We start from the raw sequence: 43,370 nt of genomic DNA, 5'->3' as shown, positions 1-43,370 counted from the left end.
ATTACCAGAAACATTACCAGAAACATTACCAGAAACATTACCAGAAACATTACCAGAAACATTACCAGAAACATTACTTGTGACACAAAGAACTGATGCCACTTGTCCGTAGCTTGCGGGCGGGTAGCGCATCGCTACTTCCTCAAGTTGAGTTTTCATATTATTCAAGGGTGCTGTTTGGAGTAGCTGGAAAGCAGCCAGCATTTAACTACTTTCCCAATTGCAAAAAATTACACCGTTCCTAATTCAATGCGTTCCAAATAGTCCGATAAGTTATCAAACGGCTGAAGGTCGGCAACGGAAATTTCTACAGTATCGCCGTGGAGGTCGGCAGCCGGGAGAAAGCCCAAAAGTTTAACTCTATCCAATGGGTCAGGTAATTGGACAAAGATATAGGCAATGCGTAGCTCGCGGGCGCATAGCGCATCATCTTGAGCAGGAACACAAATATCTGTTTCTCCTTCACAAATTCGACAACATTGAATCTTTCCGATTCCGGGCAACTCTAAATCAGCAAGTTCTAAAGCTGATTCAATTGCTACAGTCCAGTTACAATCTTGATCGAGAATGGTTTCAAAGTCCATCCAACCCATAAAATGATTGACTGCCCACACTGTTATTGTATTGTAGAAATGTTTTAGACCAACTTCTAGATTAGCTTGTTCGGAAGCATAACCTAAAGCTAAATTGTACACTTTCTGTTCGATCGGAAACTCCAACAAGTTATCTTTCATTTTCTGTGATTGAGAAATGACAAATCACAGTCTCAAAGCGAAGCATTAACCTGACGCAATTAATTTTTCTAATTCTTCTTCAAACCAAGGAAGTAAACTATGATAAATGCTTTGACTCGCCAATCTGGATTTAATGTTTTTGACAAATTTGGCTCCAGATATTTCCTTTTGATGAGCCAAAGAAACATCATAATAAGTTTGAGCGTAAGCAAATTGTAAGATTCGGACTCTTCTTAGTTTCTCGGCTGTGAGTATCTGAACGAGATAGTCGATCGAATCATTTAACGTTTTCCTGTTACCTTTAGCCCAATTGCGATCGTGAATTTGAGAAAAGAAAACATAGACGTAGCCTCCAGCTAGATACCATTTTGTGTTTGGGTAGACACTATGTATGTAATCAAGAAGTTTCTCACAAGCTAATTCCAAAGTATCTATTTTATTCTCAATGCGAACATGATGATGTGAAATAAGATACCAGCCTAAATTATCAGTAATTAGAGTGTTATTCAAAATTTCAGCAACTGCATCTTTTGCAGCGACCTTTACTGTTGGGTCGATCGAACTCCACTTCTCTCTCAAAAACTGAACTATCAAATCAAAACCAGGCTCACCATATTTGCAAGCTTCAGACATGGCACCAATTTGGGATAATCGGTGACTTGATGCTAAACGGCTCCTGACACCGAATAAACCTCCGAGCACCGTAGCGCCTTCGGGAACTAAGACTTGACTGCCGAGTACCGCGTCATATTCTGTGGGGTATGTGGCATCTACCATTGCTATTACCTGATTAAATGTGATGTGGGGCGCAACTCCCATGTAAATGCGCTGAAATTGATGCTAATTACTGACTCTCGATACTAAGCGTCATAGTTTGTAAGAAGTTGAGGAATTATGGATTTAACTTGGGTTGCACTTATCAAGAAAAACCTTTCATTCGCGTCAATCCCTAGAATCACAAGTAAACCTCGCAATTCTTGTCCGTTTTTAGTGACAAAGTTTACTTCACCCTCCGCGCCAGCATTACTTAAAATCACCAAACTCTTGTCAATAAACTGATGTTCTGTGATTTCTAAGAAGGCTTTGTCTTGGACTTCTATGTTCAAATCCAAAAGCTCTCGAATATTAGGTAAAAGTTGATTTTTGGAGAATCGAATGTCTAAACCTTGTTCTGAAACTAAAATGTAATAGAGCATAGGTGTGTCGATCGTATATTTTACTCTGGGTCTACCGTTGATGGTTTCCGTCGGGACTGACTTAATTTCAATTCCACCATTCTGCAAAGCCAAAATGATTTGATTAACGTATTCTCCTGACAAATCTCCCAATTGAGCACCTATGTCTTCTGGGTAAAGAGGCTCTGAGTTTTTAAGCAGGTTGTAGACACTTCTCGCAGTGTACAGCCCTGACCACGGTAATTCATCCCCCCCAGCAATTACCCTGGCATACTGAATTATTCTTCGGTACAGATTGTTATCCATTTTCTTGGTTGTTGTTTATTTGATAGGTGCTCTGATAAGTTGCAATCACGCCCCAGGATGTGGGGGCATGATTTTGCTATAGTTAACGTGAATTTGCTTGATAAAGTTTGGTTTCTCGTTTCACCAACTCTACCTGCTGCTGAGTCAACAGACAGAAATCTTCTTGCTGAGGATCGATCGCCACAACGAGAACTTGTCCCTGAAGAATTACGCGCTTTGGAGTAAGCATAGTTGGCTGATGAGCCTTCCGCAAGAAGTCATCGTCAACCAAGACAGCAAGTGACGGGTCAGAATAACAGTGGTAGACCGCCTCAAAGAACGCTTCTTGCCCTGGAATTCCTACAAGCTTTTGAATTTCTGGGATTTGTGGTAGCTCGGTTGCTGCTACCTCTTCAATTCCTGTTGAGTTAATTAAAACGTAAAATGGCATCTGGACGGCTCCTGTCGTAAAACGGTGTTGAATTACAGAAAATCTCAATCCCGCAGCGAAGCACTAAAATCCTTTTCTGGCTTGGGTAGTTTTTGGTGTAGTTTGAGTTCTTCTTTCACCATTTTTACTTGCTCAAGATTTAGCAAACACAAATCTAAGAGTGAGTTGTTAGTTCCGAGAATAACTACCTGACCGAAAATCACGTCTCCCTTTTTAGTTACACAAGTCGGTTTTAGCCCTTTCGGTTCTAGGTCATCATCACAAATTATGACAATCTTGGGGTCAGAGAAGTTAGAAGAATCTAGCACTTCAAAAGTGGCTGGCTCTCCTTCAATGCCAACCAAATCTTGAATTTCTTCAGTTGTCAACATTTCGCGAGTGGTGTAGACATCTATTTCTTGTTCGTTCGTAACCACAATGTAGTAAGGCATGAGAGGGAACTGGGAGCGACCCAGTTATTCGCTATTTATTGATTTGTCGCCATCTTAGGGATGGGTTCACACAAAGCTTTAGCTGCCTCAAGGTGCTCAGGGGGAACATAGAGGCTAAACTTGTCTTGATACACGTAAAACTCTAGTTGATGAGGGATTTCGTTGATGGCAGTAACAACCGTGTGATGCTGATTTGATGGAAAATCTCCTACTTTGTGAAATCCTGAAATATTGATGTCAGATGATGAAGACATTTGTTAGAACTGGGAACGACCCAATTATTACGCTAATAAGGTTTTGTGCTACCAAATAAATTACCAGATTGTTGGCAAATTCGATCGAATCTTGAATCAATTCAGCTTTTTGTCTAGCAAATTTTGTATGGGATAACTTTGCTAAACGATAAACTTGCTCTTTTGACCATCGGCTTTCTGCGTCATAGCCTGGATCTCCACTAACCACCGAGATTTCAATTGTGGTATTTTTGGACCATTTCGTGATTTGAAGGTAGTAATCATTCCAGCCGTCATCAATGAGAAGTTGACAACGCTCTCTTAGATATGGGATTGATTTACCTTCTTTGGTTTTCCAAGAACCCTGTTCTGAGGATATATTTAGTTCTAATTCGCTCATTTTTTATGCTAAAAACTCACAAATTCAGAGCGAAGCATTCTGGATTTGAACTGGGAGCGACCCAGTTATTTCGCTATTATTTGTTGGATTTGTTGGCAAATTCGTAGCTTGCGGGCGCGTAGCGCATCGACATACAGAAAGTTCTAGCTGCTTCAAGATGTTCTGGAGCAACATAAACTCTAAAAGCACCTAGTCTCCAGAGCTGCTTTGAATCAGGATGAAACGCTATCAGGTATTGAAACTCACTATTTTTCAGTGCAGTTTCGATTAATTCATGCTGATGTGCAAAAAAGTCACTCACAATAATAAACCCGTTTTCAGCAATCTCGGGCAATTCGTTGGACTCTGATTCTATCGTTGTGCAGTCGTTATCAATGCTAGCCATAATGGTAAAGATGAAAAGATCAACATCTCAAAGCGAAGCACTAACCGAAAAACTTAGAACTGGGAGCGACCCAGCAATTACGCTATTATTTGTTATCAAATTCGTAGCTTGCGGGCGCGTAGCGCATCGACAGACATAACTCTGTGGCTATTTTGACATAGACTGGAGCAACATAAACTCTGAATGCACCTTCTTTCCAGAGATTATCAGGATTGAAAGAATGAAACTTTATTTCATACGGAATGTCAGCTTGTTTGAATCCAGATCCGATCGATTCATGCTGATGTCCCATAAAATCGAAAACTGCTAGTAATCCATTTTCAGTGTCTTGTAGTTGATTAGAATTCATCGTTGGTACTTTCCTGTAAAGCATTGACAGAAAGACTTGACCCTAATAATTCCGATGAATTACTAGGGAAATGTCATCAAACTACAGCATTAGGTAAGTCAGCTTCAGCACCCCAGGCATCCCAATTAGGGCGTTGTTCCCGAGCAAATAGCTCAATCCTCGACGGGTGCGATAACTTACCCAACTTCTCGCAATTCTCAAGTTTTTCAGCGAGTTGATCGGCGATTCCCCAAAACTGTTTCGGCTTCTGTGAATGCTCTCTACGGGGAGCTTTGATGAGGTTGTTGATGGTAGTCAAACCATGAGTGGTAAAACTCCCCGGTGCACCTTTAGTGGCTACCAGAAAATGCTCGGTGCAATTCCTACCGTAGTGACCTAACCCCGCATGAGGGTTGCCATCCTTGGTGACTTTCTCCCAGGTGAAAGTCGATCGATGAGTAAATCCCCAGCGATCGAGACACCGGAACCCCAGCGCTTGATGGTTGTTTGTTACCCACAGCAGCAGATAAGAGTCATCGCTTGCGATCGCACTGATTGGCATATTGAGGATTTCCTCATCGGTCATGGATGGGTAACTGCAACGGCCCCGGTGAGTCTTATCTGTTTCTCGTAAATGAAAATTCCACGGAGGATCAGCCACAATGAGCCTGTACTCTTTATGCGGGATAGGTGGCAGATTTGGTATCAGGTGCAGTGCGATCGATAGTTTCAGTTGTCCTACGCAGTCATCGGCTTTGTAAGTAGTTTTCATCCTAATTTTTCCTTTTTTTTGAGGTTTGTTTGGACGATTCCTGTTGCTCTTTCTGTCTGGCTAATTCAGCTTGTTCTTTGTTAATAACTAATCCCTGAAAAACATCTCCTGTGCTTGCTTAATCTTCAAAGTGTCCTGTTGCTGAACCTTGAAAATCAAAAACTTGAGGATTTCGATCGAACTTAGTCCATCTAATTTTGTGACTTTTTGAACAAGTTGAGCAGCGATGGCAAAATATCCAAGGTCATAATCTGTAGCTCCGGCTAAAACTTTAATCGCAAATTGTTCCAAACTCCAGTTATTCAATCGAGCCATCTCAAAGATTTTATCAACCTCTATTTGAATGTCTTCAGCTTGTTTTTCTACTTGTTGTTTGTGATTGTCGCTATCCATGATTTACCCTGAGTTTTCTACGCTTATTGAGAGGAAAGCAGCCAATAAACTGCCTTCCTCAAGTCTTTATGGCGAAGCCCTACTTAACTGTGGCTTTAACGACTAACACCATTTACCAGCAACTATGACAACTTCACCATTTTCTTCAGTTTGAGACTCAATATTGAAGCCTTGACTTTTCAATACTGCTAGAGTATTTTCCCGTGCGTACCAGGGTAAAAGTTGTTCCATAAATTTCTTGGCAGCATGGATAGAACCATCACGAGTTAAGAACTCAAATTCGTCTGTTCCTTCTATCAATTTAAAGCCAAAATCGTAACCACCCTGATAGCTTTGTTTGCGCCGAATAACAAAATCTGCTAGCTTACTGTTGCCGAAAGGGTCATGAATACGGGTGTTGGTTTCTAAATAAGCCCCGGTCAGAATTCCATCAAGTCCTGATTGAATCATCTTCTGAAGAATGTCTTGTAGGACGAGCGGGTTCTTGATTTGGGTGCGGATTACACTGAGATGTGACATTTTCTAAGTCTCCTAAAAGTTTTGAAAGTGGACGAGAGAAATACCGGGCAGCAGCAAGAATTTCTGAAGTACATTTACCGCATTCGTAAGTTCTGCCGTTTACTAAGGGATTGACACAACCAGGGATTTTGCAGTTCATCAGCTATTTGTCCACAAAGTTGATTCCTCGGTTAATGTTTCAGCTAATGTGTCGTTCAGTGCTTCTGGAAGAAGTTCTTGCGATTGAACCTCCCCCATTGCCTTTTCCAGTCCCTGAGTAACAGCGGTGCAATTAGCCCCGGAAGCGATGACTTTTTCGGTAACAGTGCCATCTTTGCTGATGGTGAATTCGACTTTGTAATATTGCATGGCTAAATAAGTTGAGGGTAAGTTGAGGGTAAGTTGAGGGTAAGTTGGGGTTAATCTTTCAAAGTTTCAGCAAAAGTTGCGCGCTGTTCGCCATCAACCTCAAGGTCTTTTATCTGACCTGAGCGCATCAATACCAGTCGCAGAAGTAGATTATTATTCCGAATTTGATGATAAATCCAGCCAACACATTCAAGGATTTTTTCATCAGTGGAATAGTGACAACCCATTGCGACATTAGAATCTGCCAATTGCTCTAACAAATCTAAACTTGGATCAGCGATCGTCCTTTGCAAAGCTTCATGATTTTCGCGGTTGTAGTCAGGAATTTGTTTCAAATCTCGGTCTACTTTCCAGGGACAGTTAGCGCATTGTTTGGTTTGTGTGATTTGCATGGTTAGTATTTGACTGAAATTACTCGATCGAATTTGTCTCGAATAATTTTGGGAGTTTTGTTGAAATTCATCCCACAATCTCGGCAAATATAATGTCTCAAGTAGCCTAACTGACCAAGAAACATTAGCTGACCGCTACAGACTTTGCACATCAAATTTGCCATTTTGGTTTTCCTCTTTCAGGGTGTTATTGATAATTAAACCTTGATTGATTAAATCGACTGCCCATTGTACGATCGAAGAATCTTGTTCCAGAGTCCCCTTAGCTAGATATCGCAGAAATTGCAGCAATTCATCTCCCAGAAAAGTTGTGCTGTGGTGAATCATGCGACAAGCAATTGCCACATAAGGTCTTTTCTCTAACATTGCCTGAACCCAAATTTCAGTTGCAAAGTCGGCAGCTTTGACCTCATTAGTAATTGCTTCAGCAAAAATTTTGTTGACCTCTGCCTGCAATTCTGCCAGTTCTTTATGCTTTTCTTGGAGTGTACGATCGGAACTTTGTTCGCTAGCGGTCATTTGATTTGCTCCTGATATTAGTTGAGTGATGTAGTGCAAAATTGTGTCCAGCCTCCAGAGTAGGAGGACTGGACAGCATTTCAAGGCTTAATTTTCGCTTGGCAAGTAAAGAACTCTATCTCGTAAGAAAAGCTTGATTTCCGGCAGGGAAAAATCGGTATAAGGTATCTGCTGAATAACGGCAGGTGTAACTCCGAGTTTGGGCGTATCTTCCCAACAAGTCAGAACAGCATCATTAGGCGATTTAGGCTTGATAAATTCATGTGTATCGCCAACATGAAGGAACCAAAGTTGAAACTCACTTAAACTACGAACTTTCCTCAGTCTGTGTTGATAGGAGACGATCGCATCAATCAACCAGTAAGCTTCAGCATTTTCAGCCAAGTATTTGACTCCATCGGTGTACAGAAGTCCAAGGAAATGCTTGTAATATTGCTCACTTCCATTAAAGTGTTCTAAATTCTTGGACAGTGTTTCAGCATCCATCTTTACTTTTGACATGATCTGACTCACAAACTCAAAACATCACTTCCTTACAGCGAAGCATTACACGACTATTTCAATTTTCTGAACCTTTATTTTCAAATGCTTCGGCTAATTTGTCATCAATGGCAAAAGCAATAATTCCGATCGCACCTGCTATAGCTGCTTCGTTTCCTGCTTTAGAAGCTTCGAGAAAAGTTTGAATCTCATCTTTGTTGGTAAATAGTTCATTGACTATTGCTAAAGCATTTGTGTTGTCAGCGACGGCGCTTGTCCAAATCATTGAGGCAAATGCCCAACTATTCATTACTTCTTTTTTGCCTTCATCAGTGTCGATTGTTTCCAAGCTAGATAAAGGATGAACAAAATGTGGTTCCATATTTTTTCTCGCTTTTTAGAGTAATGTGCAATTGAAAAGCGAAGCACAAATACTTCGCTTTTTGATAATGATTAATTTTCGTCAACCTCAAGAGGAGAAAGATGAGAATAGGAAGTGGAATGTGTTTCAGTGCGATCGGCAATGCTAGCAGATTTAGCGCCCGATCGAATTGCCCAAGTTTTCAGCGCTTCAATCTGTGGCTGAGCAATTTGAGCGAGCGGTACGCAATCGTGAATCGCAGCAAAAATATCATCATCCATGAATTCTAGATCGCGACTAAATCCAATTTGCATTGCTTCATAAATCACTTGTTCGATTTCCGCACCAGAAAAATTTTTAGTGTCGATCGCAAACTGTTGTGTATCAAATTTTTGAGATTCGACAACACCACGCAATCTTTTCAAATGCACTTGGAAAATTTGCTCGCGCTCTGACTGATTGGGCAAATGAAGAAAAAACAGTTCATCCAAACGACCTTTGCGGATTAATTCAGCGGGAAGTAATTCGACCTGATTCGCAGTTGCCACAACAAACACCGGCGCGGTTTTCTCACTCATCCAGGTAAGCAAAGTTGCGAACACTCTCTTACTTGTTCCTGAATCTCCATCTGACTGATTATTGCTAAAACTCTTCTCAATTTCATCAATCCAAAGGACGCATGGTGAGATCGCCTCTGCTAACTTAATCACCTGCCTGACCCGACTTTCGCTTTCCCCGACAATGCCACCAAATAACCGCCCCACATCCAATCTCAGTAATGGCAATTTCCACTCAGCAGCTATGGTTTTAGCCGATAAACTTTTGCCAGTACCCTGAATGCCGGCCAGCAGTACCCCCTTGGGATTGGGCAAACCATACTCACGGGCTTCATCGCTGAAAGAGCGCGATCGAACTGTTACCCATTGCTTGAGATTTTCAAGTCCGCCGATCGACTCCAGACCTGATTGAACCGGGATAAATTCGAGGATGCCTGTCTCTCGGATGGTTTGGCGCTTCTCCTCGATGACCGCAGCGAGGGCTCGAATATCAACTTTTCCAAGAACTAAGCACTTGGCAAGGACGCGGGCAATTCGGCACCGAGTCAGCCCCTGGCAAGCCTTTATGAGCTGTTGCCGTTGTTCCGCGTTGAGTTTGAAATCGGGGGCAGGCACTAATCGAGTGAGCAACTTCGATATCTCCTCGATGCCTGGTAAAGAGATGTCCACCACAGTAATTTCTTCGCGCAGTTCTTGAGGAATTCGCAGTTGGTCGGAGAGGATGACGAGGCAGCGACGGTCACGGGCGATCGCCACTGCCAAATTTTTCAGTTCCCGGACGATCGCTAATTGGTTACTTGCAATCTGTCCATTGGCACTCGGTGCAATCAGAGTCGCGATGTCCTTCATCACAAAAACCGTGGCTTGTTCCATTGCCGGGGCTTTGCTGATCCGCTCCAAGGCTTGCATCGGATTTCCTTTGGATGTTCCATTATCTGTCCAGCCACGGGCAAAATCCCAGAAATAGATTTGCCCTTCCTTAGCTTTGACCACATCACACAAAATTTCTTCGGCTGTTTCCTCTTCCGGGCTCACTACCCACAGCAAAGGAAATCGCGCCATCAACATTAGCTGAATTTCTTTCTTTTGATCTATCATGTTTTAATCCAATCGAGCTTTTGAGTCACCAATTTTGCTACAAGTCTTGAGCTACCCACCCAAGACTTATTAGCTCCCTATCCATACCCGTTCTTTCTTCTGGCTCAGAAACAGAAACAGCAACTGCTACTGAGCTTTTGTTTCTGGTTGTTTCTGTTTCTGTTTCTGTTTCTGTTTCTGTTTCTGTAAGTCATTTAGGCGGTTGGTCATTTAGCCAGAGCAACTTTTTGCCTTTTGTGTCGGGAAACAGGTTCAAAGGGCTTACCTGGAGATTCAACAGATTCAGAGTTAACAGAGCCAGAGCCAGAGCCAGAGCCAGAAACCGTTTCTGGGAGTAATTCTGGGAGTAATTCAGCTTGAGATTCAGAGTAAGATTCAGATTGAGCGACTTGAGTTGTAGCTTTAGCCAGTGCAGCTTTCAAATCTTCAATTTGTTTAAGGGCTTCAGACAAATCAGCATGGAGTGTTTCATTTTCCACCATAAGCTGAGCATCGAGCTGAGCATCAGTAACTGGGTCATCAGAATCATCTATGCGATCGACTTGTAAAGCGCCACTAACTTTTTGTTGACTTTGCAGGTTAGTGATTGTTGTTGAAGCTTCTCTTAGCTGAGTTCTCACTTGTTCTAGTTGAGATTCCAGGACTTGTTTCTCACCCATTTGTGCTTGGAGAGTTTGGATTTGAGCATGAAGGCTAGAAACTTCACGTTCCCGTGCTTCGATTTGACCGTTGAGTTTAGAGATTTCAGAGATTCGATCGCGGGCTGCTGTTTCAAATTCGGCGACTTCCAGTAAACGTTGTTCGGAAACTGTAAGTTTTGCTTGTAATTCGCTGCGATCGGCTTGTAGGGAATCCAAGCGATGACGAAATTCTTCAGAATCTGCCAATTGTTGCTTGTTCAGATTCATGTACGCTTCCCTCAGTTCATCGCGTTGGCGTTCGTACTCCCCTTTGTAAAAATTCAACTCGTACTGATTTTGAGGATAATCCTTGAGTTGTTGCCGAAGAATTTCGTTCTCCTGAGCCAGAGATTTCATGCGATCGCCACTGACCGAAGTATCAGCTTTTTGAAAGGCGAGGCGGTAGGTTGCGATCGCCATTTGCTTAGAAACTGCTAGAAATTCTTCAGGAACTTCTGATTCATCAAGCAATCCGTCGTCTGCTGCCTCTAGCAATGCACTTGCTAAATCTTTTTCAGATTTTCCTTGCTTGAGGAGTGCCAGATTATCTGATCGCCATTCCTTGACCAGTTTGCATACTGCGTCCGTACTGCCTCCGTAACCGTAGATTTCTTTGAGGGCTGCATTTACAGATCGCACTGCCACCCCTACCCGATTTTTTTGAAGGGCAGCACAGGCAAAATCCACCATTCCCCGGCTAATCCCTGTGTACTGAGTCGCGCGATCAAACTCAAATCCAGTTAAATCAAGGCTTGTAAACGTTGTCGGTAATTTTGCCATTACTAATCATTGGTAAATAGTGCTAGTAAGCTACTTACCAGTATACGCCATTTACCAATAGTGGTAAATACATTTATTAAAAAGTCATAACATAAATAGAAGGATTCAGGAGGCAATCCGCTCGGCAATAACCTGGAGGACAACAGCAAGCTCCTCCTTTGAGATAGTACGAACTTGCTGTACCAGTTGTTCCAATTGGCTGGGTTTCTGCTTCCCAGCAAGGACTAGCTTGAATTGTTCAAGAGTTTCCCCTCTGAACTTGGCGACACGTTTAAGATTTTCTAGATCGGGAACTCCTTCAAGATTTTCCCAAGCTTTGATGGTGGGATGAGTCACGCCAAGTAAGCGGCCAAATGCTCGATATGGTCGATTTGCCCGCATTTCATAGATCAGCTCAGCAAATTTTTTCTTGGTCTGATCATCCATCACATATCGCTGAGGTTGCCTCTGTCTGCGGTTTCCAGAGTTTTTAGAATCATTTTGGCTAGGATTATTCTCATGGCTCTGAGAATTGGTCTGGCTGCCAGGGGGAAGAGATGGCACCTGGAGGGAAGATTCAGTTTCCACATCTGGATAGTCGTCGAACAAAAAACGAAAATTGATATGGGAAGGGGTATCCATTTGGTTAATAAGGTAGTATTGTGGTAAAAACGCCTGGTAATATTGTCACCAGCATCCTTCGCAGGTAAAAGGCACAGATACAAGGCACAGAGCACAGGGAAAGGTAAACAAACTCAAGCTAGTAATAGCTTAAGCCATAGCAGACATTGAGTTAATCACATTCTGAGTGGTTCGGAACTACCTTAGTTTGCTTTGAACTGTTCTGGATTCTCAATCACCATACCCTTAAATGCTTTGCGGTCTTAGCCTGTCCTGACATTGAAACAGGTACTAAGGCCACCTTACTTTAGCGTAACAACTTCACCATACATTAGCAAAGCTCCATGATTTTTCTTTGAGCTTGCCAGATTTTGCTTGCAATGCACGGGCCACCATAACACGCAGTCAGGAATTTTTCAGCGTGGACGGCTAAATCTTTTACTCACTATTTCTTTTATATGATGACAGAATCACTAAGCTCAACAGTGCTAACTGTGTTAGCAGATACTAACAATTTGCCAGAGAAACCAGGGAAAACCAAGCGTACCTTATCTCTTTCAAAAGAACTAGACCACAAAGTTCGTGTTTTCGCAGCGCACAAAAGAATTAGTGTGGGCTCTTTAGTGGAAGCAGCTTTAATTCTTTATTTTTCTCAGAATCTCTCTCAACAAAATACTGAAATGTAATAGCTCAGAGGTTCTGATGACCATAAACGGATGGTGCCGTACCAACTATCACAAAGATGGTAAACGTCGTTTTGCGAAGTTAACGGACGGCTTATGCTGTGAATGTCTAGCCGATGGCGCGTTCGCGCCCCGCAAGCTACGACTTGATAAAGCAATTACTGAACCAGTCGCTGAACCAGCCCCTGAACCAGTCGCTGAACCTAAACAATCACAGCAACGAAAGAAGGAAACCGCCGATCGCAGAAAAGTTACTTGTCTCGAACAGAAAATTACTGATTTGGAGGTAGAACGCGACACTCTAAATTCAGAAATTGACCGTCTGCGATTGAAATTGCAGACATTTATCAACTCCTTAAACCAATCAGAAGTTGAACAATCAGGAATTAAATCAGGAGTAGCAAAAACGTGAGTAATAAAATTGTCATCGATCGTGAATTAGCCGAAAAACATCTCAATTACCTGGGATATGCACCGGGTGAAGCCTACTTGAGATTTTTCTTTTATTCCACAGACGATCGTAAGAAAAAAGATAAAGGGCGCAAACAAAATGGTCTGGACTGGCAACAAATTGAACAATATCAAGCAGATAATCGCGGTGTCTACGTCGTGGTCAATGGCGCTGGCGGTACTGGTCACACCGATGCTGACATCCACCAATGCTGCGCTATTTTCTGTGAATGGGATGATATTCCTCTGGGTGAACAATTTGAAAAATGGAGCGCTGTAGGTTTTGTAGAGCCGACATTCACCATATTTAGCGGTGACAAATCCATGCAACCGTATTGGTTGTTCGAGGAGCCTGTTACACCGGAACAGTGGCGAGAACTGCAAGTGATTCTCATCGAGATAATGGAAGCTGATGACAGTAATAAAAATCCCAGTAGGGTGTTTCGCCTAGCAGGGGGTTGGCACATGAAACCCGGTCGTGAACCAATCAAATCAGAAATTGTCAGTGAATCAGGTATTCGATATAATTACAATGATTTGCGGGAACATCTTAGGAGATTACTCAGGGAACTTGAGCAAAGAAGAAAGGAGGAAAAGGAGCGGAATCAGCAAGATTTACTCGACTTATTAGTCAATTCTACTAGACCGATAAGTATTGAAAATACCGCTAACGGTACAGGAAGTGGCGGTACATCAACAGCAACACTTATAAAGCCGACAGAAACTCTACCCGCGCCAGGAACCACCAAGATAAAATTCAAAGATATTAAGGTTCCGGTGCCGATCGCCATACCCTTGGATTCCGCCTTGGGGAAGGCTAAGGTTTATTTGAATGGAGTCGAAACTCAAAGAAATACATCAATGGCAATGCTCGCCAGAGATTTACTTGGAGTTCAGGCTGAATTTAACCGCCTCGGACAACTTACAGATGATGATGCTTATACATTGTTTCTGGATGCTTGTCGCCGTTGTTCACCCGGTGGCGGATGGGATGAGGATGAGTGGCAACAGGTCTGGGATTCGGCTGTCAAATCCAACCCTATATCCTCCATCAAACACTATATTCCTGATGGAGTCGAAAGCTGCATCAAAGGTGCATACTGGCGCTTTCTCAAAGCTCAACGACCCTTTGATTTAGATTGCTCACCTGATTCTAATTCTGTTCCTGATTCTGTTCCTGATTCTGTTCCTGATTCTGTTCCTGATTCTGTTCCTGATTCTGATTCTGTTCCTGAGTTAGAAAATCAAAAGTCATCGGGTTTCAATATTTTCAATTCTGATGACAAGATGATTCAAGATTACCAAAAGTTGAACAGACATTTTGGGAAGCGGATTAGGCTAAACACACTTAGCAAGAGAATCGAAATAGATGGGAAACCTGTATCTCTCGATCGAGTCCGTCTTCAACTCGCAATCAGACACGGAGTATTAGTCAGATCGAGTAGAGAAGATGTCCAAGATATACTCACAGAAATAGCCGTGGATAATCAATATTCACCCATTCAAGAGTATCTGAGTTCTCTACCCGTGGCTTCAGATACTTCAATTTTAGATACTTTGGTTCAGAAATATTTTGGTGTTGAAGGTGAACTTTATGCAAAATTCATCAGAAAGACTTTAATCGGTGCGGTAAAGCGTGCCTTTGAACCAGGGTGCAAAATGGACACAGTTTTGATTTTACAAGGCCCTCAAGGTTTCCGAAAATCCACATTTTTCAAAATCTTGGCAGGCAAGCAATACTTCGACGATTCACTCGGTGCCGTTTCAGATAAAGATGAACGGCTCAAATTACACCGTTCCTGGATTGTTGAATGGGCGGAATTAGAGTCAATTTTCAGACGGCGGGATGTCAGCGCGACAAAAGCTTTCCTGTCTACTGAGACGGACGCAATTCGACCGCCGTATTGTCGAGATACCGAAGATTTCAATCGACCCAGCATCATCGTGGCAACCACAAACAAACAAGAATTCTTGGCAGATGAAACAGGCAACCGCCGATTTTGGGTAATTCCGGTCAAGCATCGGATCGACACCAAATTGCTTAAAAAGGAGCGAGATACGATTTGGGCTGCTGTGATGCTGGCCTATCGCTCTGGTGAAGAACCCTATCTGGATTTTGGAAATGATGAAGAAAAAGCCGAACTCTTAACTGAGGATTTCCAAACGTCTGACCCCTGGGAAGATTTCATCCTCAATTACATCGAACACCGGGACTATGTTCGAGTGAGTGATCTCCTCAATCATCTCCAAATTGATTTAAGTCGGCAAGAGCGATCGCACCAGATGCGCTGTTCGGGGATTCTCAAGAAAATGGGGTGGGAACGAGAATTCCGAATCATCAGCTCTAAACGGGTTCGAGTCTGGGCAAAAATCGAACAGCCTGAACTCGCTGATCAACCTCAAATTTTGAAAACTGCCTCAGAAACTGAGGTCGATCGCGAGGTTGATCTCCTTACTGGCTCTGGCTTTGATCAACCTGATCAACCTGATCATCCTATTTCTCAAACTTTACTAATTCCAGAACAGAGTCCTGATTCCTGCCCTGACCAAACCTCCGATTCACCCCCTGATTCACCTCCCGACCCAACCTCCGACCCAACCTCCGACTTAACTCCTGATTCAGTCGGTGATTCAGCGGGTGATTATGGAGAGAATGTGATGGCCCAATCATGTGAACCGATGGCAAATTTGGCAAGCAAGGACGCGACGGCAGCACCAGATTTAGGAAGTTTGGGTGAAAAGGTTGATCAGGTTGATCGGGTCGATCGAAACTTTACAGAGCAAGGCTTTGATGCTGATCGACCTATCCAAAATGAGGTTGATCTTCCAAAAAATGAGGTTGATCAGCAAACTCAGCAACAAGTAGATGAGGCAGAACTACTCGAATATATTCGGACGGTACTCGAAGCCGGCGACCCGACATTAGCCAGAAATATCCAGGGAATTCTGAAGGAAGTCTGCGGAACTGGTGCAGCCGATCGCCAAAAGGTCTGGAACGCGCTGAACGAAGCCGAAAAAGCCACCTTTACTGCCTTACTCAAACTTCCTGATTCTGATTCTGACTCTGATTCTGACTTTGACTCTGGCTCTGAAACTGCTGAAAACCTACCTGAACCTACATCTGAAGCTACATCTGAACTTGTAGAAGAATCCATATCGGCCACGCCAGGGGAAACTATAAGTGAAGCGATACCAGCATCAAATTCTGGAATTTCTGCGCCCACACCAACCACACATGAACCCGTAAGTGAAGGAGTAACAGAGCAATTAATTAGTGAAGAAGATGCCGAAAAACTGCGAGATATAGCATTGATTTGGTGGAATGAATACCATCCCGAACGGATGCAGGCTCTGCTAACACAAATGTACGGTTGGCAGACACCAGGGACTAAGTATGACGTGGCTGTGATAATTCAGTGGCTGGAGGGGGAAAGTGCGGAGACTCGCGATCGAATCAATCAATTGATAACTCTCAAAAATAACAATTCCTCAACCGATTCTCTATCAACGGATTCTCTAACAGACAAGGAAAAAGACCAGGAAACAGACGATTAAAACAGTAGAGATTATGACCAATGAAAGAACAGGGGAAGATGAAAATCAATCGAATAAGCTTTCAACTGAACTTACGGTTGAACAGCAATTTAAACTCAAAGTTTATTCGGATGAGACTCAATCACTTTCTGCTGAAGAAGCGCAGATATTGCTCATAGAAATGGTTCGGAGAAACATGATTAAAGACAATGTTATTAAACATTTAATCAATCATCATGACGGCGAACTTCACCATTTTTAAGTTGGTGGTTAAGAGTTTCAAGAGAGATTCTGACACGACTATAGCGACAAAATTTTGTCCTAGCAATACTGCGGGTCAATGTTTAGATGAGTAAAAGTGGAATAGGAATTTCAGAAATTTTTGCAGTCGATCGTACCTCCTCCAGCGCTCGTAAAAATTGGCTCATCTTTATGCTCAGCTTGCCACTTTTCATGTCGTCGATCAAACAGTAATTTTTGTTCCGCCCGACAGATTGGAACCCCCAGTTTTTTTCAAACCCACTTAAACGTTCGCCCAGCCAAATGCGCCATTTCAGGGCCGCCATTTCAGGGCCGCCATTTCAGGGCTGCTGCTTCCCTCGCCACCAGTCCCCTAAACTTCTCTGCAACTTTCTCAGAAACAGAGAAACACGCTTTGTTTCCGAAAAACAGAGAAACGTGTTTCTGTAACTCACGATAAATAGACTAGAAGGCTCGACAAATGGGTGAAAGAGGTCAGAAACAGAAAAGGATTCTTGTTTCTGGGGCTTGTACTACGACCCCAAAGTAGTTTTGATTTAGTTGTAATCCAGACGGGATATAGACTTTTAGCATTTTCAATAGCTGAATATATCAATTTAATCAGTTTTGTGAGAATTCTCAGAATTTTGAGATTCTTCAGATTGGGCAGCTTCCTGCTGATCAAGCCATTCGATCAGAGCCATGCGGACGATCGATGCCAGTGACTGATTCGGTTCGATCGCCTGAGCTTTTAAGCGCTCCCGCAATCCGCCCACATCAAATGTCACTGATATGCGATCGCGACTATCCCTACTTTTTGCCATGAAATTCCATAAAATCCCATAAAATCCTTTGACTACTCCAATCAGGATAATGGAAAACCTAGAAAGTTTCTAAGTTTTTCTTGACGTAACACTAATTTAGTGTTACAGTGCAAAAACGCCTGGTAAACGTGCGTCAACACGTTCACCAGACTTTCCACCAATGCCACGAGACGGCACTAGGAGACAGCATTATGTTACAGCAACAGCATCTAGTTGTGGTTGAACGTTCGTTCAACCCCAACTGCATTGTCAGAGGTTTCGGCAAGACACCTCAAGAAGCAGCTCGTAAAGTGTTTGACCGAGCACGGGAATATGGCTACTGGGACGCAACGAAAACTTACCCCAAAGCTAAAAACCCGCTCGCCAGCAGTCCCAAAAAGAAGCGGACGGGACGATAGATAGTTTTTTTTCTCTGACTGCGAGCTACTTGAAAGACAGCGGCAGCTATCCCTAAAGTAGCTCATACAAAGACATGAAACGCCGAAAGACAATAACAGCGCAAGTTACGGAAGAATCGGGTAGGCGCAATTTCTGGACGCGATCGGAGTTAAGGGCAGAACTGGGCAAGATTTCCCACAAAACGAATAAGCCAATGGCAGAAGCAACTTTTAAACGAAGATTGGCACTGCTTGAGGAAGAATGCCCAGAAATTGATCGATCGCTATATAGTCGCAAATTCTCGGATTTCTCAAAATGGTGTCTGGTTCAGCTAGAAGAAATCTTCTTGAGCTGCGATCGAGATATCGACAAAACCCGTAATTACTTACAAAACATAGGAATCAACACAGATGAGTATTTCAAGAATCGAACTTAAGGCTGAACTCGGTCTGGGCAAAGTTAGCGACATCACCAATGTCCGTAAAGCGCTGGGTCAGAGAGATTGGCAGAACTCTCAGGTTGTAGACGCTGATGCTCTCGAAGTGACTGAATATTACCGACTTGTTCGCGAACAAATGATTATCCCGTCGGAAGCATTGCTACAAATTGCCAGCAACCGAACTGGCAGCAGTGAATATCAGAATGATCAAATTGATGAAAGTGTGATCGATCATAGCGAACACCGCGACGGTCAAGAAGAAACCAATGGAATGGTACTTGCTATTCGATCGCTCACTCAAGAAGCTAGCTTAGCAATGACGGATGTTGCTGATGCAGCATCGGAACAAATAGTTGATACTTTTTGCATTGCCCTGGGCGCAAATGTAGTGGACAAACTTCAAGACAGAGCCACTAAAATTCGAGCAAATTTTGGTTCTATCACTGAATCTATTCGATCGACTCCTTTAGATTTGCGTGGCGGGAGTTTACCGGGAAAAAAACAGCAACCGAAACAGCTCACTGGACTTTGGGGCTAATTGATTCCTGCCTAAAACTAGCCCAAGCTTATAGCTCACGGTTAGTTCTGGAAGAGCAAGCTCGTAGTGCTCAGAAAGAAAAACTACTCACTACCTTAGTTATCTATTCGAGCTTGCTTTCTTCCTCTCCTTCCTCTTCTCATCCCGATTCATCAATATCATCAACTTCATCAACTATTTCATCAACTATTTCATCAACTATTTCAGAATCAGAAAAGGAGAAAAGAGTAATGTTTCAATGGTTGCTGTCAATTTTCAATGCTCCAACTACGCCATATCCCATCAGCTCGACAGCCGTTTTCATGACAGGAGTGTGCTAAATGATTCCTATTACTTCTGACCAAGTTTACGATTGGCATCCAGGCCATAGAGTTGATGTCTATAGTGCTGATAAAAAATGCTTACAACTGTGCCAAGTGAAGGACTTGGATTTAACTTTAGGCGATGCGCTACGCGCCCGCAAGCTACGCGCCCGACAACTTGAACCCGTTGACGAAAATCTGCAACTCTGCAAACCACAGGAAAGAGAAATCCCCCCCAATTGCGTCGGAGGTAGGCACTGCTCTTACCCAGAAACCTGTTATCGGTTCGAGACTGAGCAGCAAAATCATGAATGCAATTTTCCAACCGCCGAAGAACTTGAACAAATTAGATTGTGGACAGAAGGATTGAAAAACCTACAACCTTGATTTCTGATTTAAGTTTCTGTTACAGAGCGACCAAATTTAGTTAAAATTCAAGGAAATTCATGAAAAAGCAAAGAGATGGAAATACTGCTGATTTCAATAATGGCAGCCAATCTACTAATAGTCTTGTTACTTCTTCAGATGCAAGGGAAAATGTCTCTGTTAATCCTTCAAAATCAACAGATACTAAATTGGCTCAATATGGAGGACAAGGTGAAGGAAATAACGGAGAAACAGAGCAAGATAGACGAAATGCTGACGGCTCAGGAGAAGCGGATAGACCAGGCGATCAAGGAGTAATGCTAGGTTCTCTATTCTGTGGAGCTGTACCCGCGCTTGTTGTCGGGTTCGGGGCATTTTGCTACCACACAGGATATCAACAGGGTGGCAAAGAAGCACGTCCAACGATTGTCCACGGCAACCAATATAATTCCAAAACCTACCACATCTCCCCTTCGATTGGCAGCAACAACAGCAATAACAGCCATAAGTGAGCCAGGAAATGAAACAAACTATGTCTAGTTCATCATTACCCGACCCAGCAACAATGAGTTATGAGGAAAGTATTGCTGAAAGTATCAATAATCTAGCAGCCAAGGAGAATTTGAGACGATCGCTAGAAACTGAAAAAAAGCTGTCAGTCAGACTGAAAATCACCGAGCAACTTCTGGCACTAAGTGAACGCAATGAAAGTCTGTCACAGCAAATTACCGCTCAACTCCTTGCTGAACGTCATACAATGCTCAGGCCTCAATCTATCGGTCATACCAATTTTGACCCCGATTTGAACCTAGATTTAGACGAGCTTCCTCCACTGCCAGAGCCACTGCCAAAAACTAAAAGAAAAGTGAGGGTTCCTAAAGTCGAGGTCAAAAAAGTAACAGACATGACGCTTGAACAAATTCAAGCAGAACTCACCGAAAGCAGAGCAAAAATGGCAGTTCTCGACGTTCAACTAACATCCTCTGATTTTGATACTCGGTTCAATGCTCAAATGGACATTCGGAGTTTGAACCCGCGAATGAAAAAGCTTTCGGGTCAAGAAATTGCATTGTTGCAGCATGAAATAGCTTGCCTAAAAAAAACCCTCAGATAGGACTTAATATGAGTCAAACACTCGTAAACCGCATCTGTGGAGCTCGTAAACTGGCGGGGCTGTCTCCGGCTCAGGTAGCGAGAATGCTAAATGTTTCGATCGATCGAATACAGGCAATAGAAGCAGATACCGTTTCTGTTTCTGCCCAAGAAATCGAACAATTTGCAGAAATCTTTGAAGTCAGCAAATCATGGTTGATAGACAAACAGAGGTTTTGCTCAAATGAGATTCTGGAGGATATTTTCGGCATTACCCCTCTGAATCTAACACCAGAAGAACTTGAGAGACTTCACACAATACTTACCTCCATACGAGGAAACCAGTAATGTTCAGACAAATTTTGCAACGAGGGCTACGCCAAATTTCACCAAATCTGGCAGCGAAACTTACCACCAAACCTCGGTTGAAAATCTATCATTCTTATCAGGAAGTGGAGGTCAAAAAGAAAAAGCAACAGAGCCATTACAGACCCGGCTTTGTTTACGCATTCTATGATCCGTCAACAAAACCCGAAGCTGTTCGTCAAGCACTCAGAGAAAAACGGGAAAGACTAGCAATACTAATTCAAGGTACGACATTCTGTAAAATTGGCTTGAGCCGGACACCGAGAACACGCAGATATTTTCTCTCACGGGAATATGAGAGTGAGTTGGAAATCAAGGCGATCGCATTCACGATGAACATGAAGGTGACGGAGGATTTGCTGCACTATATCTTCTCGGCTCACAACGAATTGCGTAAGACAAGAAACTCGGAGGGCAAAAACTTGGATGGGTATACCGAATGGTTTCGGGTCACTCCCCTGAGACTGAAGATGATTCAAATCATGGTATACACTATGGCGGTACTCGTCAATCTGGCTTATTTTGTTTTCGCAGTTTCTGCTTCTATGTACTTGTTCAATTTCTTATTTTAGGTAAGTCAATGTTATTTTTCAAAAAGTGGCAGCAACAGTTAGCTAAGAAACTTCACCGGGAAAATAGACTAATCAAAGTTTCACGAACTTTGACTAACAAAGTTTTCCAAAACTTCGATGGTGATGAAGAAAGTTTGTTACCAGGATTCTATTACTACGCAGGATTGCAAATCCAACTAGAGTTTTTCTCTTCCTATTCCTTATTCCTGGGGGGAAATCTCGAACTGTGGAGATGGAATGTCTACGACGGGTTTGGACAAGGAATGCTGAATGATGGTGTGGGCGATACCAAAGATGAAGCTGCTGCTTTAGCTCAAACCTGGGCAGTGGATTTTCTAGAAGGTCGAGAACTCTACATGAGTAATCATCGGAAAAACCCCAATGAATCAATACGAATTTGACGAAATTGCACAATCTGAAACTTCAGACATTCCAAAATCTTTGAATGGTGAACCTTTAGAATTAGGAGATTTTGTCTGTCCCCGTTACATGGCAACCACTGCCAAACAAGCGATCGATCGAGGGTTTGTCTATCAAATTGTCGAAATAAAGGGGACAATCCTCACCGTTCAACGAGTCTCTGACCCCAGAACCCAAATTAGCGCCTCAAGTGATTTTTTCATCAGTCTCCAAGAACAAGAGGGTGATGCTGATTCTGAAGATGATGGTGTTGCTGATAAAGAGAGGTTGAATAAAGAGAGGTTGTGGTTGTGATGATTTTGACGATCGTTCAAATAGTTGTAGGAAATTAACTAGGAAATTAACAATGATTCAAAAAATGTTGAACTTGGTACCAATAGACATTCTTCGTCAGTTGCATAATGAAGTCGTAAGAAATTTGCAGCAACGAGAAATGATTGGGTGGAATAAATCAGAGCAAGGGAAACCCTCTCGCTACTTAGGCATACAAATCAAAGTTACTCCCAAAGCTCGACTAGATTATTGGGATTGGGATTGGTTTATCTACGACGGGGAAGGTGTCAACATTCTCAAAACTGGTACAGCAAAAACTGAAAATGATGCCTATGATTTAGCTATGGCATGGACTGATAATTTTATGGGCGAGGATGATGAAATTAATTAGAAACAAGAGGAAGAAATAGATGTTTGGTTGGTTATTCGGAACAGCGAAAGTTGCCAATACACATTCTCGAAAAGTTTACGTGAGAAGCAGCCGTCACCCAACCAAAGTTTTTACAGTTTACGGCGATACTGAAGTCTGCGCGATTCGGGCGCTGAAAGAAGTTGAAAATCAGCTCCCCAGACCCGAACCGGGGGAGACGGTTGAAATCAAAACTTATTTGGGATAAGCCATGCTTGACGAAATACTGAGTTTGTTTCCAGAGTCGTTAGCGCAGCCCTCGCAGAGGATCGTTAGCCACGTTGCCGAAGTTTTATCGAGTCATTTGAAGAGTAGATCGGGATATTTTCAAGTAACTGAAATTCAATCCAAAGACCATGAATACTTAGGTCTATGGATAAGTATTCAAAGCTGGAAAATTAACGATAAATTTCATTGTTACTGGTACATCCGGGATTGTCGAGAAACCGTGATAGAAGAAGGAAGTGCTGGTAGTCGAGATGATGCTCTCGTTATTGCTCAAAGATTGATTAATGATATTGACCTTTTCTTCATTCATCACAAACGCTCATCAACTAGAAACTGAAATGCGTAAGAATCTCAAACAAATTCTGAATTTACTCCCAGATTCGATCGTTCTATCATTCACCAAACAGTTGTTGATCTACCTAAAACTCAAAGGTGCAATCACAGAATGGGTGATAGATCCACCAATCTCTGACGAATATGAGCACTGTGGATTGATTATCCGTTTGCGATGCTTTCACATTGATGGAGATGAACGCTGGAGCGAACAATGGAACTGGTATGTCTACGACGGTATGTATCGGTTTCTCGATCAAGGCATGACCTATGACTCTGCTTCCTCCCTCCTAGCAGCGCAAAAGTGGATTAACGATTTTATGGAGTATGACGATGAAGAATCTGATACAGATTTAGCTGATGCAAAAAACTGGATTAATCTCAATTAAGAGGAAAAACAATGCAACAACAACTCGATCAAGAACAAGACGTATTGACTTACCTTCTTTCAACCCTAGTCGGTGGAGCTCTTGATGCTGAAGGGGAGCAGATGTTGGATGAACTTTTCAACATCACAACTGCTAACTTGAACCAACTCACTCCCCAGGGCTGGGCTGCGATCGGCGATCGGGCAATCCAAGCCAAATGGTTCCTTGACCACATCACCGAAATCAAAGAGAAGTTCAAGCTACTCATTGACGCACAAATCTGTTTCCGTGAATTTCAAGCTTGGCTGATGGAAGCAGGCTATAAAGGCGCTGAGAAAATCAAGAAAGCTCAAATAGATGTTGCCGTTGCTCGTGCGAAGTATGGCGCAACAGTAGAAGTCGAAGATTATCGACTGACCAAAAAGCAAGAACAATTCACAGGGGAAACTGTACAAGATAAGCTTTTCTGGGACAACACGGTAATTGCTGCGATCGCCAAGAAAGTTGCCGAAGTTGACGCAGCCAGTCTAAAGATGCAAGGAAATCCAGAGTTTGCTGCTGAATTAGCAAAATGGAAAGAAGAAGAAACCAATATCTATAAGCAAGCTGCATACGGTTTGAAACACGGTACTCATGGCTTGAGCCATCCAGCTCTCGGCGGTTCGACTTCTTCTCCACTCCAAATTAGTCAGTCCAATTACTCTCAACCTCAATTTGTTTCAGCTTCAGGTTCAGCTACACAACGATGGCGTTCCGCCCCGCAAGCTACGGCAGTACAACGATCGGCAACAGGCAGAGCGAAGGATTCAATCAATTTGGCGGTTAATTGGTCAGGGGATATCGCAGGCAAAGTTAATGGTGTTGCTTCGCAGATAAATCGTGGTTTCTCAAGATTTACTAATTTTTTCAGAGGTGAAACTTGATTATTTCAAAGCGTCAAGTTTTCAAAGTCGTTAGCTCGATCGATGTTACTAAAAGCGCTACTGCTAGCAAAAACACAGGCTGGGTAACGACAGATGACCATCAACCGGGGATAAAACTACCCAACAGTTTTGGGCATTTAGTAGTTGCTGAAACTTCGGCAATACAGAATATCGAGATTTGTCCCAATTGTTGTCTGCTCTACGGCAAAACCTTCAATAAATGCACCAACCATGTTTTTACAAACTCCACAATTACCACAAAACCCGAAGCCTGCTGTACAACCACAGCCACCGAAAGAAGTACCCGTTTTTAAGCCGTCAGCCGAACTGAAACGCCTTAAGAATGTCAACAACTGGCAATTTTTGGTAGTGAATGTCTCCATCGGCATCGGCATTGCAAATTTATTCCGGCTCTCGAAATCGCATCTTTTCTTAGGAATCGGGGCGATCGTCATCGGCTCTCTCAGTCTGTTTTTCATGTCGCCAACCGATCGCACCTATGTCGGACTGTGGCGGACGGGCGGTGCTGCATTGGCGATCGGAGGCATTCTCTGCTTCTGGGATTTGTATTATCTGCTGACCTGGCAACATGGTTTGGCGATCATTGCTTTTGTCCTTCTCTCCATGTGGATCATTGGTGCTGGTAGTAAATAGCACTTTCATCCCGGCTGGTACGGCTGTATTCGCTTAGTCCCTTGCCGGGATATTTCCAGCCAGCGGGCATCAGTCATCGGGCATCAGTCATCGGGCATCAGTCATCGGGCATCAGTCATAGGGCATCAGTCATAGGGCATCGGGCATTGGATTTTGGGTATTGGGCATCGGGTAGTAAGGGGTAGAAGTCCATGAGTAACAGGGTCACGGTGGGATCATTCTTTGGAGCATTTTGCTGTTTGGGGTTGGCATTGATGCCGCTTCCGTTCGATCGCTGGGTGGGAGTTCGGCAAGCAAGCTCTCTCGCTGCGATCGGCTGCGGATATTTTGGCTGGCACGACAGCCAGAAAAAAAAGCAAATATTGGAACAGCAAGAGCTTTGGGAATTTGAGCAGCGACTGAAACAGCGGGCGCTTGATGCTGCTGTTAACTCCGCACTCACCGATGTCCTGGTTGAGGAGGTAGTGGTCAAAGAGAAGCTTCGGGCTGATGCCTCAGTTGAGGTCTACAGAGCGGAGACTCAGCAGAATTTTGTCCGAGTCATGGCTCACGATCACCCTGAAATTCTTCAGCATCTTCTCCAAACTTCACAACCCCCAACAACAGAAACAAAAACTGTTTCTGATTCTCAGTCAGAAACAGAAACAGATTCCGTTTCTGATTCTGTTGTTGATAGTGTGCCTGGTGGTGTGGCTGGTGGTGTGGCAAAAGAGAAAACAGCAGAAGAGAAAAGAGCGGAGTATATAGCTGCTGTCCGATCGAAGTTAATCAAATTGATTGAGGAGCATGAAGGTGGATGGATTGGGCAACTGATGCACAAACCCCTCCTAATTTATGGGGATATGGGTAGCTTTAAAAGTTACTTCGGAGCTTTTTTAGCACTGTGCCGGCATTATTTGTATGGTCACAAAATCATTTCGATCGCTGACCCTCACTTTCACCAAAATTATGATGAATGCTGGAAAACTCTGGTTAAGTTAGGCGTTCCCGGCTACGGCGCAAATCAAAACTTTGATGAAGTTGGTCAACAACTTAACGCCATGTACGATCGATTCAAAGTCAGAACTCTAAAGGACGATTGGCTAACTTCTATCTTTGATGAGATGACACAATATGGCTTTGAAGAAGGTACGGCGGAACCTGCCAGCAAATTAACCAGAAAAGTTGTTGGCGACCCTCGCAAAGGTAAAGAAGCGCCTATCTTTATTGCTCACAATGATACTAATGCTGCTTTTGGCGGGGGTGATGGTTTCAGTAAATCTGTCAATTCAGGAGTGATTAAACTTCAGTTACGATCGGACAGTAAATATCAACCACTCTTCAAAGGCACTATTTCTGGTATCAAAGATGAAGAGGGAGAGTGCATCAAAGATTTAGCCGTTTCCATCGCTCCTTATTGGATACGTCCTGAATGGGTTTATGAATTATTTAATGCCTTTCCTTTAGACAATCCTCATTCAGAAAGTCAAATTATCAGTAGTTCGGAAACTCAAAACAAATCTGATATTAAACTGGATTTACAAAGCACGGAAACTGAGGTAAAATTAGAGACAGAATTAGATACAGAATCAGATATCGATCGACTAAATCGGGCATTAAATCAGTCGGTAGCTTGGGATTATTGGTTAGCCGAATCAACGCCAGAAGAACTCGATAAACAAATAGAATTACATCGATCGCAAACCAGCAAAAAGTCCGATAATTTACCCGATAATTTACCCGATAACTCAGGCGAAGAATTATCACCTGTGGATAACCTTATCACAGGCGATATAACTCCAAAACTTTTACCCAGAGAGGATTATCCAGTAATCTGGGATGCGGAAGATTTCGCAAGATTACTGCCAAATGAGTCAGAAACAGCAGTTTTTGAGCGCATTTTGGAATTATCTGATAAATATAAAAGTCCCAGCAAACTCATACAAATGGGTTTGGGTTTTACCCAAGGAAGGAAGAAGCCTCGAAGTTATTCAGATGTAGGTAAAAAGTGTTTTCAGTACATAGTAATGAAATATGGTACACCTTCTCTGATTGCTCGATATAAGGATTACTTGGAAAAGAAGTAACTCCAATTAATTCTCAATTAATCCTCAATTAATTGTTTATCGATCGTTCATCAATCAAACAAAACTAGGAGAGCAAATGCGTAAATTAACCCCAAGCGAATCAGTATTTTTGGCAGGGACATTAACAGCATCAATATTAACAACTCTTGAAGTTGTACCAGGGATAATAGATAAATTAAAAGAACAAGCACACCAAGCAAGTGAAGAACGGAAACGGACAAAAGCAGTAAATCCAGCAGACACTTTTACCGCTGGACTAATCATAGGTTTGGTTGGTGGAGCCGTTGCAACAACAAAGGTTATATCGGATAAAATTAATAATCCATAATAACCCAAAAGTAAATCTCATAGTAAAATCATTTTAAGTTGTCATTATACTATGAGATTTATGAATCAGTTAGCAATTTTCTTGCTGGGTGTGTTAGTTGGATTACTAATCGTATTTTTCCTCTTTCAGTTCATTGAATAATTCATTGGGTTCGTTGTCTCGTCTGAGTTGAGGAATGCGAGGCGGTTTATTACTAAAAAAGCCCCAAGCAATTAATGCAAGACCAGCAATAAGTTGACCATCTTCGTTACTAATCCGTTTGGAGGCTACAAGAAGTTCTGCGATACCTGCAACAGCTCCCAAAATAGTTGAAATAGTATCTAATTGGTATTGAGTTGGTTCTCTAAATCTTAGTTTCATTGTTCCTATGAGTGAGCTAAAATGATTAGTCTGTATCTTCAAATTCATTCTCGATCGTTTCAATGATGTTACAAGAAGGAATGTCTAATTTTTGTTCAATATTATCAATTCGGCATTCCAAAGTAATCGATCGAAGTCTATTTGTATCTTGCCAACGGCGGATTTTATAACCGATAGCAATCTGGTCATTCTCTTGTTTTTTAGTTAAGTCATAAGTGAATAAATCAATTCTATGAACTAACTTATCCTTGATTTGTCGAGAAGCGAGCCAGAAAATATAGGTTGAAACGATAGCTGTAACACCGATCGAACTAGCAATATAATCAAGAGTTTCTTGTTTCATTTTTCCATAGATTACAGTTTATTGCCCGGAATAATAGTTGTTGTGAATACAAAATTTGTATCAGCAATATATCGCGGGTCTGCTGTAACTCTCCGCATAAAGTTTTCATGTCCTGAGATAGTTCTACCAACCAAGCACCCAGCCGATGCGGTATGAATATCATTCACCGGATGTCCCCAACCGTGATGTTGATTGATGCCAAAATAACCTTCATCGATCGCATCTCCGGTTCGCATCATGTCCCGATTCCAATCCCGGTGCACTTTGACAAGTCCGACCTGGACAAGAGCTTCGTGAGGGTCAGAGTAGCCGTGGAGTCCGACTTGCCAAGCCCGATACTGTCCAAAGGCAATTCTGGCGGCTCCTTTGGGGTTCATGGGATTGTCAGTGTAGTAATACCCAGGTTCCGTCGTGGCTTCCCAAATACCTTCGATGACGGGTTGGAACTTGTCATTGAACGCAATAATTATCCTGAGATCATTGAAGTAATTGGGTCGATCGTCATTTTCCGTTCCATCAGTGTTTGCCCCTTCTACATAGATTATGTTTTTCTCCGATCGACCTCGCGAAATTTCATAATTTTGCTGTTCCATATACTCAATAATTCTTTCGGCAAATGTTCTACTCATTTCACTTTCCTCCTCTTAGGTGTAATTAAATGTACTGTGTCAAACCCTTACACTGTTTGAGTGCTAGAGTGATAACTTCTTAAATTCATAGGGCAAAATCATGTTGGCTTCTTTCCACAATCCGACTCTTTTCCTATTTGCTGTCGCTGCACCCGCTATTATCGATCGCAACACTGTCGTTTCTCTCACGTTGTATATATGACGATTGAAAGGCAAGCGAGAAGCGGCTAAACCAGATTGAGCGAGTTTGACTTGGACATTGCTAGAGACAAGTAGATTGTCCAGGTAAACATCACAAACCCATCTTTGGTATTGATCTAGCTCATAGGGAATAGCAATTAGCGCTCGGTTTTGAAGCAGATTCCTTAGAGCTAATTTGGCTTTTTCTGCCCATTCCCAATGCTTAAGAATCAGCGGGTCAGTGCTAGTTTTACCGGGTTTCTGAGATTCTGGGGTATCAATCCATTGCGATCGACAGATGATAGATTGACTCTCCGTGCCTGTTGCAGAGAGTAATTTCAGATTGAAAGTATCTCCATCGTATACAAACCCTAATTCCGCTTTGTAGACACTTCCTTTAATTATTTCCATCTCACAAAACCCTAAAGCTTTATTTTAAACGAGCTGTAGGGCTTTTTGTCATCAGTAAATTCCGATCAATTCGATGGTTTTAAAAATTTACATAGATGGGTTTTATCCATATTCTCTTAGCGTTCTTCCACCGTTTACCTCCACCCGTCTCCAAAACTCTCCAGTGTCCGCGTCTCCAATGTGCAATCGGTGACGAATGAATTCTCTTTATTTCTCTATTCCCATTGTCTGTTTGTTCTTCTAGGTTTTCTTCATTAGGTTCAATAATTTTTTCAGCTTGTTCTAAAGATGCTGATTGTTTGATGGAGAAATCTTTGCCTAGCCAGCGAGGAAATCGATCGATCGCCTTAGATTTTTTTAAAGTTTTCCCGAATCCTTTAGTAATTGCTAAATCTTTCTTGTCTATATCAGAAACCAGCTCTGGAAGAAATTCAAGACTTAAAAGAATATTGATGATAAGATTTCTTAAACGGTGGATGAAAACTCTATCTTCAGGAGTGAGTGTGTTTCGTCCTATATTGGAGTTTTCATCATAAATCAACGTATTTCCCCCTTCGTCGATTGCAGTCCCAGAAGTCCACACAGTTTCTTGAGAATCCACAGTGGAAAATTGGAAATATAGAGTATATTTTAGTTTAAAAGGCTCGATCGTAAAATTTCTCCATTTAGCTGAATTCCATTCTGGATGATTGAAATCACTACAACTAACTGTTAAATAATCGATCGAAGCTCCATCAGGTGCATAAATGGCTCCTTTGGGTAGGGCTAGCAAAAAACTAGGTAACGACGGCTGCCATCCGCATAAAACCCCTGGCTTATGGAGAGCGTCAGTTTGATCGAAAGCTTCAATCAATTCATGGGTTAGACAATATATCGGCGCTTTGTGAGCAAACCAGAGTGCGATTCGGTAGCTGTGGATAAACGCTGAGATGTCAACTTTTGCATATTCCAAATCACACGTACTTAATCCGATCGCAATTATCTGACTCAACACTTGCCAGCTTATATACCCGGATGGCATTCGATAATTCACATCTTCTCTTATCCTTGCCAACAGCTCTTTGTTAATTTTCTCGAACATTAGCAAAGTCTTGTTCCGATTCATCTGCGGTTGTAGTGTCCAAAGTTGAGATTTGTTGGGCATGACAAAACCTCTAGCTTAGTGTTATATTATAGGGTAATTCTACTGTATTTGCTGCATAAAATTATAACAATTTGGTAGAAGTGGGTAAGAAAATGGAAAGATATTACAAACCGCTATATAAACCGAATCAGGTATTTTGTGGAACAGGACAGACAGCCATAGTAACGGGCTGGACACTGAAAAGCACAGTGAAAAAGAAACTGGAAGAGGATGAGTATGGAGCGATGGCGTCCCGCCCCGCAAGCTACGGACAACTCTACTCAGCAACACGCGGTATCAATTTCTTGGTACGAAACCTATTATGGAATCCACATATCCGGTTTTTAATAGTTGTGAATGCTACGAGGGAAGATAAGAATTCAGGCGCAGCTCAATGTTTGTTGGATTTCTTTCGACAAGGCTTTGAATGCAACAAAAGCGAAAACGATTCTGACTGTTGGAAAATCACCTCAGATGTAGTTGGATACATCGACATCGAAATACCGTTCGAGAATCTGCAACAGTTACGGGAATCGATCGAATGTCATGAAACCACAAGCATTACTGAAGCAGTCACTCTCGCCAAAGAGTTAGCGAAGTTGGGCGAGAAGCCGGAGTGGGCAACACCGACGATTCCCGCTGGTGGAGAACTTGCCGACGGTACTCCCAGGGCAGAGGTACGGGCATAGAATCGAAGGCAAAACTATCGCCGAAACTTGGGTAAAAATCATCCACCGCATCAAAACGACTGGCACATTGCGACCAACCGGCTATGACGGACAGTGGCAAGAACTGATTGATTTGATGGCAGTAGTGACCGACGAACCGCCCGAATTCTTCTTCCCGGAGCCGAACTATTTGCCGATCGATCGCCCCTTTCTGTCCGAGTACATCCCGCAGATTCTGGAAGATGCCCCATATCACGAGGGAATCAAGTACAGCTACGGGCAACGGATGCGGTCATGGTTTGGACGTGACCAAATCGAGCAGGTCATTGCCAAACTCATCAACGAGATTGATGCTGCCAGCGCCGTTATCAATCTCTGGGATTCTGGCGGCAACTTCAGCAGACGATCGGACGGTAGCTCTGACCATGAGCACAGTGGGAGTCCGTGTCTCACTAACATCTGGGTGCGCGTCGTGGATGGGGAACTCTCATTGACTGCTACGTTCCGCAGCAATGATATGTTTGCTGCATGGCCGGCAAATGCGATGGGGCTGCGGGCACTGCAACAACACATCCGAGAGGCCATCGCCCAGCGGTCAAAATACAATCTGACGATGGGCCCGTTGGTGACGCTGAGTCAGTCGGCTCACTTGTATGATGATACTTTCGAGACTGCCGATCAAGTCATCGCTGCTCATTACGATCGGATTTGCAAAAGTCGGGACTATTTTGACCCAGCCGGTAACTTCGTAATCGAACTCACCAGTGATGAGCATGGTGAAAAGATTTTAGTAACTCAGATTCCGGGCAGTGGCAAAGCCGTTAGCTATTACTCTGGGCGAAACGCACTCAAGTTAGTTCGAGAAATTGCTGCTGCCTCGCCTGCCATCCAAACCGAGCATATCGGGTATCTCGGAGTAGAATTGCAAAAAGCTGCTCACTGTCTCAAAACTCAAACCACGTATACCCAAGATTTGTAACATTATGAAACCTTTTTCCTTTAATGCAAAACCCGAAGAAGCTTTGCAGATTGATGAAAGCCTAACTATGACAGAGCCTAAGTTCTTTAATGCTAATTTGAACTCTACAGATCGTCCCTTCAATCCATTAGAGCGATGGCGCGTTCGCGCCCCGCAAGCTACGATTCCTATCTCAAACCAGTCCCAGACAATTGAATTTGAAGCCAAATTTAAAGCTGGTGGCATCAATTTTCATTAATTTACAAAGCTGTAAGACTTCGTTTTGATGTATTGAATTGTTGTTTATTTTACACAAAATCATGACTACTAAAGTATTGTTAGTAGATTTAGATGGAACAATCCGACAAACCGCGTCGGGCAAAACGTTTATTAACGAACCCCAAGACCAGAAACGCATAGAAGGGGTTCAAGAGGTGATCGAACATCTGAGTCAACAATTTGTAATTATCGGTGTCACCAATCAAGGAGGGGTAGCAGCAGGACACAAGAGTTTGGCTTCAGCAATCGAAGAACAGCGAATAACTTTGGATCTATTCCCGCAAATCTCAGAGATATTTTTCTGCCCAAATTGGGGAGACAGTTGCTACCAAGTTTCCCGTGGCAATGAACCGATCGAATTCAGTGCGCCGTTGTCCGGTGATGGCACAAAGATATCGTGCCGGAAACCGGGATACGGAATGTTGTTGTTGGCATCCCGATCGCTGGCAGAACCCGAAGACTGCATCATGATTGGCGATCGACAAGAAGATAAAGATGCTGCGGACGCTTACGGAACCCAATTTTTTTGGGCATCTGTGTTGAAAAATGAACAAGAGTGGAGAAATCTTAAATAAGAGGATTCATGAAGCGTTTGCCTGGATGGAGCAACACCGACGGCGCTACCTTCAGGCGATCGAAACTAGAACAGCGGGAAGTCACTGGGGTGGAACGATGCCCTGGAAAGAACTTGCTCAACTGTCTTGGAAGCTTACCAAGTTGCAAAGTAGAGTACAGAGTACAGAGTACAGAGTACAGAGTACATCCCTTGGGAGCGCTGTGAATACTATTTCATCGATCGAGTAGTTACTGCTAAATATTTGCCTCTGGTTAAACAGAATTTCAGAGTTCTGAGTTTGTTATCGGTGTACTCAAACCATTAGACCCTCAATTTGTACCGAGATAAGCGTTTTAATAATGTGGCTCAAGCGCAACGAAGTGCTGGCTTTAATCTTAAGGCACTCAAAATCTTGTTCAGAATGAAATAGCCCTACGGATTTAACTGGTACTGAGCAGATTGTTTCAGGCACTTTCCTGACGGGGTGACAAGCAAGTTGAAAGACATATTAGACAAGGCTTTGAGTTGATCTGCCTCAAAAAAGATATGTGCGTGCGATCACGACTTTTTCGGGGGTAGATAACGGAGAATAAGGAGCGGCGGCGATCGCTACTATCATAATTGTCAATAAGCTCGTCATAATCGCTGATATTTTTTTTGAGGTTCAGGAGCCTTAACTCTTTGCTCATAAAGGTTTCAGCCGCGTTGTCACCCCGTCAGGGCACTTTCCCACAGTTAGTTTTGACAGTTGAACAGATTAAGCTGTTAGTCATTTAAATTTATTGCCTCAACCTTGCAATATGGGGTCTGGCCCACAAATAGTGCAGTTTGAATGTCGAACAGCTTATTTTGGCTGACCCAATCTTAGCAAAGAAGAAAATTAATGAAAGGCGAGTCCTCACGAGGTTGCGCTAGCGGCATCTGAAACTAAGTTCCATAATAGAACAATCAAACCCGCTAGCATTTACCCATCGTTCTCGGATATTAGCGTTCATAGTTACCAGTTTCTTGAAGTTTCTTAATTATTTCTTGACCTTCTTTTGTCTTAACTAGGTTGGCGTAAGCTGTACCCGCATCCTCCTCCTTTTGACCATTTCGCTTAATCACAATATATAATTCATTAGTTAGTGGATAATCTCCATTATAAATTGCCTCTATATTTACTCGGTTACGATTGCTTGCATTACACTCATCAGGGGATACAAAGTTACTTTGTTGATAGGGAGGGACAAATTTATTCCCATTTCTACCAAGGGGTAAAGCCTTGATGCGACACTGTGGGACTACTAATGGTGCTGAAGACAAAGTGATGCCACCGGGGTCTTTAGCAACTTTGTTAAACGCTTCGTTAGCGTTTGTTGCTGATGTCAAATCTGTGAGTTCTTGATTTTCGATTTTTAGAGTGCTTTTAATCCAATCGCTAGAGCTATTTGTATTACCACCAGACGTATAGATATTAATTTTGATATTTGGGCCATTAATCTCCTGCCAATTGCGAATCTTACCAGTGTAGATATCTCTCAATTTATCTATGGTAAGCTCGGAAATATTCAATGTAGGGTTAACAGCTACTGCCACACCGTTTTTGCTAACTGGAATTTGTTCGATAGCAAAACCTTTCTGCCGAGCTACACTTTTATCTTTATCGGAAATGGGAAGATTGGACAAAGCAAAATCTAGTTCTCCGTCTAATAACCTATTAATGCTTTCTCTCGACCCCACTTCAAGTTTACCTTGTTTATCTGTGGTATTAAATTCCAGATTAAACTGGTTATGAACGTTTTGAATTTCTGAGTCTAGTTTTGGATGAATAGGAGTCCATGCACCAGTACCACCGTAGGAAAATCTTCCTTCAGGAACATTTTTAACTTCGTCGAATGTAGCTGCCATTTGAGGCTTAAATCCTGGCGTCAGGGTTGAGTCAACTAGAGATTGACGTGAGTTGATATACGATAAAAAGAATGGTACAGGCACGAAAGTGCCAATAATCATTCCAATTACAAAGGATAAACAGGGTATTTTCCAAGGAACTTGCTTTTTCTTTTGCAGTTCCTCTATTATACGATTTTCGATGAGGGCTATCTTTTCATCTGTTAGTTGTAAACTTTGTTTAAGACGGTTCAAATTATTGCGTGTTTGATTGCTAATTGGATACTCCCAATGAATTGCTTTAACAAATTCTTCTCTATATTTTTTTAACTTTTGTTCATGTTCCTTAAAAGGTTTTAACACTTCATTTTCAATGACTTTAGCATCCTGAGCATTCAGTAATAAATTATCTCGTACACGATTTAATCTCTCACGAGCTATATCAGAAATATAACCACTATTTACCCAATGCTCAACTTTTCGGCGATATTGGCCCTTCGGGTCATTGATGGATGCTTTGGCAAGTTGAATTCTATAACCTTCTTTTAAGGCTGTAATCGTTGGTTTCATTGCTGGAGCAGCTTTTTGAACTTTATTTTTGGTATATTGATGCAATTCATCAACTGAGATCCAACCATCTTCATCCCGGTCAGCAGCTCCAGTCTCAATACCCTCTACTAAGTAACTGGTGTAAATTGAGAGATCTTCTTCGTGACCTCCAAAGCTATAGTCCCAGGCATTGGTAGAAGTGAGAACAGCTCGCCCTTCACCTCCCAATTCTTCCATCAGATCAATAAAACTATGTTCTTTAGTTAAGCCTTTAGTTGATAAGCCTTTGTAGGGGAACGCTCCGCTAAAGCAACAATCTAAAATCACTACCTGTCGCTTAGAAGCGCTATTCTCCATAATTTTATGCACAAAACTGGCTTCCACTCCTGTTGATTGGAATTCTTCTTTCTTCGTGCTGGGAATCGCAAAGTAAAGATTGCCACTGTTATCCGTGATACCATGACCCGAGAAATAAAGCAATACCACATCATTTCTTTGACAACCTGAAAATAAACTTGCAATGCCTCTCCGTATCTCCTCTAGAGTAGGATTTTCAAGAGTTCTCACATCAAAACCACCCATCTTTGGGTTCTGCAAGACTCGTTGCATTGCTTTTACATCTTGTAGAACTCCAGGTAATTTATTAAAACCATGTTGATACTCACTTACCCCAATCAGTAGTGCGACTTTAGCCATTTATTTCATAACCCTTTTGTTTTTACAATTTTTACCAATTCAACTGCTAATAATATTACTGCCCATCACTTTTGCTAACTACTAACTTAGCAATTACGCAAGTGTCGCAAACGTTATTGTTTAGGTCTGTAGTTGTGCTAAAGCGTTTTAGCGCAACTACGAATCGGCTTTTATCTGCCAATGAGATAAGTTTTATAGGTGTTAGTCATGTATTGGCTACTCAGGACTTAGTGTTTCTTACGCTATTTGGGATCTTCAGTCTCGTTGAGAAATTTTTCTGCCTTTTGCATGAGAGCCTCAATATCCTTCAAAGTGCTACCTTCCAAGCTTATTTCTGTACCTTGGGGGGTTTTGATTGTGAATTTAAGGGTTTTTCCAATCAGGCGACGGTGCAGCCACGAGATTGCACTTATAATATTTTGGCTATTAACTTCAGCCATCAATATTCCCACTATAAAACCTTCAATTGACTTGGCATCTTTTGGGATATCTTCATCTTCAACTGCAACCCGATTCACTTTTTCAAACTCATCTGAGTCCTTCATCTGTTGCAGTAGAGTTACCGCTAGCCGATTTAGTTCCTCATCTTCTAAGCCTGTAGTTGTCAAGTCAATGATGAATTGCACTGTGGATTCGTTTTTCATTCTTAACTCCCAAGCAGTTATTGTAGTTTTGCCTTATTTTTCATATACTCGTAATTTCACAAGTAGATCAGGATAAAATCGAAAATAACGTTTTTTTGGTCACTTCGTTGAGAGAGAACTGCGCTTGCAGGACTGCGGTGTGCAAGGAATGAGCGCCTGTCCCCGTGAAAACTGCTAGACTTAAAAGAGGAGGAATTTCTGAGGTTCACTGTGAAACTAGACAATTTACTGTTATCCATAGAAATCCTTGACAGTGGTGGCGCTCACCTTTTTCGTCTATACTGCTACTGATGCTCGTTTGTCAGAAAGACTTCCCAACCCAACACCCGAAGGGCAGATTGAAGTCAAACCATATCCCGTATACCGTTCGGCAACGGTTTGCTACGGTCGATCGATTACAGTTTGTCACTTTCTCAGGAACCGAAACAATTCGCAGTTCCTGTTCCTAAGAGAAGCTAAACTCGGATAATGCGAATTCGATCGGGTGGCATCCGCGTCAAGTTGGCTCGAACTCCGCGACTTTTGCCGTCGTAGACCGCAAGCATATAGTCAGCTTGTTTGCTCATGAAGATATCCTGAGCCGGATATTGACCAACGAAAACAAGCGGATATCCAAAGCAGAGATTACTGCCCGTTTCGTAAACCGTGACCTTGGGATACCTCAAAATGGTTAAGAAAACTAGGGCAAGTTGGTCAAATCCGCGATAGTTGCCGATTAAAATTTCGGCATCTAGTCTTGTGATATTGTGAATTGTTGTCCACATTTCATGGTTCATTTTTTCAAGTTTTTCGGTTCCTGTAAGAAAGACTTTCATCTGTGGTATGGTACAATTAGTTGGTGTTTTCGATACCTAATTGACTGCTAAAGGCGCAATGTAACAAGCGCGATGTTGCGGCGATGTAACAGTCAATTTTCCTGCTAAATTACTAGAGTCTTTTGAGGAGTATGACAATTCGATCGTATCGATCGGCATGACAACCGCTATCAAAAATGCCAAAGTTCTTTTGAGAGTAGTTGATGCCGAGTACCGAGATAACGCAGTAATGGCGGTAGTAAGGGAATAATATTGAGCCTAAATATGGCTCAATATATTCCATCTTAAACAAAGCTTTCGCTGTTAGTTTTTGATACTGTTGTTGGGTGTTTTGTCCCAAAAATCCTAAAGTCTCAATGTCCATTGGTCAACAATTAGCTAAACACTACCCCTCTACAGCGAAGCACCTACGACTGTAATAATTCAGTTGCTTGACTTCTGTAAGTTTGGCGAGTAAATCTTTGTTCACTTGTTCAAATGCTGCCACAGTTCGATTGCGGTTTAGATTGTTTGGATCAAGGATTATTGGTTTCATGGTTATTGATTTTAAGCGATTAACTAGCGATCGAAAGGCATTAAAAAAAAAGCCCCAGAGATTCATTTCTCTGGGGCTTTTTGCTATAAGTTCAAGATGCGTCGCAGCACTCTGTCTTCTTCGATCACAAAGTTAATGTGTTGGTAGCAGGCACTTATGCAATCAACAAGCCATGTTGCTTGCAGTCGATCGCAAAGTTTTTCAGGACTAGCTGGATCGAATACAAACGCTTCGTAGAAAGACCCCTCTACGAGGTTAATCATGATGTCGAAACGTTTGTATTCGATTAAAAGAGCTAATTCCGAGGTCATGTAGCTTGTATCAATGAAATCCTCGGTGTTTACTATGTGGTGCATAGATTTTGCCTCAAAACGAAAGAACAGAGCAATAAATGCTCATTTCCTTATCGCGAAGCGCCTTCAAGATTACTACTCAGGAAATTGTCGCACTCGTAATTCAGGAGGGAAGTCGTCAATATTGCCACCTTTACGATCGTTTGTTTTGAATTTGAGATGTGCAGAATTTACGGGATTCGAGCCTAACTGTTTTACGAATACGGCTGTTTCTGCTTTTTGGCATTGATAGACGATCGACTTAATCCAATTAGTTTCGCAGGCGCGTGCATCAGAACCGGACTCTCCGCCGATAATCGCCCAATTCAGCATTGATTTACCAATTCGATGTCCGCCTTGAAAATCGCACGATTGACATCCCACACAAATCCCAAGGTATTTTCGCAAGTCGATCCGCCCTAACAGCGGTTCACAGCTCAGAAATCGAATTGCTGCCGGGGTTTGCAGCAGGGATGGAATTCGATCGTCCGCAGCTTTTTGATTTTCAACTGAAACTCCCAGCCAACAATTCGACAAAGGCAGTTTCAAAGTAAAGTTGATATTTTTGAACCTTGTTTTTATTGGGTCGCTTTTGTTCCCCAAGAGGTATAAAGCGCGATTCCGAATCAGTTCTCCTCGAATTGGATTACTAAAGTATTCCCGCATCCGTTCCGGGCGCTTAGTAAGTATTTGAAAAGTATGGTGTGATGCGATCGCCATGTAAGCCCAGATTTGGTCAATCCATTCGTCAAGAACCCATTCACCGAATAAATCGGTCATCGAACAGAGAAATACTTTTTTGGGCGATCGCATTTTTATCAACTCTTGCATCACCTTCTCGTCAAAAATCAAATTATCTGGTGCAGAGCCTGAGTAAGAAAGGTGTGAGGCGAACTTGAAATAGTTACTTTGATTTTGTGTTTCGCTGTAACATCGGGCACAGCCGGGGCTGACTTTGCGGCACCAATGTCCACCATGTCTGCCGTCAGGTTTAACTAAATGGATGGGATTACAAGTTAAGTTCGTCCATTGAATATTGCTCATAATTTTGTCCTGTTTGTGTTGAGTTAAAAAAAAGCCGGGGATTTCTCCCCAGCTACAGCTATTTATTTGCCTTTGATTTGTTTGATGGCAGGAGTTGCTGCTAATTCGATCGCCTCATCAGGTGTAGAACCCATAGCCAAACACAGTTGCTGATTTTCAACCAAGCGCTGGTCAACACACCAGCCAGTGCCTAGCGTTTTGTCAGATTCGTAAATCTGGCGGGTTGCTTTGACAGCAGCTTCTTCAAAAGGATTTGCGATCGGTCGAGTGGTAGTGGAAATGTAGAAATACGTGCCGTAATTGCCCTCACTTTGGAGGAACTCGAATCGGAAAATGTTGTTGAAATATGCTTCCGAATGTTTGGCGATCGCATATTCATTGGCATCTCCTGGCATTCCTTCAGCAACCCATGAATTGAATGCCTCGCGTCCGAATGTCTCAATCAAGCCTTTCATCTTATCCTGCGATTGACGGTGGATGAGAAACGTACTCAGCTCAGAACACTTTTCATGAAAATAAGTTTTCATTTCACCAGCAACCGGTATTCCCCAGATTTCGGTGAAAGACTCATTTTCATAGTGAGGTTTGAAAGTCAGAGTCTTTTGTCCGATCGCACACACCGCCATCTCTACAAAACTGCCACGAGTCAGACCAGCTTTCTCAGCTTTAGAACAGTTCATTCCTTTGGTTTCGCCTGTGACAAACACTCCGTAATCTTTACTGCAATTAGCGCGATACCGACTAGGAATGGTAGGAATGCGAAAAGCGAATCCATCTATGACAATTGGGTTTTGCATGATTGTTTCAGTTTCTAGTTGAGTTGGTGGTTTAGTTTCTGTTTTTGTTTCTAATTGAGTTTCTTTCACTAAAAAGTCAAAGAAACTCAATACCTTTCAGCGAAGCATTACGATTGCTTTGAATATATCTATTAACTTTACCGCAGTTTCCCATTGCTTTCCCATTGCTTTCAACACTGGTAAAGCAATAGCAAACTGTCAAGTTAAATGACTATTTGGTTCAATCTTTCATCTTGGCAGAAATCTATTGCAGAGTGGAGGATATCCTCAGCAGCTTCTAAAGCATATTTTTCGTTAACATTGACAGGATTGCGAGGAAAAGCGTTTACCATGAAGCCTTTCCCTACATCAGTCTTAAATGGAACAAAACCTAATTCATAAATCTTGCCAGGTTCGTAGCTTGCGGGCGCGGAGCGCATCGGTAGGAAATCACGCTTTACTGTGACGAAAGTTGAAAGCGTTCCCCCAGAATCATTAAGGACAAATCCCCATATTTCTGTTATTGGCAATCGAGCAAGTACCGAATCGATCGTCAAAGTTAGATGATTTATCTTTATGATTGCCATATTCAGCGAAGGAAATTCTTGACCTTCTAAAACAAAGTAACCTTTGACTCGATTTTCTTTGTAGCGGACAAATGGCTCTACCTGGAAACTGGATTCATTGATTCTGATTATTGTCATTGTACAAATACCTTAGAATTGAATTTTCGTCGAATCAATAACCTAAAGCGAAGCATTTTAATGAATACTATCGCTTTAGGTTTATTTTAGCGTTTTAGGTAGTGAACATAAACCGCTAACCCTGGCACTTTATGCTCCGTTTTCTTAATGGCGATCGCCCTTTGTTTCCGTAACGTTTCTAAGTACACAGAAGTGAGAAACGCTTCATGTTTTGCTTCTGCTTCTGTCAGCATTTCTTGCAAATCATTAATGTAAGCTTGGCTAGTTTTGATGGCGGTTGCGTTCGATCGACACAGTTTCTCGTATTCGCGATTGATGTCTTCATCCAATCGGGTAACGCTAAGGTTTTTGTCATCGTACCGAGTTCGGAGCTGGACAACGATTTTGGCATTGTTATCGTTATAGACAACGTTTTTGCGAGAGTTTTCAGATTCCATAATCTCGAAAGCTTCGATAATCGCATCAGGTTCGATCGCATCTGATTCAACTTTTAATCTTTCAATTTGATTGCGAATTTCAGCAATCCGTTTCAAATGTGGTGTGGGAATCTGGGGAATATCCATGTTACAATTTTGTCGGTAAATACGGTGGATTCCGTGGACATAGAAACAGAATTGTGGTCTGTTTCTACTGTTTCTATGTCAACGGATTTTTTAACTGTTCTTGGCTACCAGTGACTACCAATCCAGTGCTGCTACGGCTGCTTGTTCAGGAGTGCCCTCAAAAGCATCTTCAAGTTGGGATAGTTGATGGTAAGTAGCAACTAATTCAGTAGCAGCTAACTCAGCATTATATTGAGCACCTTGTTCTTCACAAATAGGTTCCCTGTCGTACTCTTCCTCTGGAAAGAAGGAACCATCAAGCTCAGGTAAATGACGCTCAAAATGTTTAAAATCCCGATGGATAAACCATTCGGGCTGGAGTTCGATCGACTCAAGATGATTCTCAATCCATTTGAGGAAAGCAAACTTAACTTGCTCAGCCGTGAATGGTGCGGAATGTTGGCAATCAAGTGCTTGGAGTCGATCGACAATTTCATCCAGATTAATCAGTTTGCCGATCGCTTCTTCAAGAAGTCTGTCCGAAGCTTTCCAGGGAATCTGTGCATTGAACTCTACAGTTCTCGTATCTGGAATGTCGATGTGTGGTAAACTTGATGTGGAAGAAGTGGAAGATGGTAGAATCGACATAGTTGTTACTTCGATAAAGAATCAGTACCCCAAAGCGAAGCATTCACGAGGGGTACTTTTTGTGGGAATTTCTTCACTTGTTCAGAGTGAAGGTAAATTAATTCGGAAAACCGTAGCTTCAGCTTCAACGACGTTGTAAATATCGTTGCTCATGTGTTCAATTTTGGCTTTAAACCAACGCACAAACGCTAATTTGACATCGGAATCGTTGTCCACCTGACAGTCACAGATGCAGCGAAATTTAAGCGTTTCTACGATCGCATCAATATTGACTATCTTTTCAATTAGTAAAAGATAGTCGATGTCTTCTTCTGACCAAGTTTGCGGTGTCCTTGCTGAGTGGTTTTGCATTTAGAGACATAAACAAAAACAGAACACTCCCTTACAGCGAAGCATTATTTTGTTTTGTTTCTGTTGCTTATGTTGTGGCTGTAGGAGCTAGAGAAAAGCTTAAGAAGTCAGCTTATTCTCTAGCTAAAAAAGTAAAGATTACCACTCAATACGGCTTATCTGTGCCTCGGACATAAATCGACCGTCGCTAAACTCGTAAATCCAGCCAGTGGGAATTACGGGAGCTTCGTCTGGTATATAATGTCTAGAAATGATGTAGCCGTTGATGCTGTATTCTGGGAGTGGGATTGACCATTCGGCTCCAGTATTCCACTCAAGGGAGCGGTAATCTTGGATTTCAGTTTTTTCAATCAACATAAACAATTCTCGGTAAAGTAAACAACACTTCCTCATTGCGAAGCACCTTTACGAGAGACTTTGCTATTCAAATTCCCAGTAACAATAATGCTACCGGGAACAATGTTAATTCTGAATTTCTGTTACTGGGATTGAACCTGAGATTGAGCCTGAGCCAAAGAGTTTAACAGGTAAAGTAAACTGCCAGCACCAACCGCTGTGTAGGTAGTTGGAGTCAGATCGGACGATCGTTTGATGAGATAAATTCCGTCAGAAATTCGTTCGCAAGTTTCGATGTCGCCACGTTCAATGGCA

Annotated in this window: 66 protein-coding genes (1 of these 66 running past the window's edge); 26 read left to right on the top strand and 40 right to left on the bottom strand. The window is 42.4% G+C overall.

What is annotated here, in order from left to right:
* Nucleotides 1–230: 230 nt before the first annotated feature.
* The 20 genes from QUB24_RS10025 to QUB24_RS09930 form a co-directional block, all read right to left on the bottom strand.
* Complete coding sequence (locus QUB24_RS10025; RefSeq protein WP_333152981.1) at nucleotides 231–734, bottom strand: DUF1822 family protein; 504 nt, start codon at nucleotides 732–734, stop codon at nucleotides 231–233.
* Between the two features lie 45 nt (nucleotides 735–779).
* Nucleotides 780–1,511 carry a hypothetical protein gene (locus QUB24_RS10020; protein WP_333152979.1) on the bottom strand — a complete coding sequence of 244 codons (732 nt, stop codon included), beginning with the start codon at nucleotides 1,509–1,511 and terminating at the stop codon, nucleotides 780–782.
* Nucleotides 1,512–1,594: 83 nt separating this feature from the next.
* Nucleotides 1,595–2,215 carry a hypothetical protein gene (locus tag QUB24_RS10015; protein WP_333152977.1) on the bottom strand — a complete coding sequence of 207 codons (621 nt, stop codon included), beginning with the start codon at nucleotides 2,213–2,215 and terminating at the stop codon, nucleotides 1,595–1,597.
* Nucleotides 2,216–2,297: 82 nt separating this feature from the next.
* Nucleotides 2,298–2,645 (bottom strand): hypothetical protein, encoded by a 348-nt coding sequence (locus QUB24_RS10010; protein WP_333152975.1) that lies wholly within the window; start codon nucleotides 2,643–2,645, stop codon nucleotides 2,298–2,300.
* 44 nt (nucleotides 2,646–2,689) lie between these two features.
* Nucleotides 2,690–3,076, bottom strand: coding sequence for a hypothetical protein (locus tag QUB24_RS10005; RefSeq protein ID WP_333152973.1), 387 nt, complete (start codon nucleotides 3,074–3,076; stop codon nucleotides 2,690–2,692).
* A 35-nt stretch (nucleotides 3,077–3,111) separates the two neighbouring features.
* Complete coding sequence (locus QUB24_RS10000) at nucleotides 3,112–3,330, bottom strand: hypothetical protein (RefSeq protein WP_333152972.1); 219 nt, start codon at nucleotides 3,328–3,330, stop codon at nucleotides 3,112–3,114.
* Complete coding sequence (locus QUB24_RS09995) at nucleotides 3,314–3,709, bottom strand: hypothetical protein (protein WP_333152970.1); 396 nt, start codon at nucleotides 3,707–3,709, stop codon at nucleotides 3,314–3,316. Before QUB24_RS09995 ends, QUB24_RS10000 begins: the two co-directional genes overlap by 17 nt.
* Nucleotides 3,710–3,785: 76 nt before the next feature.
* Entirely contained in the window at nucleotides 3,786–4,094 is a 309-nt protein-coding gene (locus QUB24_RS09990) for a hypothetical protein (protein ID WP_333152967.1), read from the bottom strand.
* A gap of 85 nt (nucleotides 4,095–4,179) precedes the next feature.
* Nucleotides 4,180–4,443, bottom strand: coding sequence for a hypothetical protein (locus tag QUB24_RS09985; RefSeq protein ID WP_333152965.1), 264 nt, complete (start codon nucleotides 4,441–4,443; stop codon nucleotides 4,180–4,182).
* A 76-nt stretch (nucleotides 4,444–4,519) separates the two neighbouring features.
* Nucleotides 4,520–5,194: an MT-A70 family methyltransferase gene (locus tag QUB24_RS09980; protein WP_333152963.1), complete on the bottom strand. Its 675-nt coding sequence runs from the start codon at nucleotides 5,192–5,194 to the stop codon at nucleotides 4,520–4,522.
* A gap of 87 nt (nucleotides 5,195–5,281) precedes the next feature.
* Entirely contained in the window at nucleotides 5,282–5,587 is a 306-nt protein-coding gene (locus tag QUB24_RS09975) for a hypothetical protein (protein WP_333152962.1), read from the bottom strand.
* 102 nt (nucleotides 5,588–5,689) lie between these two features.
* Nucleotides 5,690–6,106 carry a DUF1257 domain-containing protein gene (locus QUB24_RS09970; protein WP_333152960.1) on the bottom strand — a complete coding sequence of 139 codons (417 nt, stop codon included), beginning with the start codon at nucleotides 6,104–6,106 and terminating at the stop codon, nucleotides 5,690–5,692.
* 138 nt (nucleotides 6,107–6,244) lie between these two features.
* Nucleotides 6,245–6,454, bottom strand: coding sequence for a DUF2997 domain-containing protein (locus tag QUB24_RS09965; protein WP_333152958.1), 210 nt, complete (start codon nucleotides 6,452–6,454; stop codon nucleotides 6,245–6,247).
* Between the two features lie 50 nt (nucleotides 6,455–6,504).
* Nucleotides 6,505–6,846: a DUF6283 family protein gene (locus QUB24_RS09960; protein WP_333152956.1), complete on the bottom strand. Its 342-nt coding sequence runs from the start codon at nucleotides 6,844–6,846 to the stop codon at nucleotides 6,505–6,507.
* Nucleotides 6,847–6,981: 135 nt separating this feature from the next.
* Nucleotides 6,982–7,365: a hypothetical protein gene (locus QUB24_RS09955; RefSeq protein ID WP_333152954.1), complete on the bottom strand. Its 384-nt coding sequence runs from the start codon at nucleotides 7,363–7,365 to the stop codon at nucleotides 6,982–6,984.
* A gap of 87 nt (nucleotides 7,366–7,452) precedes the next feature.
* The gene (locus QUB24_RS09950; RefSeq protein ID WP_333152952.1) at nucleotides 7,453–7,866 is read right to left on the bottom strand and encodes a DUF6876 family protein; all 414 of its coding nucleotides are present in this window, start codon (nucleotides 7,864–7,866) and stop codon (nucleotides 7,453–7,455) included.
* A 58-nt stretch (nucleotides 7,867–7,924) separates the two neighbouring features.
* Nucleotides 7,925–8,227: a hypothetical protein gene (locus QUB24_RS09945; protein WP_333152951.1), complete on the bottom strand. Its 303-nt coding sequence runs from the start codon at nucleotides 8,225–8,227 to the stop codon at nucleotides 7,925–7,927.
* Between the two features lie 71 nt (nucleotides 8,228–8,298).
* Nucleotides 8,299–9,861, bottom strand: coding sequence for an AAA family ATPase (locus tag QUB24_RS09940; protein ID WP_333152949.1), 1,563 nt, complete (start codon nucleotides 9,859–9,861; stop codon nucleotides 8,299–8,301).
* Nucleotides 9,862–10,067: 206 nt separating this feature from the next.
* Complete coding sequence (locus QUB24_RS09935) at nucleotides 10,068–11,321, bottom strand: hypothetical protein (RefSeq protein WP_333152947.1); 1,254 nt, start codon at nucleotides 11,319–11,321, stop codon at nucleotides 10,068–10,070.
* Nucleotides 11,322–11,426: 105 nt separating this feature from the next.
* A complete protein-coding gene (locus tag QUB24_RS09930) occupies nucleotides 11,427–11,942 on the bottom strand; it encodes a helix-turn-helix transcriptional regulator (protein WP_333152945.1) in 516 nt (171 codons plus the stop codon).
* Between the two features lie 437 nt (nucleotides 11,943–12,379).
* Here QUB24_RS09930 and QUB24_RS09925 point away from each other — a divergent pair, with 437 nt between their 5' ends.
* Genes QUB24_RS09925 through QUB24_RS09910 form a run of 4 tightly spaced genes read left to right on the top strand, consistent with a single transcriptional unit; the run spans nucleotide 12,380 to nucleotide 16,850 of the window.
* A complete protein-coding gene (locus tag QUB24_RS09925) occupies nucleotides 12,380–12,607 on the top strand; it encodes a hypothetical protein (RefSeq protein ID WP_333152943.1) in 228 nt (75 codons plus the stop codon).
* Between the two features lie 16 nt (nucleotides 12,608–12,623).
* Entirely contained in the window at nucleotides 12,624–13,016 is a 393-nt protein-coding gene (locus QUB24_RS09920; protein WP_333152941.1) for a hypothetical protein, read from the top strand.
* Complete coding sequence (locus QUB24_RS09915) at nucleotides 13,013–16,609, top strand: virulence-associated E family protein (RefSeq protein ID WP_333152939.1); 3,597 nt, start codon at nucleotides 13,013–13,015, stop codon at nucleotides 16,607–16,609. The genes QUB24_RS09920 and QUB24_RS09915 overlap by 4 nt, the downstream gene beginning before the upstream one ends.
* Before the next feature lie 13 nt (nucleotides 16,610–16,622).
* Nucleotides 16,623–16,850, top strand: a complete 228-nt coding sequence (locus QUB24_RS09910; RefSeq protein ID WP_333152937.1) for an NblA/ycf18 family protein — start codon at nucleotides 16,623–16,625, stop codon at nucleotides 16,848–16,850.
* A gap of 595 nt (nucleotides 16,851–17,445) precedes the next feature.
* Here QUB24_RS09910 and QUB24_RS09905 read toward each other — a convergent pair.
* On the bottom strand, nucleotides 17,446–17,652 hold the full coding sequence (locus QUB24_RS09905; RefSeq protein ID WP_333152935.1) for a hypothetical protein: 207 nt from the start codon (nucleotides 17,650–17,652) through the stop codon (nucleotides 17,446–17,448).
* 107 nt (nucleotides 17,653–17,759) lie between these two features.
* On the opposite strand from QUB24_RS09905, the gene QUB24_RS09900 reads away from it, so the two are divergent.
* The 12 genes from QUB24_RS09900 to QUB24_RS09845 all read left to right on the top strand — a co-directional run bounded on the left by QUB24_RS09900 (nucleotide 17,760) and on the right by QUB24_RS09845 (nucleotide 23,015).
* Entirely contained in the window at nucleotides 17,760–18,050 is a 291-nt protein-coding gene (locus QUB24_RS09900; protein ID WP_333152933.1) for a hypothetical protein, read from the top strand.
* A gap of 74 nt (nucleotides 18,051–18,124) precedes the next feature.
* Entirely contained in the window at nucleotides 18,125–18,466 is a 342-nt protein-coding gene (locus tag QUB24_RS09895) for a hypothetical protein (protein WP_333152932.1), read from the top strand.
* Nucleotides 18,441–19,007, top strand: a complete 567-nt coding sequence (locus tag QUB24_RS09890; RefSeq protein ID WP_333152930.1) for a hypothetical protein — start codon at nucleotides 18,441–18,443, stop codon at nucleotides 19,005–19,007. The genes QUB24_RS09895 and QUB24_RS09890 overlap by 26 nt, the downstream gene beginning before the upstream one ends.
* A 320-nt stretch (nucleotides 19,008–19,327) precedes the next feature.
* Complete coding sequence (locus QUB24_RS09885; protein WP_333152928.1) at nucleotides 19,328–19,696, top strand: hypothetical protein; 369 nt, start codon at nucleotides 19,328–19,330, stop codon at nucleotides 19,694–19,696.
* A gap of 59 nt (nucleotides 19,697–19,755) precedes the next feature.
* Nucleotides 19,756–20,187 carry a hypothetical protein gene (locus tag QUB24_RS09880; RefSeq protein ID WP_333152926.1) on the top strand — a complete coding sequence of 144 codons (432 nt, stop codon included), beginning with the start codon at nucleotides 19,756–19,758 and terminating at the stop codon, nucleotides 20,185–20,187.
* Nucleotides 20,188–20,207: 20 nt separating this feature from the next.
* Nucleotides 20,208–20,789 (top strand): hypothetical protein, encoded by a 582-nt coding sequence (locus QUB24_RS09875; RefSeq protein WP_333152924.1) that lies wholly within the window; start codon nucleotides 20,208–20,210, stop codon nucleotides 20,787–20,789.
* An 8-nt stretch (nucleotides 20,790–20,797) separates the two neighbouring features.
* A complete protein-coding gene (locus tag QUB24_RS09870; protein WP_333152922.1) occupies nucleotides 20,798–21,115 on the top strand; it encodes a helix-turn-helix transcriptional regulator in 318 nt (105 codons plus the stop codon).
* Nucleotides 21,115–21,705: a GIY-YIG nuclease family protein gene (locus tag QUB24_RS09865; RefSeq protein ID WP_333152920.1), complete on the top strand. Its 591-nt coding sequence runs from the start codon at nucleotides 21,115–21,117 to the stop codon at nucleotides 21,703–21,705. The genes QUB24_RS09870 and QUB24_RS09865 overlap by 1 nt, the downstream gene beginning before the upstream one ends.
* An 8-nt stretch (nucleotides 21,706–21,713) precedes the next feature.
* Nucleotides 21,714–22,106: a hypothetical protein gene (locus QUB24_RS09860; protein WP_333152918.1), complete on the top strand. Its 393-nt coding sequence runs from the start codon at nucleotides 21,714–21,716 to the stop codon at nucleotides 22,104–22,106.
* Nucleotides 22,087–22,419 (top strand): hypothetical protein, encoded by a 333-nt coding sequence (locus QUB24_RS09855; RefSeq protein WP_333152916.1) that lies wholly within the window; start codon nucleotides 22,087–22,089, stop codon nucleotides 22,417–22,419. The genes QUB24_RS09860 and QUB24_RS09855 overlap by 20 nt, the downstream gene beginning before the upstream one ends.
* Nucleotides 22,420–22,471: 52 nt before the next feature.
* Nucleotides 22,472–22,789 (top strand): hypothetical protein, encoded by a 318-nt coding sequence (locus QUB24_RS09850; protein ID WP_333152914.1) that lies wholly within the window; start codon nucleotides 22,472–22,474, stop codon nucleotides 22,787–22,789.
* Nucleotides 22,790–22,808: 19 nt separating this feature from the next.
* A complete protein-coding gene (locus tag QUB24_RS09845; protein WP_333152912.1) occupies nucleotides 22,809–23,015 on the top strand; it encodes a hypothetical protein in 207 nt (68 codons plus the stop codon).
* 162 nt (nucleotides 23,016–23,177) lie between these two features.
* Here the strand turns inward: QUB24_RS09845 and QUB24_RS09840 are convergent, their stop codons facing one another.
* Nucleotides 23,178–23,345 carry a hypothetical protein gene (locus QUB24_RS09840; protein ID WP_333152910.1) on the bottom strand — a complete coding sequence of 56 codons (168 nt, stop codon included), beginning with the start codon at nucleotides 23,343–23,345 and terminating at the stop codon, nucleotides 23,178–23,180.
* Nucleotides 23,346–23,373: 28 nt separating this feature from the next.
* Here QUB24_RS09840 and QUB24_RS09835 point away from each other — a divergent pair, with 28 nt between their 5' ends.
* From QUB24_RS09835 to QUB24_RS09815, 5 genes are all read left to right on the top strand, one after another.
* Nucleotides 23,374–23,757: a hypothetical protein gene (locus tag QUB24_RS09835; RefSeq protein ID WP_333152908.1), complete on the top strand. Its 384-nt coding sequence runs from the start codon at nucleotides 23,374–23,376 to the stop codon at nucleotides 23,755–23,757.
* Between the two features lie 11 nt (nucleotides 23,758–23,768).
* Complete coding sequence (locus QUB24_RS09830; RefSeq protein ID WP_333152906.1) at nucleotides 23,769–24,659, top strand: hypothetical protein; 891 nt, start codon at nucleotides 23,769–23,771, stop codon at nucleotides 24,657–24,659.
* 231 nt (nucleotides 24,660–24,890) lie between these two features.
* Nucleotides 24,891–25,313, top strand: a complete 423-nt coding sequence (locus QUB24_RS09825; RefSeq protein ID WP_333152904.1) for a hypothetical protein — start codon at nucleotides 24,891–24,893, stop codon at nucleotides 25,311–25,313.
* Nucleotides 25,314–25,504: 191 nt separating this feature from the next.
* Nucleotides 25,505–27,379: a hypothetical protein gene (locus tag QUB24_RS09820; RefSeq protein ID WP_333152902.1), complete on the top strand. Its 1,875-nt coding sequence runs from the start codon at nucleotides 25,505–25,507 to the stop codon at nucleotides 27,377–27,379.
* A gap of 76 nt (nucleotides 27,380–27,455) precedes the next feature.
* Nucleotides 27,456–27,707 carry a hypothetical protein gene (locus QUB24_RS09815; protein WP_333152900.1) on the top strand — a complete coding sequence of 84 codons (252 nt, stop codon included), beginning with the start codon at nucleotides 27,456–27,458 and terminating at the stop codon, nucleotides 27,705–27,707.
* A 105-nt stretch (nucleotides 27,708–27,812) separates the two neighbouring features.
* On the opposite strand, the gene QUB24_RS09810 is transcribed toward QUB24_RS09815, so the two are convergent.
* The 5 genes from QUB24_RS09810 to QUB24_RS09790 form a co-directional block, all read right to left on the bottom strand.
* Nucleotides 27,813–28,067, bottom strand: coding sequence for a hypothetical protein (locus QUB24_RS09810; protein ID WP_333152898.1), 255 nt, complete (start codon nucleotides 28,065–28,067; stop codon nucleotides 27,813–27,815).
* A gap of 25 nt (nucleotides 28,068–28,092) precedes the next feature.
* Nucleotides 28,093–28,410, bottom strand: a complete 318-nt coding sequence (locus QUB24_RS09805) for a hypothetical protein (protein ID WP_333152896.1) — start codon at nucleotides 28,408–28,410, stop codon at nucleotides 28,093–28,095.
* An 11-nt stretch (nucleotides 28,411–28,421) separates the two neighbouring features.
* The gene (locus QUB24_RS09800) at nucleotides 28,422–29,039 is read right to left on the bottom strand and encodes a hypothetical protein (protein ID WP_333152893.1); all 618 of its coding nucleotides are present in this window, start codon (nucleotides 29,037–29,039) and stop codon (nucleotides 28,422–28,424) included.
* A 63-nt stretch (nucleotides 29,040–29,102) separates the two neighbouring features.
* On the bottom strand, nucleotides 29,103–29,630 hold the full coding sequence (locus tag QUB24_RS09795; RefSeq protein WP_333152892.1) for a thermonuclease family protein: 528 nt from the start codon (nucleotides 29,628–29,630) through the stop codon (nucleotides 29,103–29,105).
* A 79-nt stretch (nucleotides 29,631–29,709) separates the two neighbouring features.
* On the bottom strand, nucleotides 29,710–30,711 hold the full coding sequence (locus tag QUB24_RS09790; RefSeq protein ID WP_333152890.1) for a hypothetical protein: 1,002 nt from the start codon (nucleotides 30,709–30,711) through the stop codon (nucleotides 29,710–29,712).
* Nucleotides 30,712–30,866: 155 nt separating this feature from the next.
* Here QUB24_RS09790 and QUB24_RS09785 point away from each other — a divergent pair, with 155 nt between their 5' ends.
* From QUB24_RS09785 to QUB24_RS09765, 5 genes are all read left to right on the top strand, one after another.
* Nucleotides 30,867–31,442, top strand: a complete 576-nt coding sequence (locus QUB24_RS09785; protein WP_333152888.1) for a hypothetical protein — start codon at nucleotides 30,867–30,869, stop codon at nucleotides 31,440–31,442.
* Entirely contained in the window at nucleotides 31,396–32,400 is a 1,005-nt protein-coding gene (locus QUB24_RS09780) for a thymidylate synthase (RefSeq protein WP_333152886.1), read from the top strand. The genes QUB24_RS09785 and QUB24_RS09780 overlap by 47 nt, the downstream gene beginning before the upstream one ends.
* 4 nt (nucleotides 32,401–32,404) lie before the next feature.
* Entirely contained in the window at nucleotides 32,405–32,638 is a 234-nt protein-coding gene (locus tag QUB24_RS09775) for a hypothetical protein (RefSeq protein WP_333152884.1), read from the top strand.
* A gap of 61 nt (nucleotides 32,639–32,699) precedes the next feature.
* Nucleotides 32,700–33,233, top strand: a complete 534-nt coding sequence (locus QUB24_RS09770; protein ID WP_333152882.1) for an HAD-IIIA family hydrolase — start codon at nucleotides 32,700–32,702, stop codon at nucleotides 33,231–33,233.
* Nucleotides 33,234–33,241: 8 nt separating this feature from the next.
* A complete protein-coding gene (locus tag QUB24_RS09765) occupies nucleotides 33,242–33,439 on the top strand; it encodes a hypothetical protein (RefSeq protein ID WP_333152881.1) in 198 nt (65 codons plus the stop codon).
* A 759-nt stretch (nucleotides 33,440–34,198) separates the two neighbouring features.
* On the opposite strand, the gene QUB24_RS09760 is transcribed toward QUB24_RS09765, so the two are convergent.
* From QUB24_RS09760 to QUB24_RS09700, 13 genes are all read right to left on the bottom strand, one after another.
* Complete coding sequence (locus QUB24_RS09760; RefSeq protein ID WP_333152879.1) at nucleotides 34,199–36,328, bottom strand: caspase, EACC1-associated type; 2,130 nt, start codon at nucleotides 36,326–36,328, stop codon at nucleotides 34,199–34,201.
* Between the two features lie 242 nt (nucleotides 36,329–36,570).
* Nucleotides 36,571–36,972: a hypothetical protein gene (locus QUB24_RS09755; protein ID WP_333152877.1), complete on the bottom strand. Its 402-nt coding sequence runs from the start codon at nucleotides 36,970–36,972 to the stop codon at nucleotides 36,571–36,573.
* A 455-nt stretch (nucleotides 36,973–37,427) separates the two neighbouring features.
* Nucleotides 37,428–37,787, bottom strand: coding sequence for a hypothetical protein (locus QUB24_RS09750; protein ID WP_333152875.1), 360 nt, complete (start codon nucleotides 37,785–37,787; stop codon nucleotides 37,428–37,430).
* A 112-nt stretch (nucleotides 37,788–37,899) separates the two neighbouring features.
* Nucleotides 37,900–38,151 (bottom strand): hypothetical protein, encoded by a 252-nt coding sequence (locus QUB24_RS09745; RefSeq protein WP_333152873.1) that lies wholly within the window; start codon nucleotides 38,149–38,151, stop codon nucleotides 37,900–37,902.
* A gap of 254 nt (nucleotides 38,152–38,405) precedes the next feature.
* Nucleotides 38,406–38,678 (bottom strand): hypothetical protein, encoded by a 273-nt coding sequence (locus tag QUB24_RS09740; RefSeq protein ID WP_333152871.1) that lies wholly within the window; start codon nucleotides 38,676–38,678, stop codon nucleotides 38,406–38,408.
* A gap of 72 nt (nucleotides 38,679–38,750) precedes the next feature.
* Nucleotides 38,751–39,698: a DUF5131 family protein gene (locus tag QUB24_RS09735; RefSeq protein WP_333152868.1), complete on the bottom strand. Its 948-nt coding sequence runs from the start codon at nucleotides 39,696–39,698 to the stop codon at nucleotides 38,751–38,753.
* A 62-nt stretch (nucleotides 39,699–39,760) separates the two neighbouring features.
* Entirely contained in the window at nucleotides 39,761–40,564 is an 804-nt protein-coding gene (locus QUB24_RS09730; protein ID WP_333152867.1) for a hypothetical protein, read from the bottom strand.
* A 134-nt stretch (nucleotides 40,565–40,698) separates the two neighbouring features.
* Nucleotides 40,699–41,178: a hypothetical protein gene (locus QUB24_RS09725; RefSeq protein WP_333152865.1), complete on the bottom strand. Its 480-nt coding sequence runs from the start codon at nucleotides 41,176–41,178 to the stop codon at nucleotides 40,699–40,701.
* 86 nt (nucleotides 41,179–41,264) lie between these two features.
* A complete protein-coding gene (locus QUB24_RS09720; protein ID WP_333152863.1) occupies nucleotides 41,265–41,741 on the bottom strand; it encodes a hypothetical protein in 477 nt (158 codons plus the stop codon).
* Nucleotides 41,742–41,855: 114 nt separating this feature from the next.
* Nucleotides 41,856–42,368 (bottom strand): hypothetical protein, encoded by a 513-nt coding sequence (locus QUB24_RS09715; RefSeq protein ID WP_333152861.1) that lies wholly within the window; start codon nucleotides 42,366–42,368, stop codon nucleotides 41,856–41,858.
* Between the two features lie 81 nt (nucleotides 42,369–42,449).
* Nucleotides 42,450–42,719 carry a hypothetical protein gene (locus QUB24_RS09710; protein ID WP_333152859.1) on the bottom strand — a complete coding sequence of 90 codons (270 nt, stop codon included), beginning with the start codon at nucleotides 42,717–42,719 and terminating at the stop codon, nucleotides 42,450–42,452.
* 138 nt (nucleotides 42,720–42,857) lie between these two features.
* On the bottom strand, nucleotides 42,858–43,076 hold the full coding sequence (locus tag QUB24_RS09705) for a hypothetical protein (RefSeq protein WP_333152857.1): 219 nt from the start codon (nucleotides 43,074–43,076) through the stop codon (nucleotides 42,858–42,860).
* A gap of 122 nt (nucleotides 43,077–43,198) precedes the next feature.
* On the bottom strand, nucleotides 43,199–43,370 hold the 3' portion of the coding sequence (locus QUB24_RS09700) for a hypothetical protein (protein WP_333152855.1). It continues 62 nt past the right edge of the window; the window shows 172 of its 234 coding nt (coding positions 63–234); its start codon lies off the right edge, out of view; the stop codon is at nucleotides 43,199–43,201.

This window comes from Microcoleus sp. B9-D4 (genome assembly GCF_036705105.1).
GTDB lineage: Bacteria > Cyanobacteriota > Cyanobacteriia > Cyanobacteriales > Microcoleaceae > Microcoleus.
Note: the sequence above shows the minus strand (reverse complement) of the source record. Positions and strands in the feature narration are given on the sequence as shown.

What these genes read in the sequence shown, in the direction of transcription:
- QUB24_RS10025 (WP_333152981.1), bottom strand. Translation starts at nt 734, where the DNA reads ATGAAAGATAACTTGTTGGAGTTTCCGATCGAACAGAAAGTGTACAAT.
- QUB24_RS10020 (WP_333152979.1), bottom strand. Translation starts at nt 1,511, where the DNA reads ATGGTAGATGCCACATACCCCACAGAATATGACGCGGTACTCGGCAGT.
- QUB24_RS10015 (WP_333152977.1), bottom strand. Translation starts at nt 2,215, where the DNA reads ATGGATAACAATCTGTACCGAAGAATAATTCAGTATGCCAGGGTAATT.
- QUB24_RS10010 (WP_333152975.1), bottom strand. Translation starts at nt 2,645, where the DNA reads ATGCCATTTTACGTTTTAATTAACTCAACAGGAATTGAAGAGGTAGCA.
- QUB24_RS10005 (WP_333152973.1), bottom strand. Translation starts at nt 3,076, where the DNA reads ATGCCTTACTACATTGTGGTTACGAACGAACAAGAAATAGATGTCTAC.
- QUB24_RS10000 (WP_333152972.1), bottom strand. Translation starts at nt 3,330, where the DNA reads ATGTCTTCATCATCTGACATCAATATTTCAGGATTTCACAAAGTAGGA.
- QUB24_RS09995 (WP_333152970.1), bottom strand. Translation starts at nt 3,709, where the DNA reads ATGAGCGAATTAGAACTAAATATATCCTCAGAACAGGGTTCTTGGAAA.
- QUB24_RS09990 (WP_333152967.1), bottom strand. Translation starts at nt 4,094, where the DNA reads ATGGCTAGCATTGATAACGACTGCACAACGATAGAATCAGAGTCCAAC.
- QUB24_RS09985 (WP_333152965.1), bottom strand. Translation starts at nt 4,443, where the DNA reads ATGAATTCTAATCAACTACAAGACACTGAAAATGGATTACTAGCAGTT.
- QUB24_RS09980 (WP_333152963.1), bottom strand. Translation starts at nt 5,194, where the DNA reads ATGAAAACTACTTACAAAGCCGATGACTGCGTAGGACAACTGAAACTA.
- QUB24_RS09975 (WP_333152962.1), bottom strand. Translation starts at nt 5,587, where the DNA reads ATGGATAGCGACAATCACAAACAACAAGTAGAAAAACAAGCTGAAGAC.
- QUB24_RS09970 (WP_333152960.1), bottom strand. Translation starts at nt 6,106, where the DNA reads ATGTCACATCTCAGTGTAATCCGCACCCAAATCAAGAACCCGCTCGTC.
- QUB24_RS09965 (WP_333152958.1), bottom strand. Translation starts at nt 6,454, where the DNA reads ATGCAATATTACAAAGTCGAATTCACCATCAGCAAAGATGGCACTGTT.
- QUB24_RS09960 (WP_333152956.1), bottom strand. Translation starts at nt 6,846, where the DNA reads ATGCAAATCACACAAACCAAACAATGCGCTAACTGTCCCTGGAAAGTA.
- QUB24_RS09955 (WP_333152954.1), bottom strand. Translation starts at nt 7,365, where the DNA reads ATGACCGCTAGCGAACAAAGTTCCGATCGTACACTCCAAGAAAAGCAT.
- QUB24_RS09950 (WP_333152952.1), bottom strand. Translation starts at nt 7,866, where the DNA reads ATGTCAAAAGTAAAGATGGATGCTGAAACACTGTCCAAGAATTTAGAA.
- QUB24_RS09945 (WP_333152951.1), bottom strand. Translation starts at nt 8,227, where the DNA reads ATGGAACCACATTTTGTTCATCCTTTATCTAGCTTGGAAACAATCGAC.
- QUB24_RS09940 (WP_333152949.1), bottom strand. Translation starts at nt 9,861, where the DNA reads ATGATAGATCAAAAGAAAGAAATTCAGCTAATGTTGATGGCGCGATTT.
- QUB24_RS09935 (WP_333152947.1), bottom strand. Translation starts at nt 11,321, where the DNA reads ATGGCAAAATTACCGACAACGTTTACAAGCCTTGATTTAACTGGATTT.
- QUB24_RS09930 (WP_333152945.1), bottom strand. Translation starts at nt 11,942, where the DNA reads ATGGATACCCCTTCCCATATCAATTTTCGTTTTTTGTTCGACGACTAT.
- QUB24_RS09925 (WP_333152943.1), top strand. Translation starts at nt 12,380, where the DNA reads ATGATGACAGAATCACTAAGCTCAACAGTGCTAACTGTGTTAGCAGAT.
- QUB24_RS09920 (WP_333152941.1), top strand. Translation starts at nt 12,624, where the DNA reads ATGACCATAAACGGATGGTGCCGTACCAACTATCACAAAGATGGTAAA.
- QUB24_RS09910 (WP_333152937.1), top strand. Translation starts at nt 16,623, where the DNA reads ATGACCAATGAAAGAACAGGGGAAGATGAAAATCAATCGAATAAGCTT.
- QUB24_RS09905 (WP_333152935.1), bottom strand. Translation starts at nt 17,652, where the DNA reads ATGGCAAAAAGTAGGGATAGTCGCGATCGCATATCAGTGACATTTGAT.
- QUB24_RS09895 (WP_333152932.1), top strand. Translation starts at nt 18,125, where the DNA reads ATGAAACGCCGAAAGACAATAACAGCGCAAGTTACGGAAGAATCGGGT.
- QUB24_RS09890 (WP_333152930.1), top strand. Translation starts at nt 18,441, where the DNA reads ATGAGTATTTCAAGAATCGAACTTAAGGCTGAACTCGGTCTGGGCAAA.
- QUB24_RS09885 (WP_333152928.1), top strand. Translation starts at nt 19,328, where the DNA reads ATGATTCCTATTACTTCTGACCAAGTTTACGATTGGCATCCAGGCCAT.
- QUB24_RS09880 (WP_333152926.1), top strand. Translation starts at nt 19,756, where the DNA reads ATGAAAAAGCAAAGAGATGGAAATACTGCTGATTTCAATAATGGCAGC.
- QUB24_RS09875 (WP_333152924.1), top strand. Translation starts at nt 20,208, where the DNA reads ATGTCTAGTTCATCATTACCCGACCCAGCAACAATGAGTTATGAGGAA.
- QUB24_RS09870 (WP_333152922.1), top strand. Translation starts at nt 20,798, where the DNA reads ATGAGTCAAACACTCGTAAACCGCATCTGTGGAGCTCGTAAACTGGCG.
- QUB24_RS09865 (WP_333152920.1), top strand. Translation starts at nt 21,115, where the DNA reads ATGTTCAGACAAATTTTGCAACGAGGGCTACGCCAAATTTCACCAAAT.
- QUB24_RS09860 (WP_333152918.1), top strand. Translation starts at nt 21,714, where the DNA reads ATGTTATTTTTCAAAAAGTGGCAGCAACAGTTAGCTAAGAAACTTCAC.
- QUB24_RS09855 (WP_333152916.1), top strand. Translation starts at nt 22,087, where the DNA reads ATGAATCAATACGAATTTGACGAAATTGCACAATCTGAAACTTCAGAC.
- QUB24_RS09850 (WP_333152914.1), top strand. Translation starts at nt 22,472, where the DNA reads ATGATTCAAAAAATGTTGAACTTGGTACCAATAGACATTCTTCGTCAG.
- QUB24_RS09845 (WP_333152912.1), top strand. Translation starts at nt 22,809, where the DNA reads ATGTTTGGTTGGTTATTCGGAACAGCGAAAGTTGCCAATACACATTCT.
- QUB24_RS09840 (WP_333152910.1), bottom strand. Translation starts at nt 23,345, where the DNA reads ATGAATGAAGAAAAGGTCAATATCATTAATCAATCTTTGAGCAATAAC.
- QUB24_RS09835 (WP_333152908.1), top strand. Translation starts at nt 23,374, where the DNA reads ATGCGTAAGAATCTCAAACAAATTCTGAATTTACTCCCAGATTCGATC.
- QUB24_RS09830 (WP_333152906.1), top strand. Translation starts at nt 23,769, where the DNA reads ATGCAACAACAACTCGATCAAGAACAAGACGTATTGACTTACCTTCTT.
- QUB24_RS09825 (WP_333152904.1), top strand. Translation starts at nt 24,891, where the DNA reads ATGTTTTTACAAACTCCACAATTACCACAAAACCCGAAGCCTGCTGTA.
- QUB24_RS09820 (WP_333152902.1), top strand. Translation starts at nt 25,505, where the DNA reads ATGAGTAACAGGGTCACGGTGGGATCATTCTTTGGAGCATTTTGCTGT.
- QUB24_RS09815 (WP_333152900.1), top strand. Translation starts at nt 27,456, where the DNA reads ATGCGTAAATTAACCCCAAGCGAATCAGTATTTTTGGCAGGGACATTA.
- QUB24_RS09810 (WP_333152898.1), bottom strand. Translation starts at nt 28,067, where the DNA reads ATGAAACTAAGATTTAGAGAACCAACTCAATACCAATTAGATACTATT.
- QUB24_RS09805 (WP_333152896.1), bottom strand. Translation starts at nt 28,410, where the DNA reads ATGAAACAAGAAACTCTTGATTATATTGCTAGTTCGATCGGTGTTACA.
- QUB24_RS09800 (WP_333152893.1), bottom strand. Translation starts at nt 29,039, where the DNA reads ATGAGTAGAACATTTGCCGAAAGAATTATTGAGTATATGGAACAGCAA.
- QUB24_RS09795 (WP_333152892.1), bottom strand. Translation starts at nt 29,630, where the DNA reads ATGGAAATAATTAAAGGAAGTGTCTACAAAGCGGAATTAGGGTTTGTA.
- QUB24_RS09790 (WP_333152890.1), bottom strand. Translation starts at nt 30,711, where the DNA reads ATGTTCGAGAAAATTAACAAAGAGCTGTTGGCAAGGATAAGAGAAGAT.
- QUB24_RS09785 (WP_333152888.1), top strand. Translation starts at nt 30,867, where the DNA reads ATGGAAAGATATTACAAACCGCTATATAAACCGAATCAGGTATTTTGT.
- QUB24_RS09775 (WP_333152884.1), top strand. Translation starts at nt 32,405, where the DNA reads ATGAAACCTTTTTCCTTTAATGCAAAACCCGAAGAAGCTTTGCAGATT.
- QUB24_RS09770 (WP_333152882.1), top strand. Translation starts at nt 32,700, where the DNA reads ATGACTACTAAAGTATTGTTAGTAGATTTAGATGGAACAATCCGACAA.
- QUB24_RS09765 (WP_333152881.1), top strand. Translation starts at nt 33,242, where the DNA reads ATGAAGCGTTTGCCTGGATGGAGCAACACCGACGGCGCTACCTTCAGG.
- QUB24_RS09760 (WP_333152879.1), bottom strand. Translation starts at nt 36,328, where the DNA reads ATGGCTAAAGTCGCACTACTGATTGGGGTAAGTGAGTATCAACATGGT.
- QUB24_RS09755 (WP_333152877.1), bottom strand. Translation starts at nt 36,972, where the DNA reads ATGAAAAACGAATCCACAGTGCAATTCATCATTGACTTGACAACTACA.
- QUB24_RS09750 (WP_333152875.1), bottom strand. Translation starts at nt 37,787, where the DNA reads ATGAAAGTCTTTCTTACAGGAACCGAAAAACTTGAAAAAATGAACCAT.
- QUB24_RS09745 (WP_333152873.1), bottom strand. Translation starts at nt 38,151, where the DNA reads ATGGACATTGAGACTTTAGGATTTTTGGGACAAAACACCCAACAACAG.
- QUB24_RS09740 (WP_333152871.1), bottom strand. Translation starts at nt 38,678, where the DNA reads ATGCACCACATAGTAAACACCGAGGATTTCATTGATACAAGCTACATG.
- QUB24_RS09735 (WP_333152868.1), bottom strand. Translation starts at nt 39,698, where the DNA reads ATGAGCAATATTCAATGGACGAACTTAACTTGTAATCCCATCCATTTA.
- QUB24_RS09725 (WP_333152865.1), bottom strand. Translation starts at nt 41,178, where the DNA reads ATGACAATAATCAGAATCAATGAATCCAGTTTCCAGGTAGAGCCATTT.
- QUB24_RS09720 (WP_333152863.1), bottom strand. Translation starts at nt 41,741, where the DNA reads ATGGATATTCCCCAGATTCCCACACCACATTTGAAACGGATTGCTGAA.
- QUB24_RS09715 (WP_333152861.1), bottom strand. Translation starts at nt 42,368, where the DNA reads ATGTCGATTCTACCATCTTCCACTTCTTCCACATCAAGTTTACCACAC.
- QUB24_RS09710 (WP_333152859.1), bottom strand. Translation starts at nt 42,719, where the DNA reads ATGCAAAACCACTCAGCAAGGACACCGCAAACTTGGTCAGAAGAAGAC.
- QUB24_RS09705 (WP_333152857.1), bottom strand. Translation starts at nt 43,076, where the DNA reads ATGTTGATTGAAAAAACTGAAATCCAAGATTACCGCTCCCTTGAGTGG.